At 66.4% G+C, this 56100-nt stretch carries 56 protein-coding genes and 1 pseudogene (2 of these 57 cut by a window edge); 16 read left to right on the forward strand and 41 right to left on the reverse strand.

The features are described from left to right. The 3 genes in view from sucD to mdh are tightly spaced (at most 44 nt apart) and all read right to left on the reverse strand, a layout consistent with a single transcriptional unit that may run on beyond the window. Positions 1 to 649 carry the 5' portion of a succinate--CoA ligase subunit alpha gene (gene sucD / locus H9L13_RS11865; protein WP_187537876.1) on the reverse strand. Its footprint begins 239 nt before the window's first position, so only the first 649 of its 888 coding nucleotides appear in the window; it begins with the start codon at positions 647 to 649; its stop codon lies off the left edge, out of view. After that, complete coding sequence (locus tag H9L13_RS11870) at positions 646 to 993, reverse strand: GIY-YIG nuclease family protein (protein ID WP_187537877.1); 348 nt, start codon at positions 991 to 993, stop codon at positions 646 to 648. The genes sucD and H9L13_RS11870 overlap by 4 nt, the downstream gene beginning before the upstream one ends. Positions 994 to 1037: 44 nt before the next feature. After that, positions 1038 to 2000, reverse strand: coding sequence for a malate dehydrogenase (gene mdh / locus H9L13_RS11875; protein ID WP_187537878.1), 963 nt, complete (start codon positions 1998 to 2000; stop codon positions 1038 to 1040). A 204-nt stretch (positions 2001 to 2204) separates the two neighbouring features. Between mdh and H9L13_RS11880 the strand changes: the two genes are divergently transcribed. Beyond that, positions 2205 to 2585, forward strand: a complete 381-nt coding sequence (locus H9L13_RS11880; RefSeq protein WP_187537879.1) for a hypothetical protein — start codon at positions 2205 to 2207, stop codon at positions 2583 to 2585. A gap of 76 nt (positions 2586 to 2661) precedes the next feature. Here the strand turns inward: H9L13_RS11880 and H9L13_RS11885 are convergent, their stop codons facing one another. Together H9L13_RS11885 and H9L13_RS11890 are read right to left on the reverse strand one after the other, a co-directional pair. Continuing rightward, positions 2662 to 4830, reverse strand: a complete 2169-nt coding sequence (locus H9L13_RS11885) for a TonB-dependent receptor (protein WP_187537880.1) — start codon at positions 4828 to 4830, stop codon at positions 2662 to 2664. Positions 4831 to 4893: 63 nt separating this feature from the next. Beyond that, complete coding sequence (locus tag H9L13_RS11890) at positions 4894 to 5328, reverse strand: CHRD domain-containing protein (protein ID WP_187537881.1); 435 nt, start codon at positions 5326 to 5328, stop codon at positions 4894 to 4896. A 159-nt stretch (positions 5329 to 5487) separates the two neighbouring features. Here H9L13_RS11890 and H9L13_RS11895 point away from each other — a divergent pair, with 159 nt between their 5' ends. Genes H9L13_RS11895 through H9L13_RS11910 form a run of 4 tightly spaced genes read left to right on the forward strand, consistent with a single transcriptional unit; the run spans position 5488 to position 9286 of the window. Then, positions 5488 to 6264 carry a succinate dehydrogenase iron-sulfur subunit gene (locus H9L13_RS11895; RefSeq protein WP_187537882.1) on the forward strand — a complete coding sequence of 259 codons (777 nt, stop codon included), beginning with the start codon at positions 5488 to 5490 and terminating at the stop codon, positions 6262 to 6264. A gap of 13 nt (positions 6265 to 6277) precedes the next feature. Continuing rightward, positions 6278 to 6778, forward strand: coding sequence for a PaaI family thioesterase (locus tag H9L13_RS11900; protein WP_187537883.1), 501 nt, complete (start codon positions 6278 to 6280; stop codon positions 6776 to 6778). Beyond that, the gene (gene zapE, locus H9L13_RS11905) at positions 6775 to 7878 is read left to right on the forward strand and encodes a cell division protein ZapE (RefSeq protein WP_187537884.1); all 1104 of its coding nucleotides are present in this window, start codon (positions 6775 to 6777) and stop codon (positions 7876 to 7878) included. The genes H9L13_RS11900 and zapE overlap by 4 nt, the downstream gene beginning before the upstream one ends. A gap of 28 nt (positions 7879 to 7906) precedes the next feature. After that, a complete protein-coding gene (locus tag H9L13_RS11910; RefSeq protein ID WP_187537885.1) occupies positions 7907 to 9286 on the forward strand; it encodes a M20/M25/M40 family metallo-hydrolase in 1380 nt (459 codons plus the stop codon). Here the strand turns inward: H9L13_RS11910 and H9L13_RS11915 are convergent. Continuing rightward, entirely contained in the window at positions 9283 to 9744 is a 462-nt protein-coding gene (locus H9L13_RS11915) for a peroxiredoxin (protein ID WP_187537886.1), read from the reverse strand. The genes H9L13_RS11910 and H9L13_RS11915 overlap by 4 nt on opposite strands. Then, a complete protein-coding gene (glnE, locus tag H9L13_RS11920; protein WP_187537887.1) occupies positions 9741 to 12431 on the reverse strand; it encodes a bifunctional [glutamate--ammonia ligase]-adenylyl-L-tyrosine phosphorylase/[glutamate--ammonia-ligase] adenylyltransferase in 2691 nt (896 codons plus the stop codon). The genes H9L13_RS11915 and glnE overlap by 4 nt, the downstream gene beginning before the upstream one ends. Positions 12432 to 12502: 71 nt before the next feature. Between glnE and H9L13_RS11925 the strand changes: the two genes are divergently transcribed. After that, positions 12503 to 12685 (forward strand): hypothetical protein, encoded by a 183-nt coding sequence (locus H9L13_RS11925; protein ID WP_187537888.1) that lies wholly within the window; start codon positions 12503 to 12505, stop codon positions 12683 to 12685. A gap of 16 nt (positions 12686 to 12701) precedes the next feature. Here H9L13_RS11925 and H9L13_RS11930 read toward each other — a convergent pair whose 3' ends face one another. From H9L13_RS11930 to H9L13_RS11940, 3 genes are all read right to left on the reverse strand, one after another. Continuing rightward, positions 12702 to 13340 (reverse strand): sigma-70 family RNA polymerase sigma factor, encoded by a 639-nt coding sequence (locus tag H9L13_RS11930; RefSeq protein WP_235090986.1) that lies wholly within the window; start codon positions 13338 to 13340, stop codon positions 12702 to 12704. Between the two features lie 91 nt (positions 13341 to 13431). Beyond that, positions 13432 to 13614 (reverse strand): hypothetical protein, encoded by a 183-nt coding sequence (locus H9L13_RS11935; RefSeq protein WP_187540450.1) that lies wholly within the window; start codon positions 13612 to 13614, stop codon positions 13432 to 13434. A gap of 30 nt (positions 13615 to 13644) precedes the next feature. Next, positions 13645 to 14442 (reverse strand): response regulator, encoded by a 798-nt coding sequence (locus H9L13_RS11940; protein WP_187537890.1) that lies wholly within the window; start codon positions 14440 to 14442, stop codon positions 13645 to 13647. A 261-nt stretch (positions 14443 to 14703) separates the two neighbouring features. Here H9L13_RS11940 and H9L13_RS11945 point away from each other — a divergent pair, with 261 nt between their 5' ends. After that, positions 14704 to 14934 (forward strand): NepR family anti-sigma factor, encoded by a 231-nt coding sequence (locus tag H9L13_RS11945; RefSeq protein ID WP_187537891.1) that lies wholly within the window; start codon positions 14704 to 14706, stop codon positions 14932 to 14934. A gap of 21 nt (positions 14935 to 14955) precedes the next feature. After that, positions 14956 to 16488: a sensor histidine kinase gene (locus H9L13_RS11950; RefSeq protein WP_187537892.1), complete on the forward strand. Its 1533-nt coding sequence runs from the start codon at positions 14956 to 14958 to the stop codon at positions 16486 to 16488. Between the two features lie 74 nt (positions 16489 to 16562). Here H9L13_RS11950 and tatC read toward each other — a convergent pair whose 3' ends face one another. From tatC to H9L13_RS12020, 14 genes are all read right to left on the reverse strand, one after another. Beyond that, positions 16563 to 17459 (reverse strand): twin-arginine translocase subunit TatC, encoded by an 897-nt coding sequence (tatC, locus tag H9L13_RS11955; RefSeq protein WP_187537893.1) that lies wholly within the window; start codon positions 17457 to 17459, stop codon positions 16563 to 16565. Next, positions 17456 to 17794, reverse strand: a complete 339-nt coding sequence (gene tatB / locus H9L13_RS11960) for a Sec-independent protein translocase protein TatB (RefSeq protein ID WP_187537894.1) — start codon at positions 17792 to 17794, stop codon at positions 17456 to 17458. The genes tatC and tatB overlap by 4 nt, the downstream gene beginning before the upstream one ends. Positions 17795 to 17812: 18 nt before the next feature. Next, positions 17813 to 18088 carry a twin-arginine translocase TatA/TatE family subunit gene (locus H9L13_RS11965; protein ID WP_187537895.1) on the reverse strand — a complete coding sequence of 92 codons (276 nt, stop codon included), beginning with the start codon at positions 18086 to 18088 and terminating at the stop codon, positions 17813 to 17815. 23 nt (positions 18089 to 18111) lie between these two features. Further along, positions 18112 to 18678, reverse strand: a complete 567-nt coding sequence (scpB, locus tag H9L13_RS11970; protein ID WP_187537896.1) for an SMC-Scp complex subunit ScpB — start codon at positions 18676 to 18678, stop codon at positions 18112 to 18114. Continuing rightward, positions 18678 to 19439, reverse strand: a complete 762-nt coding sequence (locus H9L13_RS11975; protein WP_187537897.1) for a segregation and condensation protein A — start codon at positions 19437 to 19439, stop codon at positions 18678 to 18680. The genes scpB and H9L13_RS11975 overlap by 1 nt, the downstream gene beginning before the upstream one ends. A gap of 2 nt (positions 19440 to 19441) precedes the next feature. After that, positions 19442 to 20449: a beta-N-acetylhexosaminidase gene (nagZ, locus tag H9L13_RS11980; protein WP_187540404.1), complete on the reverse strand. Its 1008-nt coding sequence runs from the start codon at positions 20447 to 20449 to the stop codon at positions 19442 to 19444. After that, a complete protein-coding gene (locus H9L13_RS11985) occupies positions 20449 to 21114 on the reverse strand; it encodes an SPOR domain-containing protein (RefSeq protein ID WP_187537898.1) in 666 nt (221 codons plus the stop codon). Before H9L13_RS11985 ends, nagZ begins: the two co-directional genes overlap by 1 nt. Continuing rightward, the gene (locus tag H9L13_RS11990) at positions 21111 to 21914 is read right to left on the reverse strand and encodes an SPOR domain-containing protein (protein WP_187537899.1); all 804 of its coding nucleotides are present in this window, start codon (positions 21912 to 21914) and stop codon (positions 21111 to 21113) included. The genes H9L13_RS11985 and H9L13_RS11990 overlap by 4 nt, the downstream gene beginning before the upstream one ends. 2 nt (positions 21915 to 21916) lie before the next feature. Continuing rightward, positions 21917 to 23650, reverse strand: a complete 1734-nt coding sequence (argS, locus tag H9L13_RS11995; protein ID WP_187537900.1) for an arginine--tRNA ligase — start codon at positions 23648 to 23650, stop codon at positions 21917 to 21919. Between the two features lie 53 nt (positions 23651 to 23703). Then, entirely contained in the window at positions 23704 to 26364 is a 2661-nt protein-coding gene (locus H9L13_RS12000) for an SGNH/GDSL hydrolase family protein (protein WP_187537901.1), read from the reverse strand. An 80-nt stretch (positions 26365 to 26444) separates the two neighbouring features. Further along, complete coding sequence (locus H9L13_RS12005; protein WP_408022114.1) at positions 26445 to 27644, reverse strand: deoxyguanosinetriphosphate triphosphohydrolase; 1200 nt, start codon at positions 27642 to 27644, stop codon at positions 26445 to 26447. Then, on the reverse strand, positions 27599 to 28801 hold the full coding sequence (locus H9L13_RS12010; RefSeq protein WP_187537902.1) for a tetratricopeptide repeat protein: 1203 nt from the start codon (positions 28799 to 28801) through the stop codon (positions 27599 to 27601). Before H9L13_RS12010 ends, H9L13_RS12005 begins: the two co-directional genes overlap by 46 nt. Positions 28802 to 28929: 128 nt before the next feature. After that, entirely contained in the window at positions 28930 to 30282 is a 1353-nt protein-coding gene (gene ftsZ / locus H9L13_RS12015; protein ID WP_187537903.1) for a cell division protein FtsZ, read from the reverse strand. Between the two features lie 156 nt (positions 30283 to 30438). Further along, on the reverse strand, positions 30439 to 30648 hold the full coding sequence (locus H9L13_RS12020) for a hypothetical protein (protein WP_187537904.1): 210 nt from the start codon (positions 30646 to 30648) through the stop codon (positions 30439 to 30441). 222 nt (positions 30649 to 30870) lie between these two features. Between H9L13_RS12020 and H9L13_RS12025 the strand changes: the two genes are divergently transcribed. After that, entirely contained in the window at positions 30871 to 31182 is a 312-nt protein-coding gene (locus H9L13_RS12025; protein ID WP_187537905.1) for a hypothetical protein, read from the forward strand. A gap of 16 nt (positions 31183 to 31198) precedes the next feature. Here the strand turns inward: H9L13_RS12025 and H9L13_RS12030 are convergent, their stop codons facing one another. From H9L13_RS12030 to rsmH, 15 genes and pseudogenes are all read right to left on the reverse strand, one after another. Further along, complete coding sequence (locus H9L13_RS12030) at positions 31199 to 32422, reverse strand: MFS transporter (protein ID WP_187537906.1); 1224 nt, start codon at positions 32420 to 32422, stop codon at positions 31199 to 31201. A gap of 46 nt (positions 32423 to 32468) precedes the next feature. Next, positions 32469 to 33722 (reverse strand): cell division protein FtsA, encoded by a 1254-nt coding sequence (gene ftsA, locus H9L13_RS12035; protein ID WP_187537907.1) that lies wholly within the window; start codon positions 33720 to 33722, stop codon positions 32469 to 32471. 9 nt (positions 33723 to 33731) lie between these two features. Next, positions 33732 to 34646: a cell division protein FtsQ/DivIB gene (locus H9L13_RS12040; protein WP_187537908.1), complete on the reverse strand. Its 915-nt coding sequence runs from the start codon at positions 34644 to 34646 to the stop codon at positions 33732 to 33734. Next, positions 34643 to 35590, reverse strand: a complete 948-nt coding sequence (locus H9L13_RS12045) for a D-alanine--D-alanine ligase (protein WP_187537909.1) — start codon at positions 35588 to 35590, stop codon at positions 34643 to 34645. Before H9L13_RS12045 ends, H9L13_RS12040 begins: the two co-directional genes overlap by 4 nt. Continuing rightward, complete coding sequence (gene murB, locus H9L13_RS12050) at positions 35587 to 36465, reverse strand: UDP-N-acetylmuramate dehydrogenase (RefSeq protein ID WP_425326502.1); 879 nt, start codon at positions 36463 to 36465, stop codon at positions 35587 to 35589. The genes H9L13_RS12045 and murB overlap by 4 nt, the downstream gene beginning before the upstream one ends. Before the next feature lie 89 nt (positions 36466 to 36554). Beyond that, positions 36555 to 37967, reverse strand: a complete 1413-nt coding sequence (gene murC / locus H9L13_RS12055) for a UDP-N-acetylmuramate--L-alanine ligase (RefSeq protein ID WP_187537910.1) — start codon at positions 37965 to 37967, stop codon at positions 36555 to 36557. Beyond that, positions 37964 to 39124, reverse strand: a complete 1161-nt coding sequence (gene murG, locus H9L13_RS12060) for an undecaprenyldiphospho-muramoylpentapeptide beta-N-acetylglucosaminyltransferase (protein ID WP_187537911.1) — start codon at positions 39122 to 39124, stop codon at positions 37964 to 37966. Before murG ends, murC begins: the two co-directional genes overlap by 4 nt. Beyond that, a complete protein-coding gene (locus H9L13_RS12065) occupies positions 39121 to 40344 on the reverse strand; it encodes an FtsW/RodA/SpoVE family cell cycle protein (protein WP_187537912.1) in 1224 nt (407 codons plus the stop codon). Before H9L13_RS12065 ends, murG begins: the two co-directional genes overlap by 4 nt. Next, on the reverse strand, positions 40341 to 41702 hold the full coding sequence (locus tag H9L13_RS12070; RefSeq protein WP_187537913.1) for a Mur ligase family protein: 1362 nt from the start codon (positions 41700 to 41702) through the stop codon (positions 40341 to 40343). The genes H9L13_RS12065 and H9L13_RS12070 overlap by 4 nt, the downstream gene beginning before the upstream one ends. Then, entirely contained in the window at positions 41699 to 42769 is a 1071-nt protein-coding gene (gene mraY, locus H9L13_RS12075) for a phospho-N-acetylmuramoyl-pentapeptide-transferase (RefSeq protein ID WP_187537914.1), read from the reverse strand. The genes H9L13_RS12070 and mraY overlap by 4 nt, the downstream gene beginning before the upstream one ends. Continuing rightward, positions 42757 to 44142, reverse strand: a complete 1386-nt coding sequence (locus H9L13_RS12080) for a UDP-N-acetylmuramoyl-tripeptide--D-alanyl-D-alanine ligase (RefSeq protein ID WP_187537915.1) — start codon at positions 44140 to 44142, stop codon at positions 42757 to 42759. Before H9L13_RS12080 ends, mraY begins: the two co-directional genes overlap by 13 nt. A gap of 85 nt (positions 44143 to 44227) precedes the next feature. Beyond that, positions 44228 to 45643, reverse strand: coding sequence for a UDP-N-acetylmuramoyl-L-alanyl-D-glutamate--2,6-diaminopimelate ligase (locus tag H9L13_RS12085; protein WP_187537916.1), 1416 nt, complete (start codon positions 45641 to 45643; stop codon positions 44228 to 44230). Positions 45644 to 45647: 4 nt separating this feature from the next. Further along, positions 45648 to 47351 (reverse strand): peptidoglycan D,D-transpeptidase FtsI family protein, encoded by a 1704-nt coding sequence (locus H9L13_RS12090; RefSeq protein ID WP_187537917.1) that lies wholly within the window; start codon positions 47349 to 47351, stop codon positions 45648 to 45650. Further along, positions 47348 to 48067, reverse strand: a complete 720-nt coding sequence (locus H9L13_RS12095) for a hypothetical protein (RefSeq protein ID WP_187537918.1) — start codon at positions 48065 to 48067, stop codon at positions 47348 to 47350. Before H9L13_RS12095 ends, H9L13_RS12090 begins: the two co-directional genes overlap by 4 nt. Next, positions 48064 to 49019, reverse strand: a pseudogene (gene rsmH / locus H9L13_RS12100) (16S rRNA (cytosine(1402)-N(4))-methyltransferase RsmH). The gene H9L13_RS12095 and the pseudogene rsmH overlap by 4 nt, the downstream one beginning before the upstream one ends. Between rsmH and H9L13_RS12105 the strand changes: the two are divergent. Then, entirely contained in the window at positions 49003 to 49761 is a 759-nt protein-coding gene (locus H9L13_RS12105) for a hypothetical protein (RefSeq protein ID WP_187537919.1), read from the forward strand. The pseudogene rsmH and the gene H9L13_RS12105 sit on opposite strands and share 17 nt — an antisense overlap. A 27-nt stretch (positions 49762 to 49788) precedes the next feature. Here the strand turns inward: H9L13_RS12105 and H9L13_RS12110 are convergent, their stop codons facing one another. After that, the gene (locus tag H9L13_RS12110; protein WP_187537920.1) at positions 49789 to 50505 is read right to left on the reverse strand and encodes a Gldg family protein; all 717 of its coding nucleotides are present in this window, start codon (positions 50503 to 50505) and stop codon (positions 49789 to 49791) included. After that, complete coding sequence (locus tag H9L13_RS12115; RefSeq protein WP_187537921.1) at positions 50502 to 50729, reverse strand: hypothetical protein; 228 nt, start codon at positions 50727 to 50729, stop codon at positions 50502 to 50504. The genes H9L13_RS12110 and H9L13_RS12115 overlap by 4 nt, the downstream gene beginning before the upstream one ends. A gap of 83 nt (positions 50730 to 50812) precedes the next feature. Between H9L13_RS12115 and H9L13_RS12120 the strand changes: the two genes are divergently transcribed. From H9L13_RS12120 to bfr, 6 genes are all read left to right on the forward strand, one after another. Further along, entirely contained in the window at positions 50813 to 51193 is a 381-nt protein-coding gene (locus tag H9L13_RS12120; protein ID WP_187537922.1) for a hypothetical protein, read from the forward strand. Positions 51194 to 51254: 61 nt separating this feature from the next. Further along, positions 51255 to 52910 carry a serine hydrolase domain-containing protein gene (locus tag H9L13_RS12125; RefSeq protein ID WP_187537923.1) on the forward strand — a complete coding sequence of 552 codons (1656 nt, stop codon included), beginning with the start codon at positions 51255 to 51257 and terminating at the stop codon, positions 52908 to 52910. Between the two features lie 38 nt (positions 52911 to 52948). Continuing rightward, positions 52949 to 55183, forward strand: coding sequence for a phosphoribosylformylglycinamidine synthase subunit PurL (purL, locus tag H9L13_RS12130; protein ID WP_187537924.1), 2235 nt, complete (start codon positions 52949 to 52951; stop codon positions 55181 to 55183). Further along, entirely contained in the window at positions 55180 to 55482 is a 303-nt protein-coding gene (locus tag H9L13_RS12135) for a hypothetical protein (RefSeq protein WP_244954813.1), read from the forward strand. The genes purL and H9L13_RS12135 overlap by 4 nt, the downstream gene beginning before the upstream one ends. A gap of 151 nt (positions 55483 to 55633) precedes the next feature. After that, positions 55634 to 55825, forward strand: a complete 192-nt coding sequence (locus H9L13_RS12140; protein ID WP_187537925.1) for a (2Fe-2S)-binding protein — start codon at positions 55634 to 55636, stop codon at positions 55823 to 55825. Positions 55826 to 55941: 116 nt separating this feature from the next. Then, positions 55942 to 56100: the beginning of a bacterioferritin gene (gene bfr / locus H9L13_RS12145; protein WP_187537926.1), read on the forward strand. 324 nt of this gene lie beyond the right edge of the window; only the first 159 of its 483 coding nucleotides appear in the window; its start codon is at positions 55942 to 55944; the stop codon falls past the right edge of the window.

Below are 56100 nucleotides of genomic sequence, written 5' to 3' on the forward strand. Positions count from 1 at the left end.
CTTCCTCGGCGCTGCCGCCGATCTCGCCGATCATGATGATGCTCTTGGTCTCGTCGTCGGCGAGGAACATTTCGAGCATGTCGATGAATTCGGTGCCCTTGACCGGGTCGCCGCCGATGCCGACCGCGGTCGACTGGCCGAGGCCCTCGTTGGTCGTCTGGAAGACGGCTTCATAGGTCAAGGTGCCCGAGCGGCTGACGATGCCGACATTGCCCTTCTTGAAGATGTTGCCGGGCATGATCCCGATCTTGCATTCGTCCGGAGTCAGCACGCCAGGGCAATTGGGCCCGATCAGCCGCGACTTCGACCCGTCGAGCGCGCGCTTTACCTTGACCATGTCGAGCACCGGAATGCCCTCGGTAATCGTGACGATCAGCGGCACCTCCGCATCGATCGCCTCGAGGATGGAATCCGCGGCAAACGGCGGTGGGACGTAGATCACAGAGGCGTTGGCGCCGGTCTTCTCGACCGCCTCGCGCACGGTATCGAACACCGGCAAGTCGAGGTGGGTCGTCCCGCCCTTCCCCGGCGTCACGCCGCCGACCATCTGCGTGCCGTAGGCAAGCGCTTGGCTCGTATGGAATGTGCCGGTTTCGCCGGTCATCCCTTGGGTGATGACCCTGGTGTTGCGGTCAACGAGGATGCTCATTCCGTCACTTCTATCCTTCCAGCGTCATCCCGGCGAAGGCCGGGACCCAGCTCAAACAAAGACTCGTACAGGTCGTCCCACTCCGGGTTTGCCTCTTCGATTAGCCGCAACTTCCACGCGCGTTGCCATTCCTTGATGCGCTTTTCCCGCTGGATTGCCGGTTCCATCGTCTCGTGCATCTCGAACCAGACGAGCGTGGTGCAGCCGTATCGCTTGCTAAAACCAGGATAACTCCCGTTCTTGTGCTTCCAAATTCGACCCGGCAGATCGCTTGTCACGCCGGTATAGATCGTTCCGTTCCGCTGACTGGCCACGATGTAAACTGCTGGGAGGCGTTCACGCATCGTTTTTTGTTTCGCTGGGTCCCGGCCTTCGCCGGGATGACGGTTTAGGCCAAATCTCCATCGATCGCCTTGCAAGCCTCGAGCAGCTCTTTCACCGCGTCGACGCTGACCTGAAGGTTGCCCTTGGCTTCGTCGTCGAGGGCGATTTCGATCACTTCTTCCGCGCCGCCCGCACCGATCACGGTGGGCACGCCGACGTAGAGGCCGTCGAGGCCGTATTTGCCTTCGACGTAGCTCGCGCAGGGCAGGATGCGCTTCTGGTCATTAAGATAGGCTTCGGCCATCGCGATCGCGCTGGTCGCCGGCGCGTAATAGGCCGAGCCGGTCTTCAAGAGCGCGACGATCTCGCCGCCGCCGCCGCGGGTGCGGGTGACGATTTCGTCGATCCGTTCCCTGGTCGAACGGCCCATCTTGACGAGGTCGTCGACGGGGATTCCGCTGACGGTGGTGTAGCTGGTCACCGGCACCATCGTGTCGCCGTGGCCGCCGAGCACGAAGGCGTTGACGTCGCGCACGCTGACCTTGAATTCCTGCGCGAGGAAGGTGGCGAAACGCGCGCTGTCGAGCACGCCCGCCATGCCGACGACCTTGTTGTGCGGGAGGCCGGAGAATTCGCGCAGCGCCCAGACCATCGCGTCGAGCGGGTTGGTGATGCAGATGACAAAGGCGTCAGGGGCGTTGGCCTTGATGCCCGCGCCGACCGCCTTCATCACGCTCAAATTGATGCCGAGCAGATCGTCGCGGCTCATGCCCGGCTTGCGCGGCACGCCCGCGGTGACGATCACCACGTCGGCACCGGCGATGTCGGCATAATCGTTGGTGCCCTTGAGGCTGGCGTCGAAGCCGTCGACCGGGCCGCACTGGCTGATGTCCAGCGCCTTGCCCTGGGGCATGCCCTCGGCAATGTCGAACAGGACGATATCGCCCAGCTCGCGCATCGCCGCGAGGTGCGCGAGCGTTCCACCGATCATTCCCGCGCCGATCAGCGCAATCTTCTTACGAGCCATTCGAGCTGCCGCTTTCCTCTGAAGTTCAGGACGCCAAGGACCGGCGCCACGAAGTTGGCGGCGCTCTAAACCGGCGCGGGGAGTCGAGCAACCGCCCGAAAGCGTGTCATCCGGCCTGTCCTTCGAGCAGTGCGCATTTCTGACGCCGCGGTAACTAAGTGCGTCAATGCGCGTTCATGCGCGAAACGATAAGAAGGCCGCACCATGAAAAACATCCTCCTCATCGTCGGGGCCGCGGCGTTCGCCGCCGCCGCACCGGCCGCCGCCAAGCCGGGCCACGCCAAGGGCCACGGCAATGCAAAGCATGCCAAATATTTCGGCTATGCGGGCGCCTGCCCGCCGGGGCTGGCCAAGCATGACGGCCATTGCATGCCGCACGGCCAGTACAAGAAGATGTACAAGGTCGGTCAGCGCTACAACACGCGCTACGGCAACGTCTGGGCATACAACCAGATTCCGTACGATCTGCGCACGCAGTACGGCTTCCAGCCGGACTACAATTATTATTACGGCAACGGCTATCTTTACCAGGTCGACCCGCGCACCCAGCTGATCCGCGCGGTGGTCAACGCCATCCTGCGCTAGGCGAATCCAACATGGTTTGAGGGCCGCGGCGTTTCCCCTTCGCCGCGGCCCTCTTCATGTTTGACGCGCTGCCGTCCTAGAAGGTTTTGCGCAGTTCGAGCATCAGGCTGCGGCCTGCGGGATCCGAATAGACCGGCTGAAAACGCAATGGGGTCAGGCCACGCGAATCGCGCACCTGCTGCCGCGCGTTGCCAAGGTTGACGACCGACAAGGTCAGCCGTGTCCCCGTGAGCCAGTCGGCCGACGGCACCAGCCGCGGTCCATCGACAAAGGCGCGCAGGCCGATCGTCGTCAACGGCGCGAAGCGCAGCAGATTGGTGTCGGCGGTGTCGCTCAGCAGCAAGCTGGCCGCGCTTCGATGCTGGCCGGTCAGTCGTACGCCCATCCCGCGCTCGGCATAGCCCGCGCTGACCTCCAGCTCATGACGCGGGCGGGCGCCGCCGCCCAAGGCAATGGCTGCACCGGACAGCAAATCGACCTCGCCCAGTCCGGCGCGGATCACCAGCTTGCTGTTGCGGACCCAATTGTGCGCCAGGTTGATCTGAAAGCGGCCGCCGCGGTCGCTGCTCGGCACGGGCAGTTCAAGGTTGAGGGTCGAGCGCAGCTGATCCTCGCTCTGCCGGGCAAAGGTCACCGGCCGCGAATCGACCTGCGTCAACACGCCGCCGGGAGCGCGCACGAAGCGCTCGGGGAAGGCCAGCAGCAACAGCTCGCTGCCTTGCGGGAGGATGGTGACGAGATCGCGATTGCGCGTGCTCAGATATTCGGCGGCCAGCGTCAACGGCACCTTCCGCAGCGGCCTGACCTGCAGCGCCAGGCGCCGGCTGGCGGCGCGTTGGGCGCCGAGGCCCGGACTGCCGCCCGTCACCTCGATGACGTCGACCGTCTCACCGGTCACCGGATCGAGATAGCGCACGCCCGGCGTGGCGAGCAGCGGGGCGGCGACCAGGCTGAGCGTCGGCGGGGTGCGACCGGTCGTGACCGCACCGTCGACGCGCAACCATTCGGCGGGGCGCCATTGCAGCGACCAAGTCGAATTGGTGAGCGTGCCGACCTGGCTGACATAAGTGCGGCGAAGCTCGATGCCGGCGGTCAGGTCGCCGAGCGCGGCAAGCGGGCCGGCACCCGCGCTGGTGAGGGGGATTTGCAGCCCCGCGCTGACTTCCCGCCGCCATTGCACGAACCGCTCACTGCTGCCCCCGAGCGAATCCCGGTCGAGGCCAGCGCGAAGACTGAGGCTGAGCGGCCCGGCGGGAAGGTCGAACAACGGCCCCGCCGCGGTTAGTTCGGCGCCCGCATTGGTCGCGATCGACGAGGTGCGCGTGGCGGAGCCTTCACGCCCGATATCCGTGCGGTTGCGGTCATGGCTGTAATTGCCGAAGACGCCCATCAGCCATGGCCCGGCGTCGGCGTTGAGCTGCAATTCGATCGAACCGGCGCGGGTCCGGCTGCGCTGTTCGAGCGGCTCGCCGGCGGCGTCGAGGCCCAGGCCCGATCGGGTTCGCCCACTGGCCAGCCGTGCACTGATGTTGGCGTCGATGCTTCCGGCAATGGAATCGGCGGCGGACAGGCGAAGCTCGCTATTGTCCAGTTCGGGGCGGAGCGATCGGAATTCGCCCAGGCCGACCGGGGAACCGGGCGGCTGGATCGTGTCGCGGTCGCTTTCGCGCAAAGCGTCCTCGCTGCGGGTGCGGAGGGTCACGTTAATGCGCCGAGGCCGTCGAATGGTGCTGAAGCCGACCTCACCGGCGCGGCTGCCGACGCCGCCTTCGGTCGCGATCCCGAACGCCGCACGGCCAGCGGTCGTGCGAACCTGCGGCTTCAGGAGAATGTTGATGACGCGCTTGGTGCCTGCAGCGCCGAACCGCATGCCCGAGCCCTCCGGCAACACCTCGATCCGGGCCAGCGCTTCGGGTGGGAAGCGGTCGATGCTGCCCAGGCCGGCAACGCGGCGGCCATCGACCAGATAGACCGATTCCTCGCCGATATTGCCGCGTTCGCGGGCGATCTCGTCGAGCACCTCGCCGACTGTCGCCGCGCCGTATGTCGCGATGTCGTCGGCGGTGACGATGCGCTCGGCGCGGATGCCGAGCAACGGGCGCTCCCCGATGACGAGGATTTCGGGGTTGGCGCTCGTGGCCTGGCCGAGCGCCGGGGCAGCGATGCCCGGCAAAGCGGCCCCGATCAGATATGTCAGGATATGCCCGCGGGACCGTCCGCCCGCAGGTTTGCGCGATACGATCACGGCACCACTCCCGTGGCTGCACGGCCCGAAGGCAGGAGCGCTGCCTTCGGGACGCTGTAAGGCTTAGCCGAGCTGGGCGCGCAGCGCGCCGCCCGGATATTGCGCGTTGTGAACGTTCACGTAGTAGTTTTCCGGTTCACGGATGATTTCGAGCGCCTGCGCGCGGCTGACCGAAACGCATCCCGAGCTCGACCCGCTGGTCGGCGCGGTCAGGCCGACGACGACCGGTCCTGCGGATCCTGCCGGCGCCTCGTGGATATGGGCCGCGGTCGCCGGCTGAATATCGCGGACGGCCAGCGTATAGCACAGCTGGCCCTGGCCCGGATTGATCCGCACCGTCGCGGTGCCGGTGCCGTCCGGGTCGCCCTGGACGGGAACTTCGACTTCGCCTTCGAGCATTACTCGAAATCTTTTTCCGCTGTCGTCCTGGGCATTGGCGGCTGCCGTGCCGAGAACGGCGGCGGCTGCAAGAACTGCTGGAATTACGATCCGGCGCATGGGCGTGTCTCCTTGATGATTACGTCCCCCGGAGCAGATACGAGGACAAACGCCCAGCGGATGCAGTCGTTGCGCGGTCGCGGCGGCGCCACAAATCAACAGGCGCTTTCAAAATGGATGCCGGCCATGCTAGCGGCCTGCCGAGCAAGGAGTATGCGCTTGGCAGAGTTCAGGCTTCCCAAGAACAGCAGGATCAGCCGCGGTCGCGATCACAAGGCGGGCGACGGCAAGCGCCTGAAGACGTTCAAAATCTATCGCTACGATCCGGACAGCGGGGCGAACCCGCGGTGGGACCGCTATACGATCGACCTCGACACGTGCGGCCCGATGGTCCTCGACGCGCTGATCAAGATCAAGAATGAGGTCGATCCGACGCTGACCTTCCGCCGTTCGTGCCGTGAGGGGATTTGCGGGTCGTGTTCGATGAACATGGCGGGCCGCAACGGCCTTGCCTGCACGACGGCGATCGACGACGTGAAGGGCGAGGTGCAGATCACGCCGCTGCCGCACATGGAGGTAGTCAAGGACCTCGTCCCCGACCTCACCCACGCCTATGCGCAATATGCGATGATCCAGCCGTGGCTGAAAACCACGAGCGCCCCGCCGTCGCGCGAGCGGCTGCAGTCGCCGGCCGACCGCGAAAAGCTCGACGGTTTGTACGAATGCATCCTGTGCTTCTGCTGCACGACCAGCTGCCCGAGCTACTGGTGGAACAGCGACCGCTTCCTCGGCCCCGCGATCCTGCTGCAGGCTTATCGCTGGCTCGCCGACAGCCGCGACGAAGCCACCGGCGAGCGGCTCGACCAGCTCGAGGATCCGTTCCGGCTCTATCGCTGCCACACGATCATGAACTGCGCCAACGTCTGTCCCAAGGGCCTCAACCCGGCCAAGGCGATTGCCGAGACCAAGAAGCTCATCGCCGAGCGCGTCGGCTGAGGAGTCTGGCAACGTGAGCGACGTTCCGATCGGCAATCCCGGATCGGCCGACCAGGACGGCGTTCCGCGCGGCGCATCGCCCGATCCCGACCATCCCGGCTGGTACAGCTGGGGCGAATTCCCGCGCGGCAGCTTCGCCGCCGCCACGGGCAAGTTGCTGTTCAAGCCCGACGGGCCGGGCCGCGGCATCGCGCGCATGTTCCCGACCGAAAGCCACATGAACATGGGCGGGTCGCTCCACGGCGGATCGGTGATGAGCTTTATCGACATGAGCATGTTCGCCGGCGGCCTGTGCGCCGGGATGGCACCGGGGCATTTCGTGACGCTCGACCTCACCACGCATTTCCTTGCGCGCGGCAAGCCGGGGTCGCCGCTCGACGCCCATGTCGAGCTGGTGCGTGAGACTCGCGGGCACGCCTTCCTGCAAGGCGTGGTCAAGCAGAACGGCGAGAATTGCTACAGCTTCAGCGGCACGCTTCGGCGAGTCAGCACACCCAACCGCCCGGCGGCATGACCGGCCGCGTCGGCGCCGCCTACCGGCGCCTGATCGCCGACCAGGAATTGAAGCCCGACGCCGCCCAGGAGCGCGCGGTGGCCGCGCTCGATCAATTGGCGAACGGTGCACGTGAGCACGGGCTGCTGGCGCGATTGTTCGGCAGTCGCGCTGAGGGACCCGCCGGCGTATATCTGTGGGGCGGGGTCGGGCGCGGCAAATCCATGCTGATGGACTTGGCGTTCGACGAGGAGGCCATCGCGCCCAAGCGCCGAGTCCATTTCCACGCCTTCATGCTGGAGACGCACGCGCGGTTGCGCGAGGCCCGCAAAGAAGAGGACGGCGACCCGATCGAGCCTGTGGCCGAGCAGATCGCACAGGAAGCGCGGCTGCTCGCCTTCGACGAAATGCAGGTCACCAATCCCGCCGATGCAATGATCCTGTCGCGCCTGTTCGCGCGCCTGATCGACCTTGGGGTGAGGATCGTTACGACCAGTAACCGCCCCCCGCGCGATCTGTACAAGGACGGGCTCAATCGGGAGCTGTTCCTGCCCTTCATCGACCTCATCGAGCAGCGTATGCTGGTGGTCGAAGTGAATGGCCCGACCGATTACCGGCTTGAACGACTGTCGGGCGTCGACGTGTGGCATGTCCCCAATGGCCCCGAGGCGACGGCCGCTTTGTCCCGCGCCTTCTTTCAACTGACCGATTACCCGGTCGAGGACCGCGCCAAGGTGCCGTCAGAGGAGCTCGATGTTGGTGGGGGGCGGACGCTGCACGTGCCCAAGAGCTTGAAAGGAGTCGCGGTCTTTTCGTTCAAGCGGCTGTGCGGAGAAGCGCGCGGGGCCGCCGATTATCTGGCCATCGCGCAGCGGTTCCATACGGTGATCATCGTCGGCATTCCGATCATGGGCCGTGAAATGCGCAACGAGGCGGCGCGCTTCGTCACGCTGATCGACGCCTTCTACGAGCATAAGGTGAAGCTGCTTGCCGCCGCCGACGCCGAACCGGCGGGGATTTACCCGGCGGGGGACGGCAGCTTCGAATTCGCCCGCACCGTCAGCCGCCTCGAGGAAATGCGCAGCGCCGACTACCTTGCCGAGGGGCATGGCGCCGCTTAGGCTCCCCTTACAAATGGGGGGAAAATCCATGCGTCCGATGTTTGCCGCGGCTCTGCTTGCACTTCCCGCTATCGCACACGCGCAGGCGCCCGACCCCGCGAAGCGCGCCGCCGAGCGCGCCTTGTTCGAGAAGATCGTCGAGATCCCAACGGTGGCCGGGCGGCCCGCCGAGTTCAAACGGCTGACCACCGTGCTGACCGCCGAATTCCGCAAGGCGGGCATGATGACAACGGTCAAGGATCATGACAATACGCAGACGCTGATCGCGCGCTGGCCCGCGGCGCGGCCGAGCGGCAAGAAGCCCATCCTGCTGATGGCGCACATGGATGTCGTCGAAGCGAAGCCGAGCGACTGGAAGAACCCGCCGTTCGAATTTCGCGAGGAGGGCGGTTTCTACCTGGGCCGGGGCACGTCGGACAATAAGAGCCAGCTCACCGGCATCATCCTCGCGCTGCAGGAACTGAAGCGCCAGGGGTTCCAGCCGACGCGCGACATGGTCGTCCTGTTCACGGGCGACGAGGAAACCGCAATGCATGGCGTGCGCCGCGCATCGACCGAATGGCGCAACCTGATCGACGCCGAATATGGCCTGAACTTCGATGGCGGCGGCGGATCGGTCTATCCCGACGGGCGGCCCGAAGGCTGGTACATCCAGATCGCCGAGAAGACCTACGCCGACTACAAGCTGGTCGCGACCAATCGCGGCGGGCACAGTTCCGCGCCGCGCCCCGACAATGCGATTTACGCCCTTGCGACGGCGCTTAAGGCGATCGAGACGCATCGTTTCGAACCGATGATCAACACCGCGACGCGAAGCATGTACGAGCAGGTCGCGATCAACGACAAAGGCCAATATGGCGAACTGGTGAAGCAGTTCGTCGCCGATCCCAAGGATCGCGAAACCGCGGACATGCTGGAGTCGCTCGACCCCGGCTACACGCGAACCCGCTGCGTCGCGACGATGCTGTCGGGCGGCCACGCCCCGAACGCATTGCCCCAGCGGGCCGAAGCCAACGTCAATTGCAGGATCTTCCCCGGCGTGAAGATCGAGACGGTGCGGCAGACGCTGCAGGCGCTATCAGGGAACGATGTCACGGTGACGGTCGATGCCGCTTCGACCACGCCCGAAACGGACGTGTCGCCGATGCGGTCGGACATCGTCGATGCCTATCGCGCCGCCGTGGCCACGCGCTTCCCCAATGCGCCGATCCTGCCCTTCCAATCGGCCGGTGCGACGGACGGCTCCTACCTGCGCGCGGTCGGAATCCCGGTCTATGGCGTCGGCGGATCCTGGGGTGTCGTCGGCCAGAAGAGCGGCGCCCACGGTCTCGACGAAAAAGTGTGGATCGAAGGCTTCCACGGCCAGGTGCCGATCACCGTGGAATTGCTCAAGCGCCTCGCAAGTTAAGCGGCGGCCTTCGCCGCCTTCAACACCTCTTCGGCGTGGCCGGGGACCTTGACCTTGCGCCACGCCTTGAGGACGCGGCCGTCCGCGCCAATCAGATAGGTCGCACGCTCCATGCCCATATATTTGCGGCCGTACATCGACTTTTCGACCCAGGTGCCGAAGGCGTCGGAGATGGCGCCATCCTCGTCGGAGGCGAGCGGCACGTCGAGCTGATATTTGTCGATGAACTTTTCATGCTTCTTCATCGGGTCGCGCGACACGCCCACGACCTTGACGCCTGCCGCGCGGAAGTCGCCCGCAAGCGCGGTGAAGTCCTGCGCTTCCCGCGTGCAGCCGGACGTGTCGTCCTTGGGATAGAAATACAGCACGAACGGCTGGCCCGGCGATGCGAGATCGATCGTCGTCCCGTCGCTTGCGTTCAGTTGAATGCCCGGTGCCTTGCCGCCCTCTTCGATCATGCCTCTGCCTCGTTCCGAACCTTGGTCCACAATTCCGCGATGCTTTGCCGGGCCGCGTCATGCTCGGCAAGGAGCTCGTCCCAGCTGGAGGCGCCGCACGCCTCCGCCACCAGCTGCCACGTGTCGGTCGTCGGCTGGACGTCGCCGGGCGCCACAAGCCGCATCATCACCAGCATTCGCGTCAGCAAACGTTGCGCATTGACAACTTTTTCCGACACTAAAGACTCGGCGGCCAGCGCCTGAAGCGCGGTGTCGAGACCCGGATCGAGCCCGACATGGCGGGTCAGCTGAAGCACGTGAACCGCGAATTCGAGGTCGACGAGGCCGCCCGGGCCAAGCTTGACGTCGAGCTTGCTCCTGGCCGGTTTGTGCCGCTCCATGTCAGCCCGCATCTGCGCCGCGTTACGCGCCGTCTGGGCCCGGTCGCGCGGCATGCGCAGGATATCGTCGATCAGCGCCGCCGCCCGCGCCTGCGCCGCGGCCGAGCCGGCGACGGGGCGCGCACGGCACAAGGCCATATGCTCCCACGTCCAGGCGGTCTGCCGCTGGTAGCGGCCGAAGGCTTCGAGCGACACGGCAAGCATGCCGTCCGATCCCTCGGGACGAAGACGGGTGTCGACCTCGTACAAGGGGCCGGCCGCGGTCGGCACGCTGAGCGCCGCCGTGACCCGGCTGGCGAGGCGGTTGAAGTAATCGTTAGGGCCAAGCGGGCGTCGCCCATCCGACACTGCGTCGGCCGGTGCGGTGTGCAGGTAAATGATATCGATATCGGACGCGTGGGTGAGTGCGCAGCCGCCGAGACGGCCGAGCCCGAGCACGACGAGCTCGCCATCGATTCGGCCATGCGCCTCGACGAACTCGCGCGTCGCCGCCTCGCTCAGCGCCACCAGCGCGCCTTCGGCGACGCGCGAATAGCCCTGCGCGACCTCGAGCGGGTCGCGGTGGCGATCGATCAATTGGACGCCGAGGGCGAAGCGCCGTTCGTTGACCAGGCGCCGCACGCGGTCGAGCGCGACATCGTAGGGCAAGTCGGCCATCGCGCGCGACAGCAGCGCGGCAAATTCGGCGGTGGGGGGCGGCATCTCGAAGCTCGAGGCGTCGAACAGCCCCTCGAACAGCTCGGGACGCCGCGCGAGCTGGTCGGACAACGCCGGGGCGTGCGCCAGCACCTTGGCGAACAGCCGCGCCAGCTGCGGGCGCGCCTCGAGCAGGCGGAAGAAATTCACGCCGCTCGACAAATGCTCAATGATATCGCTGAGGCGGTTGAGCGCATGGCTCGGGTCGCTGCCGTTGGCGATCGCCTGGAGAAGCCCCGGCAGCATGCCTTCAAGGGCATCCTGCGCCGCCGGGGACCGCAGCGCGCGGACTTTGCCCGAGCGCCACTCGGTGACGCGCTGCGCGGCTGTAGCGGGGTCGGAAAAACCCAACGCCTGCATATCATGAAGCAGGCTTCCCCCTTCGCTCGAAAGGCGGCGGTTCCCTTGCGGGGCAAGGCCGTCGAAAATGGTGCCTACGCGATCGACCGGTCCGTCGAGCTGCGCCAGGAGTTCGCCACCGTCGGACAGGCCGTGGAGCCTTGCCACTTGGTCCAGCGCCTCTTGGCGAACCGGAAGCAGGTGCGTTTGCGCATCGTCTATCATCTGAACGCGATGTTCGACGGTGCGGAGCAAACGGTAGGCATTGCCAAGGGCTGCTGCGTCCTCCTCCTCGAGATGACCCGCACGTACCAGCGATCCGAGGGCGTCCAGTGTGGCCGGCAAGCGTACCGAGGGGTCGCGCCCACCATGGATCATCTGCTGGATCTGGACGAAGAATTCGACCTCGCGGATTCCGCCACGGCCGCGCTTGAGGTCGAATCCGGGACCGAAGCGTGCGTTCTGCGCGAAATGGTCGCGAATCCGAGTTGAGATCAGCCGAACGTCATTGATGACCCCGAAATCGAGCGAACGCCGCCAGACAAACGGCCGGATCGCCTCCAGGAACCTGTCGCCGAGCGCGATGTCGCCAGCACAGGCGCGGGCACGGATGAACGCGGCACGCTCCCACGGCAGCGCGCTCGATTCATAATGCGAGATCGCGGCGTTCACCGGGAGCGCAATGGGCGTGACTTCCGCCGACGGACGCAGCCGCAGATCGACGCGCACGACATAGCCGTCGGCGGTGCGTTTCTGGAGGATTTCTATCAACCGCCGACCGTAACGGACGGCAGCCTCGCCAGGGTCTTCGCGCTCGCGGCGCGGCATACGCTCAGGGTCAAACAGAAGCAGCAGATCGACGTCGGACGAATAATTGAGTTCGCAGCTGCCGAGCTTGCCCATCGCAATGACCGCGAAGCCTTCCGGCCTGGCGTCGGGCACGCGCTCCGCAATGGCAGCGGCGACCGCCCGATCGATCGCGAGATCGGCGAATTCGGAGAGTTGGGCGGTGACACGCTCAAGGGAATATTCCCCCGAGAGATCGCCCAGCGCGACGGAAAGCGCGAGCCCGTGACGCTGCCGACGAAGCGTGCTTTCCAGCGTGTCTGCGATGGCCGACAGCGCTAAGCTCGCCGCGGCATCGGCACCCTGCTTCACAGAGGCCGATGTGACATCCGGATACAGTCCCACGGCCTCCCGCAGGAAAGGCGAATGCGACGTGGCGCGTTCGAGCGCGGACTGTCGTGCCCCTGTGTCATTTGTATCACCCATCAGCGACGAATCATTGCCGGAAAACGGCGGGCGACGAAACTTCTGGCGGGTTTTGGTCGTTTGCCTTGGAAATGAAGCTGGAACGTGAACCCGTTGCGGCGTCGGAATTGGATAACATGGATCGCAGGGTCATCCGCGTAGATATTCCGCCCGCGCATGCCGGCATAACCGCCGCACTCCGCAAAGCCTTTGAAGCTGCGGCAGTGGAACCGTGCGACCGTGATTTTGCCGAACTGCTGCGGAAGCTGAATTAGTAAACGGCCGGCGCGATCAACCGTGATCGCGGCTGAGATCGTCGACCTCACCCATGATGGTCTGCAGTGCGGACTTGTCAGGATCGGTTCTATGTTGCCGACGCGATGGCAATTTGCCGCTCGACAATAGCTGCTCGAGCGCAACCCTTCCGCGCGCCACGCGGCTCTTGATCGTGCCAACCGCGCAGCCGCAGATTTCCGCCGCTTCCTCATAAGCAAAGCCGCCCGCGCCGACGAGGATCAGCGCCTCGCGTTGCGGCTGTGGCAAGTGCATCAGCGCGCGTTGCATGTCGCCAAGCTCGATATGCCGGTCCTGGCTGGCCGGGGCGGCGAGGATCTTCGACGCCGTGATATCGTCCCATTCGCCCTTGAAGCGCGCACGTCGCATCTGGCTGAGGAACAGGTTGCGCAAGATGATGAAGGTCCAGGCGCGCATGTTAGTCCCGGCCTGGAAGCGCTTGCGCGCGGCCCACGCCTTCAGCAAGGTTTCCTGGACAAGGTCGTCGGCAAGGTCGCGGCTGCCCGAAAGAGAGCGGCCGAAGGCGCGCAGGTGCGGAATGACGGCCGACAGCTGATCCTTGAATTCCGGATCGGACAGGGAGACGTGTTCGGACGGCGCGTCCGCGCTGCGTTCCTGATCACGATCGTCGGTCAAAATGAGAACCCCACCCTTTACTGAGCGCCGGCTTTGGCCGGACGCCGTTTGATCCAACATGAACAGCGAATGTGACGGACGCGAGGCGGCTTTAGGAAGCGCCGAAAATGACGATGATCACGAACGCAATCACCACCAATAACGTCCCCCACACGAGCACGTTGCGAGCAACGCCGGGCGTAGACCCCGCACGCGCTTCGGTCGTGGTTTCGTGGATCTGGGGGTCGGAGTGCGGATCAGCCATCAAATTCTCGTCGTCAATTCGCTGTTTCAAGGCCAACGCGCCTCACCCGGCGCTGTTCCGTCACGATGCCGGAACGGTCGCCGCGTCAAAGAACAGGGCTTGGGCAATCGCCGCTTTGACCGTGGACCGCTGAAAAGGCTTGGTGATCAGGAAGGTCGGCTCGGGCCGCGTGCCGGTCAGCAAGCGCTCGGGGAAGGCAGTGATGAAGATCACGGGGACCGAAAATTCGGCCAGAATGTCCTTCACGGCGTCGATTCCGCTGGAGTCGTCGGCGAGCTGGATGTCGGCAAGCACGAGCCCCGGGGGGTGCTCGCGCGCCTGGGCCACGGCTTCGTCACGCGTCACCGCGACGCCGGTGACGTTATGACCAAGGTCACGGACGATCGTTTCGATGTCCATCGCGATGATCGGCTCATCCTCGATGATGAGGACGTCCGCAAGCGTCTGGCGCTCGATCTCCTCAAGCGCTTCGGCCACCAGTGAATCGACGTCATTGGGGCTTGCACCGATGAGGAAGCCGGCGTCTTCGGAAGAGAAACCTTCGAGCGACGTCAGGAGCAGGGCCTGGCGCGACAGCGGCGTGATCCGCGAGAGGCGCGCCTGCGCGATTCCTTCGGCACCGTTCAGCGACGAAGGCTCCTCGCCCTCCTCGATGTTGGCGGTCGACCAGATCGCATGGAACGTCTTGTAGAGCCCAAGGCGCGGGTCAATCTCGCGCGGGAACTCGTCAGGCTCGGCAACGATCGCCTCCAAGGTGGCGCGCACGAAGGCGTCGCCATGCGCCTGGCTGCCGGTAAGGGCCCGGGCGTAACGGCGGAGGAATGGCAAGTGCGGAGCGAGTTCCTGGCCAAGCGACATCGGTACAAACTCTCCTGGATAAATCGAATTGCAAGCGTCTTTGGCGGCGGCTCGATGTTGTTGCAACCCTGGAAGGACCGTTGCGTGCCGCGGATGCACGCCCCCCAAAGATATGATCGAGCACTGGAACAAAGCATTGGCCATTTGGTTTCCCCAGCACATCGGGTACCCGCGCGTTCCTGTCCGCCGCCATGGGCCGTCGCCGAGTGTTGCCGTGCGATACGTTCGCGATGAACCGTTGCGCGGCGAATTGAGTGAAGTATGAGGCGCGCATTGCCCGCGCGAGGGGGATTGAGTTTGAGTGCCAGGAAGCGAAGCACGACGGACGGAGCCGATAATAAGAACGCTTCGAGAAAACCGTCCGCTGCCGACGGAAAAAGCCGAAAGCAACGCTCGGGCGACCTGGGGCGCGCGCTCCGGACGATCTATGACGACACGTTGCGCGAAGCCGTTCCAGACGATTTCCTCTCGCTCATCGGAAAACTGGACTAGCGGCTCGTTCGGACGCTTCGAATGACCGCGGGCGAACGCTTCCAGCGGCTTCCGACAGGTGCCAAACTTTTCCTGATCCTGACCGCCGCGATCCTCCCCATCGGGATCGCGTTGGTGTTTTTCGGCCGCAATGAAATCCGGGAAGCCAATGCTGCGCTTCAAGGTCGCAGCGACGACCAGGCCCAGGCAGCCGCGGAGGCCATCGAAGGACTGGTCGCACGCAATGCCCTTGCGCTGAGAATCGCGGCGAATGGCGCACTTGCCGATGGTTCCGTCCAGGCTTGCGAGCGCGCCCGCCGCTCCCTGTCCATCGCGCCCGGCGTGGCGCAGGATTTTGAGCTTGAGGCGCCCGATGGAACCCCTCTCTGCGCGACCGCGAAGATCGGCAACACGGGCTCCTTACCTTTGACTGCGCCGGGCGACATCCACGTCCAGATCGCCCCGAGCGACGATTCGCTCGCGATTCGCGCCGGCGTCATCGGCGGGATGGCCACCTCGCTGATCCCCCTGGAAGTAATCCAGAACGCGGCGAAAAATTCCGGCCAGAAGATCGAGGCGCTGGTGTTGCGCGACCGCACGCGCGAAATCCGGGTCATCGGTCCGCCCGACGTGCGCAATCTCCGGCTTCAGCTCACCGAAAGAAAGATCGGCAATGGCGGCGTCGTCGCGCGGATCGGGACCCCGGTGCAGCGAATCACGATCATCGATCGCTTGCTGTTGCTGCTGCCGCTGCTGATGTGGGTGACCGCTGCGGTGATCACCTGGCTCCTCGTCAGCCGGCTCCTGCTCCGACCGCTCAAGCGGCTTCAGCGTGGCGTAGCTGCCTATGAGCCGGGCAGCGAAACGCTCGATGTCCCGCACAAGCTGGGGCCGTCCCGCGAGATCCAGGAACTGCGTGACGCTTTCGCGCGGACCATGGCGCGAGTCGAGCAATCGGACCGGGAGATGGCAGCGGCGCTCGAAGGCCAGCGGCGGCTGGTCCGCGAAGTCCACCACCGGGTGAAGAACAATCTTCAGGTCGTCGCATCGCTTCTCAATATTCACGGCCGCAGCGCCAATACGACCGAAGCCCGCGCGGCCTATGCCGGGATCAGCCGGCGGGTCGGTGCGCTCTCGATCGTTCACCGCAACCATTTTGCCGAGATGGAAGAAAGCCGCGGAATCGCAGTGCGCCCGCTGATGTCGGAATTGGCGGCCGAACTGCGAGCCGGCGCGCCCGACGAGGCGCGAGGCTTCGCCATCGACCTCGACGTCGACACGGTTTTCACGACACAGGACGTCGCCGTCGCCATCGCCTTCCTGGTCACCGAGATCGTCGAGTTCGCGATGATTCATTGCCCACAGGAACCGATCGAGATCACCCTTCGCCGATCGAGCGAGCTGACCGCGCGCATGACGATGAGCAATCGTGTTCTCGACCCCGATAAAGCGGGTGAACCGGAGAAAGCGCAGTTCGAACGGATCGTCACCGGGCTGGCCAAGCAACTGCGTTCCCCGCTCGACCGGAAGCTGGGACGATATAGCGTCGATTTGCCGGTTTTCCCGCCGGTTTAGACGCTTCGCAAAATCGTTACGGGGACGGCCAAAAAAAGTTGGCGGGCACCGGAACCCATTTCAAAGACACCGCGTTATGCAGTTCGGATAGTGACCTTTTGCCCCCCCGCTCTCGCTATCCGATTAAATGGGCCCGGAACCGCCAACCCTCCCCCCCCCGGTGGCGCTTCCGGGCCCTCTTTTGTCTGGGGGCCCCCATCATCGCTGACACTGCCCGCATCCGGTGACGCCAAGCGTGCCGCGCGCCAATGCGTCAAACGGATGGCGAGGATAGCCAATTCGTAGAGCGCATAGAGCGGGACGAGCAGCATCAGCTGCGACACCACATCGGGCGGCGTAAGCACGGCCGACACCACTGCCGCGCCGACGATCGCGTAGCGGCGGGAACGGGTGAGTTGGTCGAGGCGAACGATCCCCGCGCGTTCCAGGATCATCAACAGGATCGGCAGGAGGAAGGCGACACCGAATCCGAACAGGAAACGCGTCGCGAAGCTCAGATAATTGCCGACGCCGGGCAGCGCTTCCTGCTCCACGCCGCCGACCGTGCCTTCGAACGAGAGCAGGAAGTGCAGCGCCCACGGCATGGCGACGAAATAGGCAAAGGCCGCCCCTGCGCCGAAGAATACCGGCGTCAGCAGCAGGAAGGGCAACAGGGCCCTTTTTTCCTTCACGTAAAGGCCGGGCGCGACGAACTTCCATATCTGCGTTGCGAAGACGGGGAAGCACAGCATCAACGCCGCGAACAAGGCGACCTTCACCTCGACGAAGAAAGCCTCGAACACGTCGGTGAAGATGAGCTTGCCCTGCCCCGCCTGAAGCAGTGGCTGCACCAGCACGGCGAAGATCGGCTTGGCGAAATAGAGGCAGACGCCGAACGCCAGGATCAGTGTTCCAAGCGACCATAACAGCCGCCGCCTGAGCTCGATCAGATGCTCGAGCAGCGGCGCCTTGGTGTCGTCGATATCCTTCATGGCAGCGGCCGCTCGGCCGGCGGGCGCGGATCATCGTCCGCGGCTGGCGGCTCTTCCGGCGGTGGGGGCGGCGGAGCGGGATCGGGATAATGGGCGTCAGGCGGATGAAGCCGCATGATCCGCTCATTTTCTTCGCGCCACTTGCGCTCCATCTCCTCCAGCTCCGCCTCGCGCATCATGTTTTCAATGCCCGACGTGAAGTGGCGCGCCATCCCGCGCACCCGCCCGACCCAATAGCCGACGGCTCGCATCGCCTTCGGCAGGTCCTTGGGGCCAATGAAGATCAGCGCCGCAACGGCGATCAGCAAAAGCTCGGTGGTGTCGACGCCGAACATCGGCGTTCCTCGCCGACGCTACGGGCGCGGCGTGGTGTCGTCGGCCGGCGGCGGGGGCGGCGGAGTGACCGGCTCCTGCGCGCGCGGCGGCTGCGGCGTGACGTCGATCGGCCGGTTCTCGATCGAGCGCGGCGGCTCCTGGCGCTTGGCCGCTTCCTCGTCGCCCATGCCTTCCTTGAAGCTTTTCAGCCCCTTGCCAAGGTCACCCATCAGGTCGGAAATGCGTCCGCGCCCGAACAGCAGCATGACGAGAATGATGACAACAAGCCAATGCCAGAGGCTGAAACCGCCCATGTGAAGCTCCTTTGCAGGCGTATCTAGTCGGCTTCCTCTTCGCTTTCCAGTTGCAGTTGGAAAGCGGAGTCGTCGAGCGGGTCGAGCAGTCCGGCGGCCTTGAGGTCGTCGATGCCCGGCAAGTCGCGCCGCGAGCCGAGGCCGAAGTGCGACAGGAACTCTTGCGTGGTCGCGTAGAGCAAGGGCCGCCCCGGGCCTTCGCGGCGGCCGGCAGGGCGGACCCAGCCGGCATCCATCAGCACGTCGAGCGTGCCCTTGGAAATTTGCACGCCGCGGATCGCCTCGATCTCGGCGCGGCTGACGGGCTCATGATAGGCGATGATCGCCAGCGTCTCGGTCGCCGCGCGCGACAGGCGGCGGACCTCCTCACGCGTGCGGCGAAGCAGATGCGCAAGGTCGGGCGCGGTCTGGAAATGCCAGCGGCCGCCGCGTTCGACGAGCTCGATCCCGCGGCCTTCATAATGCGCCGACAGCTCGCCCAGCGCGATCTCGACGTCGCCCTCCCCGACGTGCAGCTTCAGCTCCTCGATCGTCAGCGGTTCCGCGGAGGCGAACAAGGTGGCTTCGAGCGCGCGCGCCAGCTCGTCCATCACGCAGCCTTCAATTTGATCGGCGCGAACGGTTCGTCCTGCACGAATTCGAGCCTGCCGCGACGGGCGAGTTCGAGCATTGCCAGGAAACTCGACGCCAGCGCCGAGCGGCGAAACTGCGGGTCCTGCGTGTGGGGCAGGAAGCTTTCGAGAAACGTCCAGTCGAGCGCCGCGCCTACCAAGCGGCCGACGCGGTCGAGGGCTTCCTCAAGCGTCATCACCGACCGCGCATGGACGACATGCATCGCCGGCGCGGTCCGGGCACGGACGGCACCATAAGCCGCGAACAGATCGAAATCGCGCACCTGCCAGGCGGCCTTGCGCACCAGCCGCAGCCCTTCGGGCGCGCCGCGCAGGAAGACGTCACGACCGGTGCGATCGCGGCCGAGCAGGCGCGCGCCGGCTTCGCGCATCGCATCGAGCCGCTGCAGCCGCATCTGCAGCCGGAAGGCAATCTCCTCGGGGCTCGGATCGGCCTCCGGATCCTTGGGCAGGAGCAGGCAGGATTTGAGATAGGCCAGCCACGCCGCCATCACGAGATAGTCGGCGGCAATCTCCAGCTTCAACGCGCGCGCTTGCGCGAGATAGGCCAGATATTGTTCGACCAAGTCGAGGATCGACAGCTGGGCAAGGTCGACCTTTTGCGCGCGCGCCAGGCTGAGCAGCAGGTCGAGCGGACCTTCCCAGCCGTCGAGGTTGAGGGTGAGTTCGTCAGATTGCTGGCGAAGCGGAAGGCCGTCGAAGTCCGTGTCGTCAGCCACCGTCAGGCCCGCGCGAGCAAGGCGTCGCGCTTTGCGACTGCTTCGGCGAAGTCGGGGCCATCGTCGTCGATCAACGTCGCGGCCATGGCCCGCGCGAGCCGCCCTTCCGCTTCCGGGGTCAAGGCACCGATCCGCGCGGCAATCTCCGCCATTTCGTCAAACTTGCCCGAGCAGTGGAGGACGACGTCGCAACCCGCGGCAAGCGACGCAATGGCGCGTTCGCCGGGCGTGCCCGACAGCGCTTCCATCCCGATATCGTCGGTCATCAGGAAACCGTCGAAGCCGATGCGACCGCGGATGATTTCTTGGATCACGAACGGCGACTGGCTCGACGGCCGCTCGGCATCCCATGCCGTGAAAAGGATGTGCGCGACCATGCCCATCGGCGCCGCGGCAAGACGCTCGAACGGTTCAAGATCGATCGCCAGATCGTCAACGCCGGCATCGACCACCGGCAGTTCGTGATGGCTGTCGACGAGCGCACGGCCGTGGCCGGGCATATGCTTGACGACGCCGACCACGCCGGCCGAGGCGAGGCCGTCGAGCACGGCGCGGCCGAGCGCCGCGACCTGCATCGGCTCGGCCCCCATGGCGCGGTCGCCGACGATGTCGCTCGCGCCCTCCTGCCGGACGTCAAGCACCGGCAGGCAATCGACGTTGACGCCGACTTCGCGCAGCATCAGCGCCAGCGCGCGCGCGTTCGATCGCGCGGCTTCGATCGCCGACGATGGCGCGGTCCGGTAGAGCCGGTCGAAGGCCTCGCCCGCAGGGAACGCCATCCATTCGGGTGGCTTCATGCGCGCTACGCGCCCGCCTTCCTGGTCGATCAGCACGGCAAGGTCGGATCGCCCGTGCAGGCTGCGCAGATCGTCGGTCAACCGCGACAGCTGGGCGCGGTCGACGCAATTGCGCTTGAACAGGATGTAGCCCGCGGGGTCGGAGTCGCGGAACAGCGCGCGCTCATCATCGGTCAGTTCGGCACCGGCGAGCGAATAGATAGCCGCCTGCATCATTGGGCCACGAAGCAATTCTCGCCGGCCGCCTTGAGCGCCTGGCAGGCTTCGCGCGCGGCAGCGGGCGACGCGGCGGCGGCACGCAAGCGGATCCCGCCCGAGAAAGGCACGACCAGCTTGGTCATCGACCCGACGTTGGGGAAGCGCGTCGACAGCAGGGTCCAGGCCCGCTCCGCCTGCGCGCGGTTCTGGAATGCGCCGAGCTGGATGACGCTGCCCTTGGCACCGGTCGGCGCGGGCGCTTCTTCGGCCGGCGCGGGCTTGGCGGCGGGCGGTTCGGCGGCGGGCGTGGCATCGGCTTTGGGGGGTGCGACGGCGGCGCCGGGCACCTTGCTCAGGTCGAGCTGCGCGTCGCGATCCTCGCCCGCGCTGGTTTCGAATGCCGTCTGGCTCTCGCCCGCAACGTCGAGGCCGCCGGGGTCCGCGGGCTTGACCTTATACGGTCCGGGGGCGGCGCGGATCAGCTCCGGCGCACCGCTGACTTCGGCATCCTGCTGGCCAAGCCAGAAGAAGGTGCCGGCGACGAGCGCCGCCGCGAGCACGACGACGAGCAAGGCTGCGAGCATCTTGCGCGCCGACAGGCCGCGCGGCTCGTCCTCGTCCTCGACGGCCTGCAGCCACGGCAGCTGCCCGTCGTCATAGGCCGACCTCTGGTCGCTCATCGTTCGACTTTCGCTTTCCACGGCAGGCCGACCACTGCGCAGCTGTAGCGGATCCTGCGCATGCGCTGGCACAGCACTTCCGAATGCGCCTGCGAGGTGGTGCCGATCTGGAAGCGATAGAAGCGCTTGCCGCGCGAGTTGCGTGTCGGGACCACGACGGCAGGCAGGCGCGCGACCGCGGGATAAGAGCGCTGCATCCGCCGCCAGCCGAGCTTCGCCTGCTGCCGCGACCCGAACGCGCCGATCTGCACCAGCCGTCCGCTGGCGCCGGCGGACTGCCGGGCGTTCCACAAGGTGAGCTGTTTGGCGCGTGCCGGCGCGGCGCGGGCCGATTGCGTTGGCGCAGGACGCGCGGGCGCGGGCGTCGCCACCGTCGCCTTCTGTTCCGAAACCGTCTCGTCCAGCCGCGCGCGAGGCGGCTCCTCGCGCCTGAGGATCGCACGCCTGCGCGGCGGGGAAGGCCTTGCGGCACGCGGCTCGGGAACCGAGACGACGGGCGCCGGCGCCGGGCGAACCTCAGGCGTCTCGACAATTTCGACCGGGGGCGGCGGTGCTGGAAGGCGCGCCTCGGGCAGCTTGACGCTGGCTTGCGGCGGCGCCGGCGCCGGCTGCACCACAGGATCGGCCTGCGGCCGGTCGACCGAGCGCGTGCCGAGCCAGTAAGACCCGCCCGCGAGGAGCAAGGCACCGGCAACCGCCCAGCCCAGAACCTCCCGCGCGCGATGGCCCGCGCGCGGCTTCGGTTCGTCATGAAGCCATGGCAGCCGGTCCATTCCGACTGCCGCCCGGCTGTCGGTCATCCTCAGCGCATCTCCTCGGTCGCGGCGACCCCCATCAACCCTAGTCCGCTGCGGATGATTTGCGCGATTCCGAGCGCCAGTTCCAGCCGGGCGCGAGAAAGTTGTGGATTGTTTTCAACGAGGAAGCGACGCGCGGGATCGTCATTGCCGCGGTTCCACAGCGCGTGGAATGCCGCCGCCAGATCGTAAAGATAGAATGCGATGCGATGCGGTTCGTGCGCCAGCGCCGCACTTTCCAGCGTGCGCGGATATTGCGCCGCGAGCTTGACCAGGCCGAGCTCTTCATCGTCGAGCAGGTCGAGGTCGGCCGGCGCGCCGAGATCGACCCCGGCGTCGGCGGCCTTGCGCTTGAGCGAACTGATCCGCGCATGCGCATACTGAACGTAGAAAACCGGATTGTCCTTCGACGCTTCGACCACCTTGGCGAAATCGAAATCGAGCGGGCTGTCGGCGCGCTTGGTCAGCATCATGAAGCGGACGACGTCCTTGCCGACTTCCTCGACCACTTCGGCAAGCGTGATGAAATCGCCTGCGCGCTTGGACATCTTGACCGGCTCGCCGTCGCGGAACAGCCGGACCATGTTGACCAGCTTGACGTCGAGGTCGACGCGCCCGTCGGTCAGTGCGTTGACGGCCGCCTGGACACGCTTGACCGTGCCGGCATGGTCGGCGCCCCAGATGTTGACCAGATGGTCGGCCTTTTCTGCCTTCTGGAGGTGGTAAGCGGCATCGCTGCCGAAATAGGTCCAGCTGCCGTCCGACTTCTTCATCGGGCGATCCTGGTCATCGCCAAACTGGGTCGAGCGAAACAGGGTCAGTTCAACCGGTTCCCATTCGTCGTCAGGCTGCAGGCTCTTGGGCCGTTCGAGCACGCCTTCGTAAACCAACCCCTTGTCGCGCAGCACCTCCATCGCGCGATCGACCGCGCCGGTACGCTGCACCTCCGCCTCGGAAGCGAAAATGTCGTGATGGATGCCGAGCAGCGCCAGATCGTGGCGGATAAGGTCGAGCATCGCCGCAATCGCGCGCTCGCGGAACACGGGCAGCCATTCGGCCTCGCTCACCTCGCAATAATCGTCGCCGAAGTCGGCCGCTAGGATGCAGCCGACGCCTATCAGATATTCGCCCGGATACAGGCCCGCGGGAATGTCGCCGATCGTCTCGCCCAGCGCCTCGCGGTAGCGCAGGTAAGCGGACCGGGCGAGCGTATCGACCTGCGCCCCGGCATCGTTGACATAATATTCCTTGGTGACGCGGAAACCTGCCGCTTCGAGCACCCGTGCGAGGCTGTCGCCGACCACTGCGCCGCGGCAGTGGCCCATGTGCAGCGGCCCGGTCGGATTGGCCGAGACATATTCGACATTGACCCGCTCGTTGGCGCCGATCGTCGACGTGCCGTAGCCGTCGCCTTGCGCGACGATCGTGCGCAGCTCGTCGCGCCAGGATTCGGGGTCGAGCCGGAGGTTCATGAAGCCGGGACCCGCGATTTCGACCGAGCGCACCGGCGGCAGCGCTTCGAGCCGCGGCTTGATCAGCTCGGCAAGCGCGCGCGGATTGGTCTTGGCCGCCTTCGACAGGACCATCGCGACATTGGTCGCAAGGTCGCCGCGCGTGGGATCGCGCGGTGCCTCGACCGCAATGCCGCCACGCGAAACACCCGCCGGCAGCGCGCCTTCAGCAACAAGATCGTCAAGCACTCCGTCGAGGAGCGCGGCATAGCGAGCGTACAGGGACATAGCGCGCCTCTAGCGCGTGGCTCACCGCGCGTCACCCGTGCGTGCGCTGGCGATCAGGCCAGTGCGGTCGCGTCGTAATGCTCGCCCAGCATACCCAGCCCGAAGCCGGCATGCATCGGCACGATTGCGGAAGCGGTGGCCCACGCTTCGGCAACCGCCGCCGGAATCGTCGGCACGGCACCGTCGGCGCGCGCGGGCAGAGCGTCGAGCAGCGCCTCCACGGTGCCCGGGCCGGGACCGTTCGACAGCGCATCGAGGAGCACCCGCCCGACCTCGGCGATGTTCTGCACCATCCGCCCCTCCATGCCCGCGTCCGCGAAAATCCCGGCGGGGATGGCAATCGACGGCGCAAGTTGCATCGCTGCGGCGGGCGCGGCCGCCGACAACGCTGTCCCAGCGTCGAGCGGCTCTGCGGAACGGCCGGCGTCCGATACCTGCGGCCGGCTCACGGCACTCGTCAACGCTGCGCCGGCTGAGAGGGGCAGCGTTTGTGTGGAACTTGCCAGCGGCGGCATCTGGGCATCGCTCGCCGAAGCCAGCGTCGTGTCGGCGATCATGACGGTTGTCGCGCTTGTTGCGCTCCTCGCTAATGTGACGGCGTCGGTGTCGGCGGCTTCTGGACCAGCGGGGAAGCCCGGACCGGAAAGGCCGCTGCCGGCGATCATGCCAGCGAGGGCGAACGTGCCGGCGGGGGAGGTTTCGGTAACCCGGCCAAGCGACGCAGTGCTCGTCGTGCCGCCCGACAAATAGCGAATCGCGACTGACCCCGTGCCGTTGATCGTCGCCACCGTGGCCCAGCCATTGCCGCCGCCATCGGCATCAACCTGGATCTTGCCTGTCGTCGTGACCCGGACGAAGCCGCCCGCGGCGACGTTGGTCCCCGCGCCGACCTTTACCAGCGCGCTGAGGTCGACCACGTCCCCGTTGACATAATCGAGGATTCGATCGACGCCGTCGCCTCCGAGCACGAAGCGGTCGTTGCCGCCGCCTCCGCGATAATCGTCGGCGCCGCCCTTGCCATCGAGTACGTTGGCGCCATTGTTCCCAATCAGCTGCTGCGCGAAATCGTTGCCGGTCAGGTTGATCGCGCCTTTGCCTTTGGCGTTGCCGGTCTGGAGGACCTCGATCGCGCTTCCGGCGGCAAGGGCGTAGCTGACGCTGGCGCTGACCGTATCGATGCCCGCCCAGCCGGCGCCTTCGATCACCAAGGCGGACGCGTTGTTGACGGCGTAAAGGTTGCCGCTGCTCACTGCCGCGCCATCGACCCGTACGGTCAGCGCATAGCTTCCGGTCAACCCGCCGACCGCCGCCGCCTGCAACGTATAAGTTCCGGCAGCGGTGACGTTGAACGTCAAGGTCGCGTCGAATCCGGCGCCGCTATCATCGTCAGCGGCGACCGAAGCGCCACTCGACGACAGCAGGTTGAGCCGCGGGTCGCCCAGGATCGGCCCCGTGGGAAGCGCGCTCAACCCAAGCTGCGCCAACAAATAAGGCGTCAGGCTGCTGACGCCGAGCATCTGGAACGTGTAGCTGCTGCCCGCCGCGGTCGCGATGACCAGGCCGTCGATTTCGCCCGCCGACGCGATCGTCGCGACGCTGCGGTAATCGACGTCGGCGGCCAGCAAGGGCATCGTTTCGACCCACGGCGCGCCGTTAAGCTGCGCATGCATGAATGAGCCCAGCAAGGCATTGGCCTGCGCGTTCGGGTGCAGGCCATCGAAGAACAAGAGGTTATCGTAGAGGAGCAGATTCTCACGCAGCTGCTCGCCCGGCGTCTCGCCCAGCTCGTCGGGCCGGATGCCGTTGAGCAAGGCGATCGTGTTAAGGTTGGCCGTGAGTGCGCCGGTGACCGCCTGCCCCGTCGTTTCGTCGACATAATCCATCAACGGCACGTAGCTGACGGTTGCGCCAAGCGCCTCGAGCCCCGGGATCACCTCGGTACGGATGAGGTGGTCGAGGTAGCGCGAATAATCGGTCGCCGCGGCGCTGCGAGTCGCTTCGCCCGCCTCAATGACCCCGTCGTTATTGAGGTCGGTATCGGGTCCGAACACATTGTCCTTGTTAAGGTCGTAGCGCTCGACCAGCCCGACATCGGCCATGCCGGTGATGAGGATGTGCTTCACCCCATCCATCGTCACCAGCTGGCTCAGCTCGTGCAGGAGGATGTCGGCGCGCGATTCGATCCGCGCATACGCGGCGGTCTTGGAAAAGATCGTGCCGGTGGTGGGCACGATGCTGCGGATGTCGTTGCCGCCGACGGTGACCATGTGCAGTGCATTGACGTCGGCGTCGCCGTCGACCGCATCGCGGAAAGCGTCGGTCTGCGTGTCGAGGTCGGACACGACTTCGCTGCCCTGTTTGATCTGCGCGCCGCCGTAAGCGAAGTTCAGGTTGTTGCCCGACGGGTCGCCTGCCCAGGGCGCGATTGGGATGTCGAGCCAAGGATCTTCATAGCCGTAAGGGAAGACCGGCGCGGTGACCGTGCCAATCTCCTTGTTCGCGAGCAAATCGGCAAAGGTGTAGCCATTGCTGAAGCGCCCTTGGAAATAGCCCCGGCTTGCGGATGGCGCGCCGTCCGGGAGATCGCTGAAGGTCAGGTCGCCATAGAATTCGGCGAGCTTAAGGGCGTTGCCCGCATCGACCAGGCTGTCCCCGAAAACGAACACGCCACTATACGCCATCACGCCCTCCCCGCCGGAGAAAACGACTCGCATGGCTGCCCCCCGGCTGTCCGAGGCTCCTCCACAATCGATTGAAAAACAATAGCTTGTTTGGTTAATGCAAACGCGCGCCGTCAGAAGCGGTCGGCAGGAAGGCGGACCGGGCCCACGAGTTCCTCATGCCGGGCGATGGCAAAGCGATCTGTCATGCCGGCGATGAAGTCGCCGATCGTGCGCAGCTGGCCAACTCGGTCGCCAGCGCGCTGCCAGCTTGTCGGCAATAGCGACGGGTCCGCCCGATAGGCGGCGGCGAGATTGGCAATGACCCGCTCGGCTTCGACCCGCACGTCATCGAGCGCGGGCGAACCGTAGAGACGCTGGTAAAGAAAGCGTTTGAGCTCCGCCTCCTCGGCCGCGAGCGGTTCGGAAAAGCCCGCGAGGCTGCGTCCCGCGGCGCGGACATCGTCGATGGTCTCGACGCGGGCATCGGCCACGCGCTGGGCAGTTTCCGCGAGGACGTCGCCGACCATCGTGCCGATGAGGTCGCGAACCAAAGCGCGTTGCTTGCGGTCGACCGCGATTCCAGGGTGCCGCCGCTCGATCGCGCGCCAGTGCCGCGCGACGATCGGCACTTCGACCAGTTCGTCGAGCGCGAGGATGCCGGAGCGCAGGCCGTCGTCGATGTCGTGGTTGTCGTAGGCGATGTCATCGGAAATGGCGGCGACCTGCGCTTCGAGGCTGGGCCAGCTGCCGAGCATCAGGTCGAACGCAGTATCGGCTTCCGCCATCGCCCAGGTTGGATTGCGCACCGGGCCGTTGTGCTTGGCCAGGCCTTCGAGCGCTTCCCAGCTGAGGTTGAGCCCGTCGATGTCGGGATAAGGCGTTTCCAGCCGGGTGACGATGCGGATGGTGTGAGCGTTGTGGTCGAAGCCCCCGGCGTCGGCGAGCGCGGCGTCGAGCGCATCTTCGCCCCCATGGCCGAACGGCGGGTGGCCAAGGTCATGGGCGAGGCACAAAGCCTCGGTCAGGTCCTCGTTAAGGCCGAGCGCGCGGGCAATCGTCCGGCCGATCTGCGCGACTTCGATGCTGTGCGTCAGGCGGACCCGGAAATGGTCGCCGTCGGGGGCAATGAACACCTGCGTCTTGTGGCGCAAACGGCGGAAGGCGACCGAATGGATGATCCGGTCACGGTCGCGCTGGAAGATGTCGCGCGGTCCGCGCGGGGCGTCGTCATGTTCGGGGTGAAGGCGGCCGCGCGAATGCGCGGGGCGCGCGGCGAGGCGCGCGGTCAGCTGCCCAGCGGGACGATCGTGTCGGTTTCCGAATTGGTCCACCGGAAGGCGTTAACCGACTCGAGGCCTTCCGCGAAGGTCTCGGCATCGGCGCTGCTCTTGAACGGCCCGATCAGCAGGCGTGCGCGCTCGGGGCCCTTGGCAACATACGGCTTGATGCCGTCGAACATCTCGGCATTGCGCGACTTGATGCGCTGGAACTGGTCGGGCAGCGCATCGGGATTGGGACCGCTGGCCAGCTGAAGCCAGATTTTCTTTGGCTTTGCGGCGGCCTTTGGCGCCTGCGGCACTTGGCGCTGCGGAACGGTCGCCGAGGCCATTTGCGTCGCCGCGGGCGCAGACCAGCTTGGCGTCGGCCGAGCCGCGGGCGGCGGTGCGCGCAGTGTCTGCTCGATGCTCGCCATGCGATCACCGTCACTGACCGACGGCGGGGCGGAATAGGACGGGGACGGTGCGGCCGATGCGTAAGCCGTGCCGCCTGAATCCGGGAAGATGCCGAGGTTGACCGCGGCCGCCTTCTGCCCGGGCGCAAGCGCCGGAAGCCGTTGCAGGAACGGCGCGACCGAGGACCAGCTGCCGGGCATGGCGGCATCGATCGCCACCATTGCGCCCTTGCTGTCGCCCGACAGCGCAAGGACGAAAGCGCGAATGCGGCCGATCGCGGCATCGCCGCGTGCCGAAAGCGGCGCGAGGATCTGCAAGGCTTCAGCCTTGTTGCCGCTGATTGCGAGGCTCAGCGCCAGGCGGCGGCGCGCTTCGTCGGCGTCCGTGCCGCCCAACGCGGCCCGATATTCCGCCTGCGCCTGTGCCTGTTGGCCCATCAGGTCGTACGCCAATCCGCGGTCCGCACCGAAGGTCGCGAGCGGCGCGCCAAGCTGCTGGGCGCGGGCGAAATAGGGAAGCGCGGACGCAGGATCGCCCTGCGCGACGGCGACGGCACCCATCCCGGCCTGCGGCAGCGGACTGTTGGGGTTCACTTCGTCGGCGCGAGCGAAAAAGCCCGCCGCAGCATCATTGTCGCCGAGCACCAGCGCGGCGCGTCCCGCACCGATCAATGCACCGAAATCGCGCGGGTTCGAACCAAGCGTCCGCATGTAGCGCCCAAGCGCATCAGCAGGCGATTCGGCGTAAGGCGAATAAGCGGACTGGGCGTGGGCGGGCGCCGCCGCCGAAAGCGCAACGGCAACGGCGACGCTCATCACGACGGAGCCCGCGAATTTTGGCAATTTTCCCCGCATCGTCCCCCGATGCGACACAGAATCTTGCGCGAACATTTCTGCCTAGACCCTTTACGGCGAGCCGTGCCGGCAGAGGGATGGAAAGCGCCTTACTGGTTATTCTGCCGGTTGAGGAAGCGCGGGATATCGATCGGTTCGCGGCTGAACCCGGGTTCGCCTTCCTCAATCTGCGCCTTGGGGGCACCGCGCGCAATGTTCGACATCCGCTCGAACAACGTGCCGCCGCCGCCGGCCGCAGTCGGCTGATCAGTGGCGTCGTCGTCGTCGGGCGGCGCTATCGGCGGAGCGCCGACCGGCGTCGTCAGGATGTCGTCGTCGCCGAGCAGAAGCTCGTCGCCCTCCTCCTGCGCAGTCGTGTCGATGTCGTCTTCCTCGATGGGCTCGGGCGCAGTCGCGACCGGCTGCGCCGGCGCGGCGGTGCCCACGGCGCGCGCCGGGAAGGTGAACACCTTGCCCGGGGCGGGCTGCGCGCCAACTTCGGCCTCGATGCCCGTGGCAACGACCGACACGCGGATCTTGCCGCCCAAATCGTTGTTGAACGCCGAACCCCAGATGATGTTGGCGTCGGGATCGACCAGTTCCTTGATGTGGCTGGCGGCCTCGTCGACCTCCATCAGGCGCATGTCCTCGCCGCCGGTGATCGAGATGATGACGCCCTTGGCGCCCTTCATGCTGACGCCGTCGAGCAGCGGATTGGAAATGGCCTTTTCGGCAGCTTCGATGGCGCGGTTGTCGCCATCGGCCTCGCCGGTGCCCATCATCGCCTTGCCCATCTCGCTCATCACCGAACGGACGTCGGCGAAGTCGAGGTTGATGAGGCCTGGCATGACCATCAGGTCGGTAATCCCGCGCACGCCCTGCTGCAGGACCTCGTCCGCCATTTCGAACGCTTCCTTGAAGGTCGTTTCCGAATTGGCGAGGCGGAACAGGTTCTGGTTGGGAATGACGATCAACGTGTCGACATGCTGCTGCAGTTCGGAAATGCCCGAATCCGCCGAGCGGCCGCGGCGCGAGCCTTCGAACGCGAACGGCTTGGTCACCACGCCGACGGTCAGGATGCCCTTGTCACGCGCCGCCTTGGCGATGACTGGCGCAGCGCCGGTGCCGGTGCCGCCGCCCATGCCGGCGGCGATGAAGCACATGTGCGCGCCTTCGAGCGCAGCAGTGATCTCTTCGATGCTTTCTTCAGCAGCGGCGCGGCCGATTTCGGGCCGCGATCCAGCGCCAAGACCCTGGGTGATGCGCAGGCCGAGCTGAATGCGGCGATCGGCGAGCGAGGAATTGAGCGCCTGCGCGTCGGTGTTGGCGACCACGAAATCGACGCCCTGGACGTCGGCGCGCATCATGTTGGCGATGGCGTTGCCACCCGCCCCGCCGACGCCGATCACGCTGATCCGCGGGCGAAGCTCGTCGACCTCGGGCCGGATGAAATCGATGCTCATGGACTTTAATCCCCCTCAAGCCTGGCAACGCATTGAGCCGTCTTGATGAATCTTTGAATCATCGCGAGTCGCAAGCCAAGCGAAAAAGTTAACGCGCGCCAGAATTTTGGGGAAAAAGTGGCGTGAAAGACTCACTTTCCCAAGACGGGACAGCCGCTAAAGCCAGAAGGCGGCGGACGGTTCGTCCGCGGTCTCGACATCGATCGTCGCGACCAGGCGCTCGCCGTGCCAGACTTCGCGCCGGCCGGAGCTCGGAATCTCGCGCGCCACGGCGATCGCATCGCGATCGCAGGCGGCCCGGATCCATTCGACTTCGACCACGTGGCGAACGCGGTCGAGTCGGTAAATGCGATAGTCGCGCGTCACCCTGCCGGGCTAGCATGATGCGCCGCCGTAACGAACCTGCCGGAGCGTCGTCCGACCCCTTTCAAACGCAGTTCAGCGTAAGCTGCGAAAGGTGACGCCGCGTTAAGCTTAACGGGTCACCGCGCGCCGCCTGACAAATGCCTCACGATGCGGTATGATCGACGCAGCGACGACATGCCGCTCGGGTGGCGTTTCCCGGTTCACGAAAGGGGAGGCGTGACGATGAACCCGGATCCTGCTTTTGCACCTACCGAGTCCCGCGGCCCGTCCGCGCCGGACGCGACTTTGTTCAGCCAGGCCTGGGAAGGCCGGTCGGTCGACGATCTTCGTGCGATCATTGCCCATGGCCTGCACGACGAAGGCTATGCGGCGGCGGCGCGCGAGCTCGAGCGGCGCGCCAACCTTCTCGCGCACCAGGAAGAGGACGTGGCCGAGGCCGACCGGGCGCATCAGCGCGCCTTCGTCCGCCATCTCATTATCGGCTTTACGCTCGTCGCAATTGCGGGGATCGTGATCGGGCTGCTGATTCCCTGAAAAAGTCGCGGGACGGTCAGTCGATTTGCACCTGCTCGATGCGGGGCACGCCTACCATCCACCACAGCGCACCGACGGCGGCGACCGCCGCGGTTAGCAAGAAGGCAGAATCATAGCCAGATCGCTGCACGACCATCGCCGTGATGATCGGCCCAATGATTCCCGACACGTTGCCAATTGCATTCTGAACGCCGACCCACGTGCCGGCGGCGCGCGGCCCGGCAAACATCTGCGCAACGGCGTAGAGGTTGAGCGACAGCGCGGCGCTGGCCGCGCCCGCGAGGCAGAGCAGCAGCCCGATCATCAGTGCGCTGTGCGCATAAGCAAGGCCAAGGATGGCGCCTGCGGCGACGAGCTGACTGACGACCATCATCCCGCGTCGAATCGCCGCTTCCGAACGGCCCGACCGCGTCCACCAGTCCGAAAAATGGCCGTAGCCCAGCGCGCACGCGCCCTGGACCGCATAGCCCAGCGTCGCGAGGAAGGTCATTTCGGCGATGCTGAACCCGCGCGACTTGGTCAGGAACAGCGGCAGCCAGGCCAGCAGGAAATAGAAACAGTAGTTCCCCAGCGCATGGACGATCGACATCGACCACAAGGGCCATTTGGACAGCAGTTGCGCGACCGGCACCTTGGCGCCGCCGTCGAGATGCCCCTCGGTCGGTAGGGCGAGGACGGTCTGCCGCCACGGCACAAGCCACAGCAGGGTGACGATGCCAAAGACGATGAAGATCGCCTGCCAGCCGAGCGAGCCGAGGATCAGTCCTCCGGCCAAGGTCCCCAGTGCCGGACCAAGCGCAAGGCCAGCTGCGACCGTGGCATTGGCAATGCCGCGCCGTTCGGGCGGGACGTGCCGGGCGATCAGCTTCGAGCTTCCGGGAAAGGAGATGCTTTCACCGACGCCAAGCATGATGCGCAACACGAGGAGCGACGTGAAGCCGCCGGCAAAGCCCATCAGCAAGGTGCTGACCGCCCATAGAAGGATCCCGCCCGACATCAGGCGGTAGACGGAGAAACGGTCGCACAGCCAGCCGGCGAACAGCTGCACCGGCGCGTAAATCCAGAAGAAGGCCGAAAAGATCAGCCCATATTCTTCTTCGGACAGGCCGAGGTCGTCTTTCATGACCGGCGCGGCGATGCCGATCGCGCCGCGGTCGATGTAATTGAGGAACACCGCAGCGCCGAGCAGCAGGATCAGCGACGTGCTCGCGGTCCGCTTTGTGGATGCGATTGTCGCCATGCCTGTCCCCTTGCCCCGGCAGCGGCGTAACAGAATCGCGGCGGCGCTAGAACCCGCCCTTCATCGCGGTCATCAGCCGGCCAAACATGCCGGTGGATTTCTTGCGCTGCGTCGGGGGCATGCCGATGTCGCGAATGTCGCTGGTCCCGGAAGCGGCCAGGAGCGCGAGGCCGACAAGAGTCGAGAACGCCGGGCCGCTATGCGCGTCGGGCAGCCCGGCAATCTGCTTGGGCCGGCCAAGGCGAACGGCGCGGCCGAGCACGCCCTGCATGTAATCGGCGATGTTCTTGAGTTCGGCGCCGCCGCCGGTGAGGACGACCTGCCGCCCCACGGGCCCGGTGAAGCCCAATTCCTTGAGCGCGGCTTCGACCTGGTTGGTCAGCTCCTCGATGCGCTGGCGGATGACCATCATCAGCTGGGCGCGGGTGATCTTCATCGGCTCGGCACCCTGCTCTGCCCCGATCTGCGCGGCTTCGATCATCTCGTGATTGTCGCGCGGACTGGTCATGGCCGAGCCGTAGAAGCACTTCAGCCGCTCGGCGTCACGCCGCTGGACGGCGAAGGCGGTGGCGATGTCATTGGTGATGTCGCGCGCGCCGAGGTCGATCGAGCGCAGGCCGAGCAGCATCCCACCATAGTGAACCGACACGTTGGTGACGTCGGCGCCAAGCTCGACCAGCGCAACGCCCAGCTCACGCTCTTCGTCGCTGAGGCAGGCCAGCGCGGCGGCAATCGGCGAGGCAACGATGGCGCGCACGCCAAGGTGCGCCGAGCGGATCACGGTATCGATATTGCGCAGCGGCGCAGGATCGGCGGCGATGACGTGAATGTCGACGCCAAGGCGATTGGCGAAGAGCCCGATCGGCTGTTGTACGCCCTGCGCGCGATCGATGGTGTAGAGCGCCGGGTGGGCGTGGAGCACGACCTGGCCGGTGCGATCAATCGCAGCGCGGCCTGCGCTCAGCAATTCGTCGATGTCCGACTGCTCGACCGGGTGTCCGCCAAGCTCGACCTCGACATTGGCTAGATCACTCACCAGCCCGCCCGCGCCGTAGCTGGCCCAGACGTCCTCGACCGTCACGCCCGACATGCGCTCGGCCAGTTCGACCGCTTCGCGTACCGCGAATTCGCTGGCCGCCATGTCGGTGATGTAGCCGCGCTTGACCCCGCGGCTTTCGCGCTGACCGGTGCCGAGCACGGTCAGGCGTCCCTCCTCGCCCGGCGCGACGATCAGCGCGCTGACCTTCGACGAGCCAATGTCGAGCGCGGCAATCGGCTGTTGTTCGGAAGATGCGGCCACGGTGCCGGGTCAGCTTTGCTGCGGCGGCTGGTCGCCGGTGATGGTCTCGCCCGGTGCGCGCGGCAGGCGGACGATCATCTTGCCGGGGATGCGCAAGTCGAACCGGACGACGCCGCGACCGAGCAGCCCGTTCGAGCGGTCCAGCTTGGCGAATTTGCCGAGCGCGGCCCGCGCGGCCTGCTCGCCTTCGGGGAGCGCGATCGTCTCGCCCGATTGGAAGCTCAAATCCCAGCGGCGGCGTCCGACCCATGTTGCCGAGGCAAGCTGCGGCTGCAGCGTCGGAACGCTGGCCATCAGCCGGCCTAATTCCTTGCTTTGCGCATTCGCCCCCTGCCCGATCAGCAATGGCAGGTCGGGCATGTTCGAAATGGCGACCTTGTCGAGCACCACCCCTTCAGCGTCGACCAGGGTGAGCTGGCCGCTGTCCTGCCACAGCGCCGCAGGCTTGCGCTCGACGATGTCGATCACCAGCGTGTCGGGCAGGCGGCGGGACACGCGCGCGTCCTTGACCCAGCCGAAGCCGATCAGCCGCTCGCGGATCGCGGCGACGTCGACCAAGGGCTGCGGCGGCTTGCCCGCGCCGGCGGTTTCGGCGGCACGCGCCAGCTCATCGGTGACGACGCGGTCGACGATGCGGCGGTCCATCTTGTCGAGGCCGACGATCTGGTAGCCGCTGACGACGAAGCCGGCGCGGCCCAGCGCGGCGCCCGCCGACCGTTCCGCCTTGGCCGGGATATCGAGCGCGACCAGCACGACGAAGGCGATGGCCAGAAGGAAGCCGGTAAAGGCCAGGCCGGCGAGCTTGCTTGCCCGCGCCTCATTGACCGGCAGGTTCCTGGCGATTTTCTTGGAGACGGCGTTGCCCGACGATTTGCGCGGCTTGGCCCGCGCGCCGCCGCCGCGCCTGACGTGCGCCGCGCTCACGTACCGGCCGCCTCGTCGAGCGCTTCGATGATCAGGCGCTCGACCAATTCGCCGTAGCTGATGCCGCGATACTTGGCCTGCTCGGGCACCAGGCTGAGCGGGGTCATGCCGGGCTGGGTGTTGACTTCGAGCAGATAGAGCCCCGCTTCGCCCTGCTCTTCGTCCCAGCGGAAGTCGGATCGCGACGCGCCCTTGCAGCCGAGCAGGCGATGCGCCTCGGCGGCCATGTTCATCATCGCCCCGGCGATATCGTCTGGCACCTCCGCCGGGCAGACGTGCACGGTGCGGCCATCGGTATATTTGTGCTCATAATCGTAGAAGCCGCTGTCGATCTTGAGCTCTGTCACCGCGAGCGCCTCGCCGCCCATCACCGCCACGGTCAGCTCGCGGCCCTTGATGAACGGCTCGGCGAGCAGTTCGTCGAACTCATGCCACGGCCCCGGAACGTCACGGCCGATCGGGCTGCCGTGATTGCCGCCTTCGGTGACGATCGCGACGCCGACCGACGAGCCTTCGTTGACCGGCTTGAGCACGTACGGCCGCGGGATGGGATCGCGCTCGTAAAGCGTTTCGCTTAAGACCATCGTGCCCTTGGGCATGCGGATGCCGCGCGGCACCAGCACCATCTTGGTCAATTCCTTGTCGATGGCGATGACCGAGGTTTCGAGCCCGCTGTGCGTGTAGGGGATCTGCATCAGGTCGAGCATGCCCTGGACGGTGCCATCCTCGCCCGGCGTGCCGTGGAGGGCGTTGAACACGACGTCGGGGCGAATTCCGGCGAGCACCGCGGCGACATTGCGGTCCATGTCCACCTCGGTCACGTTCGACCAGCCGCGCTCGCGCAACGCCTCGGCAACGCCGCGGCCGCTGGTCAGCGAGACCTCGCGCTCCGACGACCAGCCGCCCATCAGGACGGCGACGTTGAGGTCGCGGTTCACGCTCACTGGACAACCCCCACGCGCTGAATCTCCCACTCCAAAGTGATGTTGGTTCGCGCCTGCACCCGGCGCCGGACTTCTTCGCCCAGCTCCTCAATGTCGGCGCTGGTCGCGCTACCGAGGTTGAGCAGGAAATTGCAATGCTTGTCCGACACTTGCGCATCGCCGAGCTTCATGCCGCGGCAGCCCGCCGCATCGATCAGCGCCCACGCCTTGTGGCCGTCCGGATTTTTGAACGTCGACCCGCCCGTGCGGCTGCGCAAAGGCTGGGATTCCTCACGCGCCTGGGCGATGCGGTCCATCTCCGCACCGATCACTTCGCGGTCGCCCGGCGTGCCGCGCAAGGTGGCGTCGAGGACCACCGCTCCCTCGGGCAATTCGCTGTGGCGGTAGGTGTAGCCGAGCCGCTCGGCCGGCCATTCCTCGACCTCGCCGGAGCGCAGCGCGATGCGCGCCGAGACGAGGATGTCGCTGACTTCGCGGCCATAAGCGCCGCCATTCATGCGCACGAAGCCGCCAACCGTGCCGGGAATGCCGCGCAGGAATTCGAGGCCGGCAATGCCCGCATCGCGCGCGGTCGAGGAAACGAGAATGCCGCTCGCCCCGCCGCCGCAGCGAAGCGTCGTCGCGTCGATCTGTTCGATCCGCGCGAACGGCTTGCCGAGACGGACGACCACGCCCGGAACGCCGCCATCGCGCACGATCATGTTCGACCCGAGGCCGAGCGCCATGACGGGAACGTCGGGGTCGAGGTCGCGAAGGAAGGATATGAGGTCGTCGGCATCGGCCGGTTCGAACAGCCAGTCGGCATTGCCGCCACTTTTGAACCATACGAGAGGGGCAAGGGGGGCGTGGGGCGTCAGTTTCCCACGCGCCTTGATTGAACCAAGTTCCGTTTGTGCCGAGCGAAGTCGAGGCACGTCCACACCTGGTCCCTCGACTTCGCTCGGGACGAACGGAGATGGGTGCGTCACTTCGCCGCCCTCGCCGCTTCCACGCCCTTGGGCAAAGCCGCGGCCCACTTCGTAATGTCGCCCGCGCCCATGCAGATGATCATGTCACCTTCGGCAGCGAAATCCCGCAATTCGCGGGATAGCGATTTCTGGTCGGCAATGGTGCGCGCCATGCGGTGGCCGCGGGCGCGGATGCCTTCGACCAGCGCGGCGGAATCGACGCCGTCAATCGGCTCCTCGCCCGCCGGATAGACCGGCGTTACGAACACCATGTCGGCATCGTTGAAGGCATTCTGAAAGTCTTCCATCAGCCCTTCGAGCCGGGTGTAGCGGTGCGGCTGCATGACCGCGATGACTCGGCCCGTCGCGCCCTCGCGCGCGGCGCCGAGCACCGCGCGGATTTCGGTCGGGTGATGCGCGTAATCGTCGATCACCACGGCGCCGTCCACTTCACCCACCTTGGTGAAGCGGCGCTTGACCCCTTCGAACTTCTCGAAGCCGCCGCGGATGGCATCGTCGGTAAGCCCAAGCTCGAGCGCGACGGCGATTGCGGCCAGCGCATTCTGCACATTGTGCCGGCCTGGGATGGGCACGAACACATTTTCGATCGTGCGGCGGGCGCCGTCCTTTTCCAGGATGACGACGTCAAGCCGCGTCCCGCCCGGCACCGGCGTCACATTGTCGGCGCGAACGTCGGCGAGTGCCGAAAAACCGTAGGTGACCACGCGCCGGTCGCGGATGCGCGACAGGATGTTCTGCACTTCGGGATGGTCGACGCACAGGACGGCGAGCCCGTAGAAGGGCACATTCTCGATGAACTCGACGAACGCGTCCTTGACCCGGTCGAAGCTGCCGTAATGTTCGAGATGCTCGGGATCGATGTTGGTGACGACCGCGATCGTCCCGTCGAGGCGCAGGAAGCTGCCGTCGCTCTCGTCCGCCTCGATCACCCACCAGTCGCTTTTGCCGAGCCGCGCGTTCGAGCCGTAGCGGTTGATGATCCCGCCGTTGATGACGGTCGGGTCGATCTTCCCACTGTCCAGCAACGCCGCGATCATCGATGTGGTCGTGGTCTTGCCGTGCGTGCCCGCAACCGCGACGGTCTTTTGCATGCGCATCAGCTCGGCCAGCATCTCCGCGCGCTTGACCCGCGGCAGGCGGCGTTCGGAGGCGGCGCCGATCTCCGGATTGTCGTCCTTGATCGCCGACGAACAGACCACCACTGCGGCATCGCCGAGATTGTCGGACGAATGGCCGATGGCGACGGGGATGCCCTGCTTGCGCAATTTTTCGACGACATAGCCTTCGGCGACGTCGGAGCCCTGCACCTTGTAGCCGAGCTGGTGCATGACCTCGGCGATCCCCGACATGCCGATCCCGCCGATGCCGACGAAGTGGATCGTGCCGATATCCGTTCCGAGCGCCTTCATGCCGGAAGCGCCTCGACGGGGCCGTCGCTGGTCACGCGCGGGGTCAGCGCAGGTCCGATCGCGATTGGCGCAAGCCCGCCTCCGACGCGCTCGACCAGATCGGCGAGGTCGCGCGCGGCGTGGGGGCGGCCGACCGACAGCGCCCGGCTCGCGGCGTTGGACAGTGCGACGGGATCAGCGGCCATGGCCTCGATCTGGCGCGCGAGAACGTCGGGCGTGAAGCCCGACTGCTGGATGGTGCGCGCGCCGCCGGCCGCGGTCATCTCGCGCGCATTGGCGGTCTGGTGGTCGTCGGTCGCCGCCGGATAGGGCACCAGGATCGCCGGGCGGCCCGCCGCGGTCAGTTCTGCGACCGTCGACGCGCCGGCGCGGGCGATGACAAGATGCGCATCGCCAAGCTTCTCGGGCAGGTCCTCGATGTAGGTCATCAGCTCGGCGGGGATGCCGAGCCGGGCGTACCGATCGCGCACCGCGTCGATGTCGTCGGGGCGGCATTGCTGGACGACCTGGAGGCGGCGGCGAAGCCACGGCTGCAGCTTGCCCAGCCCTTCGGGCACGACATCGGCGAAGATGCTCGCGCCCTGGCTGCCGCCGGTGACGAGGATCTTGAGCGGCGCAATCTCGTCGAACGGGGGATAGGGCAGCTCGCCCAGGCGCGAGACGATCTCACGCACCGGATTGCCGACCAGCACGATCTTCGCCTTGTACGAGGGCCGGTATCGTTCGACTTGGTCATAAGCCGTGGCGAGCGCCGCGGCATCCCCGGCAAGCAGGCGGTTGGTCCGCCCAGCGACCGCATTCTGTTCGTGCAGGATGGTCGGGATATTCATCGCGCTTGCGGCGAGCAGCGCCGGAAAGGCCGCATAGCCGCCGAAGCCGATCACCGCGTCGGGCGTATGTTCCTTGTAGATCCGCTTCGCCTCCCCCCGGCCGCGCATCACCGCGCGGGCGGTGCGCAGCCAGCCGAGCGGCCCGCCGCCGATCCGCCCCGCGGGCAGGATGTGCACGGGCACGTCCTTGAACAGGCCGGGAAAGCGCGCGCCGCGCTCATCGGTGATCAGCAGCACGCCGTGGCCGCGGCTCTTCAGCTCCGCGGCCAGCGCATGGGCCGGCACCATATGGCCGCCGGTGCCTCCCGCCGCCAAAACGAAATTCATGCGGCTAACGACTCCCCGCTCCATTTGACCACATAGGGCGAGCGCGTGAGATACGGGTTCCGGCGCGTGAAGGCGAGCAGCAAGCCCATCGAGATCGACAGCGCAAGCATCGAGCTGCCGCCATAGCTGATGAACGGCAGCGTCATCCCCTTCGACGGGGCGAGCTGGACGTTGACCAGCATGTTGATCAGCGCCTGAAGCCCGAACTGGATGGCGAGGCCCGCAGCGGCGAGGATCGCGAAGCTGTTGTCCTCGTCGAGCAGCTTGATCAGCACGCGCGCGACGATGCCGAGATAGAGCAAGGCGATGGCGAGGCAGGCGATCAGGCCGAACTCCTCCCCAATGACCGAAAAGATGTAGTCGGTATGCGGTTCGGGCAGCCCGAATTTGCGCGTGCCGCCGCCCGGCCCCATGCCGAACAGCCCGCCGGCGGTCAGCGTGCGCAGCGCGTTTTCGACCTGGAAATTATCGCCTTCGCCGAACAGGAAGCCATCGATCCGCGCGGTCGCCACGGGGTAGAAGAAGTACGCCAGGATGACCGCGACCACGGTCGCCGCGGCGAGCATGCCGAGCATCCGCATGCTGACCCCGGCGAGCGCGAGCATCGCGATCCACACGCAGCCGAAGATGATCGTCGATCCGAAGTCGGGCTGTTGCATCAAGAGGAAGGCGATCGCGCCCATGACGCCCGCCGAGATGGCGAAGACCGGCAGCGTCTTGTCGCTTTCGCGCAAGCTGAGAAGCCAGGCGAGCGCGACGACGAAGAAGGGCTTCAAGAATTCGGACGGCTGGAGCTGGCCGACGCCGATTTCGATCCAGCGCGTCGCGCCGTTCCGCTCGAACCCGATGACGGGCACGAAGATCATCAGCACGAAGAAGAAGGCGGCGCCGAACAGGGACGCACGGCGAAGGCGGTCCTTGGGCATCATCGAAATGCCGATCATCACCGGCACGCCGACCGCGATCCACGCCAGCTGGCGCCAGAAGTAATAGAGCTCGGAAAAGCGCACCGATCCGCCCGAATAGCGATGCCCGGCGGCGGGCGAAGCGGCAGCGACGGCGATCAGCCCGATGCCGATCAGGACGCTGATCAGCAGCAGCAGGACCTTGTCGATCTCCCAGAACCAGCGGCCCATCGGCGAAGTGTCGGAACGGCCGTAGCGATCGGGATCGATCAGCGCGGCCTTGGCCTTGATCTGGCCGGAGATGGACTTGATCATAATGCCCTCACCAAGTCGCGAAACTGATCGCCCCGATCCTCGAAGTCGCGGAACTGATCGAACGAAGCGCAGGCCGGCGACAGCAGAACGGTATCACCGGGCGCGGAATCGGTCGCGGCCTCGCGCACCGCATCGGCCAGTTTTCCACAGTTTTTCACAGGGATGTGCGGGCTCAGCAGCCGCTCAAACAGCTCGGCCGCCTCGCCGATCGTGTACGCCGAGCGGACATGGCCGAAATGCGGCGCGCACTCGTCGAGATTGTCGGTCTTCGCCTGCCCGCCGAGGATCCAGCGAATGCTCGGAAACGCCGCGAGCGCGGGGGCGGTCGCGGTCGGGTTGGTCGCCTTGCTGTCGTTGACGAAGAGGACGCCGTCGCGATCGCGGACGCGCTCCATGCGGTGGGGAAGGCCGGGGTAGGTACGAAGTCCCTCGTCAATCGTTCGATCATCAATCCCGAGCCATCCACACGCCTGACGAGCAGCGTCGGCGTTCTCCGCATTGTGGGGGCCCTGAAGCGAAACCCAGTTGCTTTGCTCATCGCCTACCAGATCGACAATGCCATTAAAGCCAGCTGTCTCTGGATTGATGAGCCCTGCCTCGAACGCCGGCCAGTTGATCACCGACTTGTGCTCGGATGACTGCATCAAAAGCAGGCGGTTCTTCGACGCAGCATAGGCTTCGAAGCTCTCATACCGGTCGAGATGATCCGGGGTGACGTTGAGCAGCACAGCCACATCGCAATCGAGGCTTTGCGTCAGGTCGATCTGGTAGCTCGATAATTCGAGCACATAGACACCGCCCTCGGGCAGCGGGTCCTGGGCGAGGATCGGCAGGCCGATGTTGCCGCCCATCGTCGTCGGCACGCCCGCAGTCTTGAGGATGTGGTGGACGAGTGCGGTGGTGGTCGACTTGCCATTGGTGCCGGTGATGCCGACGACCTTGTGCGGCGGCAGTTCGGGCCGGGCGCGGGCGAAGAGTTCGATGTCGCCGATGATCTCGACCCCCGCCTCGCGGGCGCGGGCGGCAATCGGGTGGCGGTTGAGGGGGAGGCCGGGGGTGACGACGAGACTGTCGAACTGCGCGAGGTCGGCGGTGTCGAGGTCGGCGATAACCAAATCCTCCCCGGCACGGGGAGGGGGACCATCCGCAGGATGGTGGAGGGGTTGCGCCGCCCCTCCGTCAGCCTGCGGCTGCCACCTCCCCGTCCCGGGGTGGAGCTTCGCGCGCGCCTCCGCACTTGCATCCCACGCCGTCACCCTTGCCCCGCTCGCCAGCAGCGCCTGCACCGTCGCAAGCCCCGACCGCGCGAGCCCGTAGACCGCATAATGCTTGCCCGCCCAGGCGCGCGCCGTGATCACCGCAGCTTGAGGGTGCTCAACCCCGCGAGCGCGAGCACGAAGGCGATGATCCAGAAGCGGATCACGACCGTCGGCTCGGACCAGCCCTTATGTTCGAAATGATGGTGGATCGGGGCCATCAGGAAGACGCGCTTGCCGGTGCGCTTGTAGACCGTGACCTGGACAACGACGCTCAGCGCTTCGACCACGAACAGGCCGCCGATGATCGCCAGAACGAATTCATGGTGCGTCGCCACCGCGACCGCGCCCAAGGCGCCGCCGAGCGCGAGGCTGCCGGTATCGCCCATGAAGACCGCCGCCGGCGGGGCGTTGAACCACAGGAAGGCGAGGCACGCGCCGACGATCGCCAGCAGCAGCACGGTCAAATCGCCGACGCCGAGGATGTGCGGGATGCCGAGATACTCGGCAAAACGCGCATTGCCGACAAGGTAGGAGATGAGGAGGAAGGCGAGCGCCGCGATCACCACCGGCATCGTCGCCAGTCCGTCGAGCCCGTCGGTCAAATTCACCGCATTGCCGAAGGCGACGATCACGAACGCGCCGAACACGATGTACAGCCAGCCAAGGTCGATCACCGGCCCCTGGATCAGCGGCAAATAGAGGTTGGTGTGCCCGTTGCCGACGATCAGCCACGTCGCCGCGCCGGCAATGAGGAATTCGAGCGCGAGTCGGACCTTGCCGGGAATGCCGGCATGGTGGCGCTTCTTGACCTTGTCGTAATCGTCGAGGAACCCGATCACCCCGAACCCGCCGGTGACCAGCAGGCACGCCCAGACGTAGGGGTTGGTGAGGTCCATCCACAGCAGCGTCGAGATCGACAGGCTGATGAGGATCAGCAGCCCGCCCATGGTCGGCGTGCCACGCTTGGCAAGGTGCGTTTGCGGTCCATCGGCGCGGATCGGCTGGCCCCGCCCTTGGCGCTCGCGCAGATAGGAAATGAACCACGGGCCGAGTAGAAGCCCGATCGCCAGCGCGGTCGCGCTCGCCGCGCCGGCGCGGAAGCTGATGTAGCGGATGAGGTTGAGCACGCCGGGAAAGCCCAGCTGCTCGGCAATCAGGTAGAGCATGGCGCGCCCTCTTTGACTGCCTCGACCAGCGCCGCAAGCCCGATCGAGTTGGACGCCTTGACCAGCACGGCATCGCCCGGTCGCAGAATCTGAGTCAGAAGACCCGTCGCTTCGCCGACGCTATCGACGAGATCGAACGAAACCTTGCCGACGATCGCCTCGGCGAGCGGGCGCATGTCGTCCGAAATCAGGATCAACCGGTCGACGTGGGCATCAAGAATTGCCGGCGCCAGGCCGGCGTGGAGCGCGTCGGCATGCGCGCCAAGCTCGCGCATCGGGCCAAGCACGGCGATGCGCCGCACCACCTCGCGCTCTTCACCGAAGCTCTTGAGAGTCGCGGCCATGGAGGCCGGGTTGGCGTTGTAGCTTTCGTCGATCAGCAGCGCTTCGCCATCGGCAAGCGCGACGCGGTGGCGCGCGCCGCGGCCCTTGAGCCCGCCCATGTCGGCCAGCGCGAGCCCGGCCACCGCGACATCCTCGCCCAGCGCCTCGACCGCAGCCAGCACCGCCAGCGCGTTCGACACCCAATGGTCGCCGCGCTGCGAAATGGTGAAGGTCAGCTCGCGCTCGAGCAGCGCAGCGCTGATCAGGCTGCCGCCTTCGGAACTGACGGCGTGCACGGCATGGACGTCGGCATCGCCGCTGCCGAAGGTGATGATGCGGTCGGCATGGCGCCGCGCGGCCTTGACCAGCCGGTCGCGGTGCGGGGTGCCGTTGGGGATGATCGCGATCCCGTCGGGCTCCAGCCCTTCGAAGATTTCGCCCTTGGCATCGGCGATCGCCTCTTCCGAGCCGAGGTTCTCGATATGCGCCGGGGCGATTGCGGTGACGAGCGCGAGGTGCGGGCGGACCTGGCGGGTCAGCGCGGCGATTTCACCGGCATTGTTCATGCCCATTTCGATCACCGCGAACGTCGGGTCGCGCGGCATCCGGGCAAGGCTGAGCGGCACGCCGGTATGGTTGTTGTAGCTTTTGACCGACCGGTGGACCTGGCCCGGGTGACCGCGGTCGAGCGCGGCGAAGAGCGCCTCCTTGGTGCTCGTCTTGCCGACCGATCCGGTCACGCCAAGCACCGTCGCCGACGTCCGCGCGCGCGCCGCGCGGCCGAGCGCTTCGAGCGCGGCGGCGACATCCTCGACCAGCACATGCGGCCGCTCGATCGGGCGCGACACGACAGCCGCCTCGGCGCCGCCGGCGAAGGCTTTGTCGAGGAAATCATGGCCGTCGTAGAGACTGCCCGGCATGGCAAGGAACAGGTCACCCGGCCCCGCCTCGCGACTGTCGAAAGTGACGCCGGTGACGTCGAACGCCTGCGACGCGCGCCCGCCGGTGGCGGCGGCGATCTCGTCGGAAGTCCAGAGGGGGGAGGTCATAAGCTTTCCCCCAACCCGTTTGTGTCGAGCGAAGTCGAGACACGTCCCTCGACTTCGCTCGGGAAAAACGGGTGATGGGTGAAGATCACGCCGCCACCTCTCGCGCCACCAGCGCGTCGTCGAACGGAAGCACGCGGTCGCCGATGATCTGGCCGGTTTCGTGCCCCTTGCCCGCGACGAGGACGATGTCGCCCGCCCGCGCCATCTTCACCGCTTCGGCAATGGCTTCGCGGCGTCCGTCGACTTCGGTCGCGCCGGGTGCGCCGGCCATGATGTCGGCGCGGATCCGCGCGGGGTCTTCGCTGCGCGGATTGTCGTCGGTGACGATGACCACGTCCGACAGACGCGTCGCGACCGCGCCCATCTCCGGCCGTTTGCCCTGGTCGCGGTCCCCGCCCGCACCGAACACGGTGATGAGCTTCCCTTCGACATGCGGGCGAAGCGCGGCAATCGCGGCTTCGAGCGCGTCGGGGGTGTGCGCATAATCGATGTAGACCGGCGCGCCCTGGCCGGTGATCACCGCGCGCTCCAGCCGCCCGCGCACCGGCGCGACGCGCTGCATCGCCGAAAAGGTCGACGGCCAGTCACCGCCGGTGGCGAGGACGAGCGCGGCCGCGGTCAAGACGTTCGATGCTTGGTAAGCCCCGATCAGCGGCAGCGCGAGCCGATGCGACTTGCCGCCATGATCGAGAATTAGCGTCTGCCCAAGCGGCGTCGGCGACTGCTCCACGAGGCGGATGACGTCGCCCGTGCGCCCGACGGTCATGACTTTGTGCCCGGCGCGCTGCGCCCGCGCGATCACCTCGTCGGATTTTGTATCGTCGGTCCAGATGATCGCGGGCGACCCGGGCGGCAGCACTTGCTCGAACAGCCGCATCTTGGCTTCGAAATAGGCATCCATCGTCTGGTGATAATCGAGGTGGTCGCGGCTGAAATTGGTGAACGCGGCGGCGGCAAGCGGCACACCTTCGCAGCGATGCTGGTCGAGGCCGTGGCTCGAAGCTTCATAGGCGACATGGCTGGTGCCCATGCGCTTGAGGCCCGCCATGTTGCTAAGGAAAGTGACGACGTCAGGGGTGGTCAGCCCGGTCTTCACCTGGTCATCCGACGTGGTCACGCCGAGCGTCCCGATCGAGGCCGAGCGGTGCCCCGTCATGCGCCAGACCTGGCGCGTCATTTCGACCGTCGATGTCTTGCCGTTGGTGCCGGTGACGGCGACGACCGTTTCCGGATACGGCCCGTAGAACTTCGCGGCGAGGTCGGCGAACAGCCGCCGCGGCTCGGCATCGGCGAGATGCGGCACGCGGGCAACCGTCGCGTCGGGCCGCGCCACTACCGCCACCGCGCCGCGCTCGACCGCCGCGGGAATATAATCCTCGCCATTCGCCACTTCGCCGCGGAAGGCGCCGAAAATGCTGCCCGGCGCGACCTTGCGGTGATCGAGCGCAAAGCCCGTCACCTTGGAATCGCTATCGACGCCCGCGAGGTCGGACAAGCGCATGGGCTTACTTCCCCGCGTCTTCGTGGATGTACGGCAGCACCTCCGCCATGTTCGGCTCGCGCGTCTTGTCGGGGCGAACGCCGAGCATCGGCGCGATCCGGCTGACGGTCTTGCTGACCACCGGCGCGACGTTCCACCCGGCCGTGCGGAACCCAAAGGTTTCGGCGGTGGCTTTGGGCTCATCGAGCATGACCACGACCACATAGCGGGGTTCGTCCATCGGGAAAACGCCGGCAAAGGTCGTCACCAGCAACGAGCGGTTGTGATATTTTTCCGCCGATCCGGTCTTGCCCCCCACGCGGTAACCCGGCGCGTCGGCCTTCTTGCCGGTGCCCTTGGTCACCACCAGGCGAAGCAGCGAGCGCATGCGGTAACTGGTTTCCTCGCTGAACGCGCGGCGGCCCTTGCCGGGGGGGTGCGCGCGATCGACCTTGAGCAAGGTCGGCGGGCGATAGATGCCGCCGTTGTAGAGCGCGGCGTACCCGCTCGCGAGGTGAAGCGGCGTCACCGCGATGCCGTGGCCGTAGCCGACGGTCATCGTTTCGAGCGGTCCCCAATTGCTGCCCGGAGTTAGCGTACGCCCCTTTTCGCGCAGTTCGATCGCGATCGGATCAAGGAAGCCCATCTTGCCGAGGAACGCCTTCTGCCGCGCCGCGCCGATCTGCGCCGCAATCTGCGCGGTGCCGATGTTGGAGCTTTCCTTCATGATCTCGGCGACGGTGCACGCGCGGCCGAACGGGTGCGTGTCGTTGATGGTGCGGCCGTAGGCGGGCAATTCGTTCGGGCAATTGTAGATCTGGCCGAAGCTCTTGATGATCCCGGCGTCCATCGCCATCGCAACGGTGAACGGCTTGAAGGTCGATCCAAGCTCGTAGACGCCCAAGGTCGCGCGGTTGAAGCGCGCTTCGGGCGAGCCCTGCCCGGCCGCATTGGGATTGAGTTGCGGCAGCGAGGTCATCGCCAGCACTTCGCTGGTGTGGATGTCCATCACGATCCCCGCCGCGCCTACCGCGGAGTAGGTGGTCATCGCGCCGAGCAGTTCGTGCTCGAGCGCCTGCTGCAGCCGGCTGGAAATCGACAGCGTCAACGGCTCGCCGCGGGTGGCCAGCGCCGCGAGGCGATCGTCATAGGCATATTCCATGCCGGCGACGCCGCGCCCGTCGACATCGGTATAGCCGATGACATGCGCGGCAAGGCTGGTCTGCGGGTAGAGGCGATCGGGCTCGCGCTGCATCGCAAGACCCGGCTCGCCCAGCGAATTGACCGCCTCGACCAGGGACGGCGGCGCGCGCCGGCGCAGGTAGAAGAAGGTACGATCGGACTTGAGCATCGCAAAATATTGCTCTTCAGATTTCTCCGGCATGAGGACGGCGAGCCGCCGCGCCAGGTCGAGCTTGCTGCCGATGACCTTGGCCGGATGAAGCGCGATGATCCAGGCGTCGATGGTGCGCGCGAGCGGCTGGCCGTCACGATCGACGATGTCGCCGCGGTCGGGGACGAGGCTGGTGACGCCGACCTTGCGACCGGCATGGTCGCCGAAGGCGGCAAGCCACAGGATGCGGCCGGCGATCAGGGCGACGATGCCGGCGTAAACCAGCATCCCGAACATCAGCCGCTGGTACATGACGGCGAGCATCTGCCGCCGCTGCCCGACAAGCCGGAGCCGCTCGGGCCGTGCTGCGACGAGAGCGGGCGATGGGGCGTTCATTGCGTCCGGGTACGGTCCTTGGAAGTCTTTGCGGCGGCCTTCTCGGCCAAAGGCGCCAACGGATCGACCTTTGCAACGCGGGCCGGTTTTGTCACCGGCGCGGGGGACTTGGCGGGATCCTTATCCACCGATTTTTTCGCCGCCGGTTTGGCGGCCGCGAGGCCCGGCTTATCCGCGGATCGGTCATTGACCGGCTTCGCCGCCGTAACCGGTCGATCCGCAGACTTCGGAGCGGCCGGCTGCGTTGCCGCAGGGGCCGTCTTGGCCGGGACCTCGCGCGTCCCGGTAGAAAGGCTGGCGTCATGCATCAGGCTGCGCGTCGGGCGCGGCGCGACTTCGGCGTCGCCGCCGGCGATCGCGCGCCGCTCGGGCGCCGGGGCGGCAGCCAGGACGACCGGCGCCTCCAGGTCGATCTGCTTCTGCGGCGTGGTCAGGCGGGCAAGCTCGAACGACCCGCCGAGGAACTGGTCGGCGGACGGCGCCGACAGCGCCAGCACCTTGGCATTCCACCGCTCGAGCTGGGCAAGCCGGCCGCGCGTCCCAATCTCGGTCTGGAGCACGCGCAGGTCGCGCTGGGCGAGGACGATCTTGGTCTCGACCTCCTCAAGCGCGGCGCGTTCGGACGCGACACGAAGCGACACCAGGTAGCAGCCCAGCGCAGCACCCGCGCAGCTGGCAACCATGAATACCGAACGAAAGCTTCGGCCGCCGCTCATTGCAGGCGTTCCTTTCTTGGGGAGGCAGTGGTGCGGACCGCGCTGCGCAACCGCGCCGAACGCGCGCGGGGATTTGCGGCCAGCTCGCGTTCCGTCGGGGAAACCGCCTTGGCGACGTGTTCGAACGTGGGCACGTTCGGGTCGACCACGGCAGGACGGTGACGCGAGCCGGCCGGCATTCCCCGCTACGTTCGCGGAAGAAACGCTTCACGATCCGGTCTTCGAGGCTGTGAAAGGTGACGACGGCCAGCCGGCCGCCGGGCTTGAGCGCGCGCTCCGCCGCCTCCAGCCCCTGCTCGAGCTCGTCGAGCTCGGCATTGAGATGGATGCGAACCGCCTGGAATGTCCGCGTCGCCGGGTCCGCCTTCTGCCCCGGGCGAAAGCCCGCGGCGCGGCGCACGATCGCGGCGAGCTCGCCGGTGCGCTCGATCGGACGCGCGGCGACGATGGCGCGGGCGATGGCGCGGGCTCGCGGCTCTTCGCCATAATCCTTGAGGATGCGCGCGATCTCGGCTTCGTCGGCCGCGTTGAGAAACTCGGCGGCGGTCAGGCCCGACTTGCTCATGCGCATGTCGAGCGGACCGTCGGCCTGGAAGGAAAAGCCGCGGTCCGCCCGGTCGATCTGCATCGAAGACACGCCGATATCGAGCGCAATCGCGTCGACCTGTCCGATGCCCCGTTCAGCCAGCACTCGGTCCATCTGGCTGAAGCGTTCGTTGATCAGAGTCAGGCGGGGATCCGGGACGAGCGATGCACCGTCCGCAATCGCGTCGGGGTCGCGATCGAAGCCGATCACTCGTCCCGCCCCCGCCCCGAGCATGGCGCGCGTATAGCCGCCCGCTCCGAACGTTCCGTCGACCGCCGTGTCGCCCGCGCGAAGCGCGAGCGCGGCGATCACCTCGCCGACCAGCACCGGCACATGTGGGGCTATGTGCGTGCCGGTGCTGGTCATGCCTGTGCCCCCGCTCTTCCAAGCGGTAACGGGCGATGTCCTTGAGATCCTTGGGGATGCGCGCATCGTCGAGGAGCAGTTGCGGGTTCCAGATCTGGAAGGTTTCGCCGGTGCCGAGGAACAAGGCGAGATCGCCGATCTGACCCTTGCGGCGCATCATCGGGGGCATGAGGATGCGGCCGCTGCTGTCGTACGGCACTTCTTCCGTGGCGGCGAAGGCCATCAGGTTGCGCTGCTGATATTCGAGCTGCGCGTCGGCGCTGGTCTCTTCTTTCTCCAGCAGGCGCTCGAGCTTGGCGTGCTTCAGCGCCGCGTAGGCGGGGTCGTAGGCGCTGAGGCAGGGAAAGGCTTCGTGCTTGGCGAGAACGATGGTGCGCGCGTCGCCGCGCCGCTCGACCACCGAGCGAAGGAATGCGGGGATGGAGACGCGGCCCTTTGCATCGACCGCGTTCAGCGCGCTGCCCTGGAACAGATGCTCAAGCGCCACAATTGCTCCCCTTCGCAACGCGCGAGCCATCGGTCGCGGGAGCACGGCCTTGCCGCGCCTCCGCGCTCGAACGTCGAAATTGGGTTTGACCCCCGCGCTACAGCCAGTGTTGGTAACTCAACACGCCAAGGGACACAATGGGTTTTTATGGGATATCATGGGAATTCATGCCGAAAGCTTGGATTCCCGCGGGATTTAGTTGGTCGCAAATGGATCTGTTCTTGCGTTGTTCTCCGTGTCCATCCCTGTGGATAAGTCTGTTGCTAAACGCCCCGTCGTGAATCAGGCGCGGCTTAGCCGATCAAGCAGGGCGAGCAGCGAATCGAGATTGCGGCCAGTCGCCCCGGCCAGATGCTCGACCCCAATGAAGTCGGCGTCGGCAACGATCAGCGCCCGCCCCTTGCCCACGGCGCAGTCGGCTAGCAGCCGGCCGGCGCTGATCGCGCAGCGCCCGTGGAGCGTACCCGGCGACGCGGTCATGACCTCCCGCCCCGCCAGCGTCCGCACTTGCGGCCCCGCAGTCTCCGGCGTGTCGAGCCGCACGCCCCAGCGGGCGAGCAGGCCGGTGTCGCTGAACATCGGGGGTGGCCGCAACGGGTCGCCGAGTGCCCGTTCGCTTGGCCATTCGAGCGCCGGATCGGCGAGCAGCAAGACGCGCCCACCCCGCCGCACCCAGCCGTCGAGCGCAACCAAGTTCTCGGATGTCTGCGCCGGCGGGTGGGCCAGCAGCAGCAAGTTATGTCCTGACAGCTCGGCCGTGCTGGTGACGCTGATTGGCCGAACGCGGTAGCGCGTCTCAAGTGCCTGCAGGACGCGTGACCCGCCGCCGTCGAGCGCGAACTGTTCGCCGAACACGATCGGCAGGCTGGTGAGGAGCAGAAGTACCGGCTTTTCGGCCGCCTGCGGGGCGGGGCGCTGCTTCGAGGCCAGGGCCCACGCGCCGGCCACGAGCAGCAGGAGGGCAAGCGCGGCCAGCACGCGTGCGCGCGTGCCGGTCATTCCGCGCTGTTGTTCGACACCGCCTCCTGCGCGCCGGGCGCGACCCCCAGTTCCGCCAGCGGCTCACTCGGCTCGTTGGTGACGGCAGCGGCCGCCTCATTCGTCGCGTCGCTCCGGCTCGATCGGCTGATCACCGATCCGAGCAGGACGAGGAGGAACGCAAACGCGAGGCCCGTGAGCCCGATGCGGATGCGCTGTGCGCTGGTCCCGGCTTGGTCAGGCATTGATCGACGAAGCTATGTCTCATTTCGACAATAGGCAAGTTGGCCGCTTGACGCCGCCTTCGTGCCAGGAGCAAGGCGCGGACATGACTCGGTCTATTTTTGCAACGATGATTGCCGCCGCCGCGCTAGCCGGCTGCAACAACGGAGATAACACCGTCGTCGGCCAGGGTGCCGATTACGGAAACAATGTGGCGTCGCCGGCGGAGGTCCAGCTGCCGCCGTCGATCGCTTCCAGCAAGGTCTATCGCTGTGCCGACAACGATGTCGTCTATGTCGACTGGCTGTCCGACGGGAAGTCGGCCAACGTTCGCACCGAGCAAGGCGGCCCGCCCACCCAGGTCGTGGCGCCCAACCCAGGCGAGCCGATGACCGCCGCTGGCGGCTATTCGATCGAGGGCACGGCCACCGACGCCAGCGTGACCATCGCCGTTCCCGGCCAGTCGGCGGAACGCTGCAAGGCCTAAGACATTGATCCCCTTCCCTCCGCCCACTCGGAATCGGGGTGGCGGAGGGTAAGGCTTCACCATGACGATCAGCCGGCGTGCCTTTTCGAGCGGAGCCCTGTCGCTCGCGATCGGCAGTCAGCTGCCGGCCGCGGCCTGGGCGCAAGCGCGCCCGACGCTGACCGCGGCGCTAAATTCGATCCGCGCTTATGGCGATGCCCACCTTCGCCACTTCAACCTGCCCGGAATGACGCTGGGCGTGACCGCCCCCAACGGCTTCGCGACGGTGATGAACTTCGGCGTTGCCGACCTGGCCACGCGCGCGCTGATCGGGCCGAGCACCTTGTTCCAGATCGGGTCGCTGACCAAGGTCATGACCGCCCTCGTCATCCACCAGCTCGCGGCGGAAGGGCGGCTCAAGCTGAGCGATGCGGCGAGCGCGCTGGTCCCGGACATCGCTTTGCCGGCGGCAAGCGCCATCACCGTGCAGCACTTGCTCGACCACCGTTCGGGCTTGCCCGACTTCACCGCGATTGCGCCCGAGGACGGGCTGTGGACCGGCTTCGCGCCCGGCGAGCATTATTATTATTCCAACACCGGCTATGAGGTCCTGACGCGGATCGCCGAGCGCGCCGGCGGCAAGCCGCTCGCCAGCCTGTTCGCCGAGCGCATCTTCGCACCGCTCGGCATGTCGCTCAGCCGCGGCGCGATCGTTTCGGCGGATCGCGCGCGCTACGCCCAGGGCTATGAAGCGGCCGACGTGTCCATTCCGTTCGTGCGCGGGACAGGCCTGGTGCCCGCGCCGTGGGTCGACTGGGATTCAGGCGCGGGCAGCGTGGGATCGACCGCCGCCGACATGAACCTGTTCCTGCGCGCGCTGGCACAGTTGGCGCAGGCGCGGCCGGCACTCGGACTCGACGCCGCCGCCGCTTCCGAGTTCGTCCGCCACGCCCTGCCCGCCGACGTGCCCGGCGCCACCTATGGCAACGGCCTGCGTCACATCCGCGAAGGCGGTCGCGACTATTTCCATCACACCGGCGGGATGCTGAGCTTCTCGTCCGCCTTCCACCTCGACCGCGCGAGCGGCGTCGGCGCCTTCGCCAGTACCTCGCTCAGCGCCTTCGCCTCCTATCGCCCGCGGCTGCTGACCCGTTTCGCCGCCGACGTCATGACCAATTTCCTTGCCGGCCGCGCTTTGCCCTACCCGTCCGTGCTCGACACCCCGGTGGCGAACATCCCAAGCTACATCGGGCGTTATTCGGGCGCGGCGGGAAGTTTCGAGATCCGCGCCGGCAAGCCGCTGACGATCGTTGCCGACGGGCAGTCGGCCGAACTGCAATCCTGGGGCGGCGAGGCCTTTCGCACATCGCACCCGCGTTTCCGCAATTTCACCTTGCTGTTCGACCGCCGTCCGACGGGGATTGCGGGCGCCGCCTGGGGACCCGCGACCTATGTTCGCGACGGCGTGACGGTCAAGGCCGCGCCGTCCGACCCGGCGCTGGCCCTCTTCGCCGGGCGCTATACCAGCCCGAGCCCATGGTGGCGGACGATTACCGTGGTTGAGCGCGAAGGGCGGTTGTGGCTCGGCACCGAAACGCCGCTGACCAGGATCGGCGACAATCTGTGGCGCGCCGGCAAGGACAGCTGGTCGCCCGAGCGCGCGTCTTTCCGCGACCTCGTCGACGGACGCCCGCAGACCCTCGTCTTCTCCGGCGAGACCTTCCGCCGCGGCGGCTGACCTAGCCGCCGCTCGGCGCGACCGCTAAGGGGCCGCGCATGGACGTCCTCGAAGCCCCCGCCATCACCCCCGACATCATCGCCGAACACGGCCTTAGCGACGAAGAATATCAGCGCATCCTGCGTGCGATGGGACGCGAGCCGAACCTCGTCGAGCTGGGCATCTTTTCGGTCATGTGGTCGGAGCATTGCAGCTACAAAAGCTCGCGCTTCCACCTCAAGAAGCTGCCGACCAGCGCGCCGTGGGTGATCCAGGGGCCGGGCGAGAATGCCGGGGTGATCGACATTGGCGACGGCGACGCGGCAATCTTCAAGATGGAGAGCCACAACCACCCGTCCTACATTGAGCCCTATCAGGGCGCGGCGACGGGCGTCGGCGGGATCCTGCGCGACGTGTTCACCATGGGCGCGCGGCCGATCGCCAATCTGAATGCACTGCGCTTCGGGCGGCCCGACCATCCCAAGATGCGCCACCTCATCAGGGGCGTCGTCCACGGCATCGGCGGCTATGGCAATTGCGTCGGCGTTCCGACGGTGGGCGGCGAGGTCAATTTCGACACCGCTTATGACGGGAACATCCTGGTCAATGCGATGACCGTCGGCGTCGCCAAGACGGACAAGATTTTCTATTCGGCGGCAACCGGGATCGGCAATCCGATCGTCTATGTCGGCAGCAAGACTGGCCGCGACGGGATCCACGGCGCGACCATGGCTTCCGCCGATTTCGACGAGAATAGCGACGAGAAGCGCCCGACGGTTCAGGTCGGCGATCCGTTCACCGAAAAGCTGCTGATCGAGGCCTGCCTCGAGCTGATGGCAACCGACGCGATCGTCGCGATCCAGGACATGGGCGCGGCGGGCCTCACCTCCTCGTCGGTCGAGATGGCGAGCAAGGGCGGCGCCGGCATCCGCCTGGTCATGGACCGCGTGCCGCAGCGCGAAGAAGGCATGACGCCCTACGAAATGATGCTGTCGGAATCGCAAGAGCGGATGCTGATGGTCCTCAAGCCCGGCCGCGAGGCCGAGGCCGAGGCGATCTTCAAGAAGTGGGAGCTCGACTTCGCGGTCATCGGCGAAGTCACCGATACCGGGCATATGGTACTCGAATGGAAGGGCGAGGTGGTGTGCGACATCCCGCTCGGCCCGCTCGCAGACGACGCCCCCGAGTACGATCGGCCGCACATGAGCCTCGACGACTATAAGGCGTGGGCGCAGGTGAAGCCGCTCGAGGACGTTCCCGAGAGCACAGACATCGCGGGCGATCTGCTCAAGCTGATGGCCTCGCCCAATCTCGCCTCGCGACGCTGGATCTGGGAGCAGTACGACCAGTCGGTCGGCGCCAACACCGTCCAGCGCCCCGGCGGCGACGCGGCAGTGGTGCGCGTCCACGGCACGCGCAAGGCGCTGGCGATGACCACCGATTGCACCCCGCGCTATTGCTACGCCGACCCCTACGAAGGCGGCAAGCAAGCGATCGCCGAGGCCTACCGCAACCTGTGCGCGGTGGGGGCGCGGCCTTTGGCGGTGACCAACTGTCTCAACTTCGGCAACCCGCAGCGGCCCGAGATCATGGCCCAGTTCGTAGAATGCCTGCGCGGCATGGGCGACGCCTGCCGCGCGCTCGATTTCCCGATCGTTAGCGGCAACGTCAGCCTCTACAACGAAAGCAAGGCGACGGGTGGCGGCAGCGCGATCCTGCCCACACCCGCGATTGGTGGTGTGGGGCTGCTGGAGGACTGGCAGGCCAGCGCGACGATTGCGTTCAAGACGGAGGGCGAGACGTTGATGCTGATCGGCCATTCGGCCGGCCATGTGGGCCAGTCGCTGTGGCTCGACGTATGCCACGGCGGCCGCGCCGGCGACGCACCCCCGGTCGACCTCGACGTCGAGCAGCGTCTGGGTCGCTTGTTGCGTGAATTGATCGCGGGCGGACGCGTCAGCGCGGTCCACGACGTCAGCGATGGCGGCGCGCTCGTTGCGATTGCCGAAATGGCGCTGGCGGGAAATCGCGGCGCCACGATTTCGCTCCCGGCCATGCCCAACCCCGCGACAATCCTGTTCGGCGAGGACCAGGGCCGCGCGCTGGTTAGCACAATGGAGCCGGCGGCAGTGACGGAGGCAGCGACCGCAGCGAACCTCTTCTCGGCAGGGATCGGCACCGTCCGCGGTGATGCGATTGCAGGGCCGGGCTTCGCCGTGCCCCTCGCCGACCTCCGCGCCGCGCATGAAGGCTTCTTCCCCAGGCTGATGGGCGCCGACGCCGCCCTGGCATGACTTCGGGCTATTCCGGGACGCCGCTGGCGCGAAAATTGTCGCTGAAGGACAAGATGCGCGTGTGGTGGGACGGCGTGCCCAACGGCGTTCGCGGCGAGATTCGCGCGGGGCTTGAGGACCAAGGCGCGGCGATCGAGCTGCTCGACATCCCCAAGCCGCCGATTGACGCCGCGCACATCTTCGTCACGGCGCGCGGCGAGCTCGAAGCCAAGCTGCACCTGCTGATGCCGCTGCTCGCCCCGGCGGCTTCATCTGGGTCAGCTGGCCCAAGAAGGCGGCAAAGGTCGAGACCGACGTGACCGAGGACACTATCCGCGACGTATGCCTGCCGATGGGGCTGGTCGACGTCAAAGTCTGCGCCCTCGACGCCGTCTGGTCCGGCCTCAAGCTGATGCGGCGGCGATCATAGCCTCTTGCGAATGTGTCGCATTATCGACTATAGCGAGTCCCATGATCGTCTGCGTCTGCAATCGGATCACGGAGAGTGAGGTGCGCAAGGCGGCGCGTGCCGGCGCGACGACTCCTGATGCGGCTTACGCCTGCCACGGCTGCGAGGCGCAGTGCGGCTGCTGCCTCGATTATGCGCAGGAACTGATCGATGAGGAGCGTGCCACGGCGCCGCGCCTGCGGCTCGTCGCCTGATCTTTGCGACTGACTATCAATCGCAAGTTTTCCGCAGTTTTCCGCCAAAATTTCGCTTCCCACATTCACCGTGCAAGCGTAGAGCCGCGTGAACGGCGTGAGGCGGAGAATTTTCCATGAAGGGCGACCCTAAGGTCATTGAGCTGCTTAACGAGGCGCTCAAGGAAGAACTGACCGCAATCAACCAATATTGGCTGCACTACCGCATGCTCGACAATTGGGGGGTCAAGAAGCTCGCCGACTATGAGCGGCACGAATCAATCGACGAGATGAAG

Origin of the sequence: Sphingomonas lutea (assembly GCF_014396785.1) — a bacterium.
Classification (GTDB): Bacteria; Pseudomonadota; Alphaproteobacteria; order Sphingomonadales; family Sphingomonadaceae; genus Sphingomicrobium; species Sphingomicrobium luteum.

Bases quoted from the DNA above. Each gene is read 5' to 3' on its own strand.
- H9L13_RS11870 (WP_187537877.1), bottom strand. From the start codon at position 993: ATGCGTGAACGCCTCCCAGCAGTTTACATCGTGGCCAGTCAGCGGAAC.
- mdh (WP_187537878.1), bottom strand. From the start codon at position 2,000: ATGGCTCGTAAGAAGATTGCGCTGATCGGCGCGGGAATGATCGGTGGA.
- H9L13_RS11880 (WP_187537879.1), top strand. From the start codon at position 2,205: ATGAAAAACATCCTCCTCATCGTCGGGGCCGCGGCGTTCGCCGCCGCC.
- H9L13_RS11890 (WP_187537881.1), bottom strand. From the start codon at position 5,328: ATGCGCCGGATCGTAATTCCAGCAGTTCTTGCAGCCGCCGCCGTTCTC.
- zapE (WP_187537884.1), top strand. From the start codon at position 6,775: ATGACCGGCCGCGTCGGCGCCGCCTACCGGCGCCTGATCGCCGACCAG.
- H9L13_RS11910 (WP_187537885.1), top strand. From the start codon at position 7,907: ATGCGTCCGATGTTTGCCGCGGCTCTGCTTGCACTTCCCGCTATCGCA.
- H9L13_RS11915 (WP_187537886.1), bottom strand. From the start codon at position 9,744: ATGATCGAAGAGGGCGGCAAGGCACCGGGCATTCAACTGAACGCAAGC.
- glnE (WP_187537887.1), bottom strand. From the start codon at position 12,431: ATGGGTGATACAAATGACACAGGGGCACGACAGTCCGCGCTCGAACGC.
- H9L13_RS11925 (WP_187537888.1), top strand. From the start codon at position 12,503: ATGAAGCTGGAACGTGAACCCGTTGCGGCGTCGGAATTGGATAACATG.
- H9L13_RS11940 (WP_187537890.1), bottom strand. From the start codon at position 14,442: ATGTCGCTTGGCCAGGAACTCGCTCCGCACTTGCCATTCCTCCGCCGT.
- H9L13_RS11945 (WP_187537891.1), top strand. From the start codon at position 14,704: ATGAGGCGCGCATTGCCCGCGCGAGGGGGATTGAGTTTGAGTGCCAGG.
- H9L13_RS11950 (WP_187537892.1), top strand. From the start codon at position 14,956: ATGACCGCGGGCGAACGCTTCCAGCGGCTTCCGACAGGTGCCAAACTT.
- tatC (WP_187537893.1), bottom strand. From the start codon at position 17,459: ATGAAGGATATCGACGACACCAAGGCGCCGCTGCTCGAGCATCTGATC.
- tatB (WP_187537894.1), bottom strand. From the start codon at position 17,794: ATGTTCGGCGTCGACACCACCGAGCTTTTGCTGATCGCCGTTGCGGCG.
- H9L13_RS11965 (WP_187537895.1), bottom strand. From the start codon at position 18,088: ATGGGCGGTTTCAGCCTCTGGCATTGGCTTGTTGTCATCATTCTCGTC.
- scpB (WP_187537896.1), bottom strand. From the start codon at position 18,678: ATGGACGAGCTGGCGCGCGCGCTCGAAGCCACCTTGTTCGCCTCCGCG.
- nagZ (WP_187540404.1), bottom strand. From the start codon at position 20,449: ATGCAGGCGGCTATCTATTCGCTCGCCGGTGCCGAACTGACCGATGAT.
- H9L13_RS11985 (WP_187537898.1), bottom strand. From the start codon at position 21,114: ATGAGCGACCAGAGGTCGGCCTATGACGACGGGCAGCTGCCGTGGCTG.
- H9L13_RS11990 (WP_187537899.1), bottom strand. From the start codon at position 21,914: ATGACCGACAGCCGGGCGGCAGTCGGAATGGACCGGCTGCCATGGCTT.
- argS (WP_187537900.1), bottom strand. From the start codon at position 23,650: ATGTCCCTGTACGCTCGCTATGCCGCGCTCCTCGACGGAGTGCTTGAC.
- H9L13_RS12000 (WP_187537901.1), bottom strand. From the start codon at position 26,364: ATGCGAGTCGTTTTCTCCGGCGGGGAGGGCGTGATGGCGTATAGTGGC.
- H9L13_RS12010 (WP_187537902.1), bottom strand. From the start codon at position 28,801: ATGAGCGTCGCCGTTGCCGTTGCGCTTTCGGCGGCGGCGCCCGCCCAC.
- ftsZ (WP_187537903.1), bottom strand. From the start codon at position 30,282: ATGAGCATCGATTTCATCCGGCCCGAGGTCGACGAGCTTCGCCCGCGG.
- H9L13_RS12025 (WP_187537905.1), top strand. From the start codon at position 30,871: ATGAACCCGGATCCTGCTTTTGCACCTACCGAGTCCCGCGGCCCGTCC.
- H9L13_RS12030 (WP_187537906.1), bottom strand. From the start codon at position 32,422: ATGGCGACAATCGCATCCACAAAGCGGACCGCGAGCACGTCGCTGATC.
- murC (WP_187537910.1), bottom strand. From the start codon at position 37,967: ATGAAGGCGCTCGGAACGGATATCGGCACGATCCACTTCGTCGGCATC.
- murG (WP_187537911.1), bottom strand. From the start codon at position 39,124: ATGAATTTCGTTTTGGCGGCGGGAGGCACCGGCGGCCATATGGTGCCG.
- H9L13_RS12065 (WP_187537912.1), bottom strand. From the start codon at position 40,344: ATGATCAAGTCCATCTCCGGCCAGATCAAGGCCAAGGCCGCGCTGATC.
- mraY (WP_187537914.1), bottom strand. From the start codon at position 42,769: ATGCTCTACCTGATTGCCGAGCAGCTGGGCTTTCCCGGCGTGCTCAAC.
- H9L13_RS12080 (WP_187537915.1), bottom strand. From the start codon at position 44,142: ATGACCTCCCCCCTCTGGACTTCCGACGAGATCGCCGCCGCCACCGGC.
- H9L13_RS12085 (WP_187537916.1), bottom strand. From the start codon at position 45,643: ATGCGCTTGTCCGACCTCGCGGGCGTCGATAGCGATTCCAAGGTGACG.
- H9L13_RS12090 (WP_187537917.1), bottom strand. From the start codon at position 47,351: ATGAACGCCCCATCGCCCGCTCTCGTCGCAGCACGGCCCGAGCGGCTC.
- H9L13_RS12095 (WP_187537918.1), bottom strand. From the start codon at position 48,067: ATGAGCGGCGGCCGAAGCTTTCGTTCGGTATTCATGGTTGCCAGCTGC.
- H9L13_RS12110 (WP_187537920.1), bottom strand. From the start codon at position 50,505: ATGACCGGCACGCGCGCACGCGTGCTGGCCGCGCTTGCCCTCCTGCTG.
- H9L13_RS12115 (WP_187537921.1), bottom strand. From the start codon at position 50,729: ATGCCTGACCAAGCCGGGACCAGCGCACAGCGCATCCGCATCGGGCTC.
- H9L13_RS12120 (WP_187537922.1), top strand. From the start codon at position 50,813: ATGACTCGGTCTATTTTTGCAACGATGATTGCCGCCGCCGCGCTAGCC.
- H9L13_RS12125 (WP_187537923.1), top strand. From the start codon at position 51,255: ATGACGATCAGCCGGCGTGCCTTTTCGAGCGGAGCCCTGTCGCTCGCG.
- purL (WP_187537924.1), top strand. From the start codon at position 52,949: ATGGACGTCCTCGAAGCCCCCGCCATCACCCCCGACATCATCGCCGAA.
- H9L13_RS12135 (WP_244954813.1), top strand. From the start codon at position 55,180: ATGACTTCGGGCTATTCCGGGACGCCGCTGGCGCGAAAATTGTCGCTG.
- H9L13_RS12140 (WP_187537925.1), top strand. From the start codon at position 55,634: ATGATCGTCTGCGTCTGCAATCGGATCACGGAGAGTGAGGTGCGCAAG.